General features: G+C 35.7%; 55 protein-coding genes (2 of these 55 cut by a window edge). 14 read left to right on the top strand and 41 right to left on the bottom strand.

The window, feature by feature from the left end; translation table 11 throughout:
- Window positions 1–1,201: the 3' portion of an AMP-binding protein gene (locus G6534_RS00570; protein WP_059074354.1), read on the top strand. The gene continues 257 nt to the left of window position 1, outside the view; only the last 1,201 of its 1,458 coding nucleotides appear in the window; its start codon lies off the left edge, out of view; the stop codon is at window positions 1,199–1,201.
- Window positions 1,202–1,631: 430 nt separating this feature from the next.
- Here the strand turns inward: G6534_RS00570 and G6534_RS00565 are convergent, their stop codons facing one another.
- On the bottom strand, window positions 1,632–2,978 hold the full coding sequence (locus tag G6534_RS00565; RefSeq protein WP_059074353.1) for a M20/M25/M40 family metallo-hydrolase: 1,347 nt from the start codon (window positions 2,976–2,978) through the stop codon (window positions 1,632–1,634).
- A 130-nt stretch (window positions 2,979–3,108) separates the two neighbouring features.
- On the opposite strand from G6534_RS00565, the gene G6534_RS00560 reads away from it, so the two are divergent.
- Together G6534_RS00560 and G6534_RS00555 are read left to right on the top strand one after the other, a co-directional pair.
- Entirely contained in the window at window positions 3,109–3,528 is a 420-nt protein-coding gene (locus tag G6534_RS00560) for a MarR family winged helix-turn-helix transcriptional regulator (protein ID WP_059074352.1), read from the top strand.
- Window positions 3,529–3,534: 6 nt separating this feature from the next.
- Entirely contained in the window at window positions 3,535–4,920 is a 1,386-nt protein-coding gene (locus tag G6534_RS00555) for a DHA2 family efflux MFS transporter permease subunit (RefSeq protein WP_059074351.1), read from the top strand.
- Here G6534_RS00555 and G6534_RS00550 read toward each other — a convergent pair.
- From G6534_RS00550 to G6534_RS00540, 3 genes are all read right to left on the bottom strand, one after another.
- Window positions 4,892–5,644 carry an alpha/beta fold hydrolase gene (locus tag G6534_RS00550; RefSeq protein WP_059074350.1) on the bottom strand — a complete coding sequence of 251 codons (753 nt, stop codon included), beginning with the start codon at window positions 5,642–5,644 and terminating at the stop codon, window positions 4,892–4,894. The genes G6534_RS00555 and G6534_RS00550 overlap by 29 nt on opposite strands.
- A 77-nt stretch (window positions 5,645–5,721) precedes the next feature.
- Complete coding sequence (locus G6534_RS00545) at window positions 5,722–5,997, bottom strand: hypothetical protein (protein ID WP_010021030.1); 276 nt, start codon at window positions 5,995–5,997, stop codon at window positions 5,722–5,724.
- A gap of 1,118 nt (window positions 5,998–7,115) precedes the next feature.
- The gene (locus G6534_RS00540; RefSeq protein WP_010021031.1) at window positions 7,116–7,397 is read right to left on the bottom strand and encodes a hypothetical protein; all 282 of its coding nucleotides are present in this window, start codon (window positions 7,395–7,397) and stop codon (window positions 7,116–7,118) included.
- A 95-nt stretch (window positions 7,398–7,492) separates the two neighbouring features.
- Between G6534_RS00540 and proB the strand changes: the two genes are divergently transcribed.
- From proB to G6534_RS00525, 3 genes are all read left to right on the top strand, one after another.
- Window positions 7,493–8,305, top strand: a complete 813-nt coding sequence (gene proB / locus G6534_RS00535) for a glutamate 5-kinase (RefSeq protein ID WP_182082987.1) — start codon at window positions 7,493–7,495, stop codon at window positions 8,303–8,305.
- A gap of 12 nt (window positions 8,306–8,317) precedes the next feature.
- Window positions 8,318–8,743 carry a MarR family winged helix-turn-helix transcriptional regulator gene (locus tag G6534_RS00530; protein ID WP_059074348.1) on the top strand — a complete coding sequence of 142 codons (426 nt, stop codon included), beginning with the start codon at window positions 8,318–8,320 and terminating at the stop codon, window positions 8,741–8,743.
- Between the two features lie 172 nt (window positions 8,744–8,915).
- Window positions 8,916–10,163 (top strand): glutamate-5-semialdehyde dehydrogenase, encoded by a 1,248-nt coding sequence (locus tag G6534_RS00525; RefSeq protein WP_059074347.1) that lies wholly within the window; start codon window positions 8,916–8,918, stop codon window positions 10,161–10,163.
- Between the two features lie 57 nt (window positions 10,164–10,220).
- Here the strand turns inward: G6534_RS00525 and G6534_RS00520 are convergent, their stop codons facing one another.
- The 3 genes from G6534_RS00520 to G6534_RS00510 all read right to left on the bottom strand — a co-directional run bounded on the left by G6534_RS00520 (window position 10,221) and on the right by G6534_RS00510 (window position 12,902).
- Window positions 10,221–11,372 (bottom strand): hypothetical protein, encoded by a 1,152-nt coding sequence (locus G6534_RS00520; protein WP_059074346.1) that lies wholly within the window; start codon window positions 11,370–11,372, stop codon window positions 10,221–10,223.
- A 91-nt stretch (window positions 11,373–11,463) separates the two neighbouring features.
- A complete protein-coding gene (locus tag G6534_RS00515) occupies window positions 11,464–11,790 on the bottom strand; it encodes a hypothetical protein (protein WP_152999978.1) in 327 nt (108 codons plus the stop codon).
- A gap of 167 nt (window positions 11,791–11,957) precedes the next feature.
- Entirely contained in the window at window positions 11,958–12,902 is a 945-nt protein-coding gene (locus G6534_RS00510) for a D-2-hydroxyacid dehydrogenase (RefSeq protein ID WP_059074344.1), read from the bottom strand.
- Between the two features lie 330 nt (window positions 12,903–13,232).
- Here G6534_RS00510 and G6534_RS00505 point away from each other — a divergent pair, with 330 nt between their 5' ends.
- Window positions 13,233–13,952 (top strand): MIP/aquaporin family protein, encoded by a 720-nt coding sequence (locus G6534_RS00505; protein WP_059074343.1) that lies wholly within the window; start codon window positions 13,233–13,235, stop codon window positions 13,950–13,952.
- A 51-nt stretch (window positions 13,953–14,003) separates the two neighbouring features.
- Here the strand turns inward: G6534_RS00505 and G6534_RS00500 are convergent, their stop codons facing one another.
- Both G6534_RS00500 and G6534_RS00495 read right to left on the bottom strand, forming a co-directional pair.
- Window positions 14,004–15,227, bottom strand: coding sequence for an ABC transporter permease (locus tag G6534_RS00500; RefSeq protein WP_059074342.1), 1,224 nt, complete (start codon window positions 15,225–15,227; stop codon window positions 14,004–14,006).
- On the bottom strand, window positions 15,220–16,116 hold the full coding sequence (locus G6534_RS00495; protein ID WP_059074341.1) for an ABC transporter ATP-binding protein: 897 nt from the start codon (window positions 16,114–16,116) through the stop codon (window positions 15,220–15,222). The genes G6534_RS00500 and G6534_RS00495 overlap by 8 nt, the downstream gene beginning before the upstream one ends.
- 121 nt (window positions 16,117–16,237) lie before the next feature.
- Here G6534_RS00495 and G6534_RS00490 point away from each other — a divergent pair, with 121 nt between their 5' ends.
- Window positions 16,238–17,149 (top strand): DMT family transporter, encoded by a 912-nt coding sequence (locus tag G6534_RS00490; protein WP_059074340.1) that lies wholly within the window; start codon window positions 16,238–16,240, stop codon window positions 17,147–17,149.
- A gap of 48 nt (window positions 17,150–17,197) precedes the next feature.
- On the opposite strand, the gene G6534_RS00485 is transcribed toward G6534_RS00490, so the two are convergent.
- The 24 genes from G6534_RS00485 to G6534_RS00370 all read right to left on the bottom strand — a co-directional run bounded on the left by G6534_RS00485 (window position 17,198) and on the right by G6534_RS00370 (window position 42,580).
- A complete protein-coding gene (locus G6534_RS00485) occupies window positions 17,198–18,550 on the bottom strand; it encodes an ABC transporter substrate-binding protein (protein ID WP_059074339.1) in 1,353 nt (450 codons plus the stop codon).
- A complete protein-coding gene (locus G6534_RS00480; RefSeq protein WP_182082986.1) occupies window positions 18,550–19,380 on the bottom strand; it encodes a carbohydrate ABC transporter permease in 831 nt (276 codons plus the stop codon). The genes G6534_RS00485 and G6534_RS00480 overlap by 1 nt, the downstream gene beginning before the upstream one ends.
- Window positions 19,380–20,321, bottom strand: a complete 942-nt coding sequence (locus G6534_RS00475; RefSeq protein ID WP_059074337.1) for a carbohydrate ABC transporter permease — start codon at window positions 20,319–20,321, stop codon at window positions 19,380–19,382. Before G6534_RS00475 ends, G6534_RS00480 begins: the two co-directional genes overlap by 1 nt.
- The gene (locus tag G6534_RS00470; protein WP_059074336.1) at window positions 20,314–21,399 is read right to left on the bottom strand and encodes an ABC transporter ATP-binding protein; all 1,086 of its coding nucleotides are present in this window, start codon (window positions 21,397–21,399) and stop codon (window positions 20,314–20,316) included. Before G6534_RS00470 ends, G6534_RS00475 begins: the two co-directional genes overlap by 8 nt.
- Window positions 21,400–21,516: 117 nt before the next feature.
- On the bottom strand, window positions 21,517–22,167 hold the full coding sequence (locus G6534_RS00465) for a carboxymuconolactone decarboxylase family protein (RefSeq protein ID WP_059074335.1): 651 nt from the start codon (window positions 22,165–22,167) through the stop codon (window positions 21,517–21,519).
- A gap of 72 nt (window positions 22,168–22,239) precedes the next feature.
- Window positions 22,240–22,650, bottom strand: coding sequence for a cupin domain-containing protein (locus G6534_RS00460; RefSeq protein WP_059074334.1), 411 nt, complete (start codon window positions 22,648–22,650; stop codon window positions 22,240–22,242).
- Between the two features lie 2 nt (window positions 22,651–22,652).
- Window positions 22,653–22,976, bottom strand: a complete 324-nt coding sequence (locus G6534_RS00455; RefSeq protein WP_059074333.1) for a carboxymuconolactone decarboxylase family protein — start codon at window positions 22,974–22,976, stop codon at window positions 22,653–22,655.
- Between the two features lie 470 nt (window positions 22,977–23,446).
- Window positions 23,447–23,893: a MerR family transcriptional regulator gene (locus tag G6534_RS00450; protein WP_059074332.1), complete on the bottom strand. Its 447-nt coding sequence runs from the start codon at window positions 23,891–23,893 to the stop codon at window positions 23,447–23,449.
- A gap of 45 nt (window positions 23,894–23,938) precedes the next feature.
- The gene (locus G6534_RS00445; RefSeq protein WP_059074331.1) at window positions 23,939–24,643 is read right to left on the bottom strand and encodes an SDR family oxidoreductase; all 705 of its coding nucleotides are present in this window, start codon (window positions 24,641–24,643) and stop codon (window positions 23,939–23,941) included.
- 14 nt (window positions 24,644–24,657) lie between these two features.
- Window positions 24,658–27,183, bottom strand: coding sequence for an ABC transporter permease (locus G6534_RS00440; RefSeq protein WP_182082985.1), 2,526 nt, complete (start codon window positions 27,181–27,183; stop codon window positions 24,658–24,660).
- Window positions 27,184–27,194: 11 nt separating this feature from the next.
- Window positions 27,195–27,896, bottom strand: a complete 702-nt coding sequence (locus G6534_RS00435; protein ID WP_182082984.1) for an ABC transporter ATP-binding protein — start codon at window positions 27,894–27,896, stop codon at window positions 27,195–27,197.
- Between the two features lie 126 nt (window positions 27,897–28,022).
- Window positions 28,023–29,960: a M13 family metallopeptidase gene (locus G6534_RS00430; protein WP_152999983.1), complete on the bottom strand. Its 1,938-nt coding sequence runs from the start codon at window positions 29,958–29,960 to the stop codon at window positions 28,023–28,025.
- A gap of 580 nt (window positions 29,961–30,540) precedes the next feature.
- On the bottom strand, window positions 30,541–31,005 hold the full coding sequence (locus G6534_RS00425; RefSeq protein ID WP_059074606.1) for a universal stress protein: 465 nt from the start codon (window positions 31,003–31,005) through the stop codon (window positions 30,541–30,543).
- A 15-nt stretch (window positions 31,006–31,020) separates the two neighbouring features.
- Complete coding sequence (locus G6534_RS00420) at window positions 31,021–32,241, bottom strand: carboxylate--amine ligase (protein WP_182083252.1); 1,221 nt, start codon at window positions 32,239–32,241, stop codon at window positions 31,021–31,023.
- Window positions 32,242–32,656: 415 nt separating this feature from the next.
- Window positions 32,657–33,790: a BspA family leucine-rich repeat surface protein gene (locus tag G6534_RS00415; RefSeq protein WP_182082983.1), complete on the bottom strand. Its 1,134-nt coding sequence runs from the start codon at window positions 33,788–33,790 to the stop codon at window positions 32,657–32,659.
- A 704-nt stretch (window positions 33,791–34,494) separates the two neighbouring features.
- Window positions 34,495–36,414, bottom strand: coding sequence for an asparagine synthase (glutamine-hydrolyzing) (gene asnB, locus G6534_RS00410; RefSeq protein WP_059074604.1), 1,920 nt, complete (start codon window positions 36,412–36,414; stop codon window positions 34,495–34,497).
- A gap of 14 nt (window positions 36,415–36,428) precedes the next feature.
- Entirely contained in the window at window positions 36,429–37,604 is a 1,176-nt protein-coding gene (locus G6534_RS00405; protein WP_059074603.1) for a metallophosphoesterase family protein, read from the bottom strand.
- A 110-nt stretch (window positions 37,605–37,714) separates the two neighbouring features.
- On the bottom strand, window positions 37,715–38,239 hold the full coding sequence (locus G6534_RS00400; RefSeq protein ID WP_182082982.1) for a GNAT family N-acetyltransferase: 525 nt from the start codon (window positions 38,237–38,239) through the stop codon (window positions 37,715–37,717).
- Window positions 38,240–38,299: 60 nt separating this feature from the next.
- The gene (locus G6534_RS00395) at window positions 38,300–38,977 is read right to left on the bottom strand and encodes a hypothetical protein (protein ID WP_059074601.1); all 678 of its coding nucleotides are present in this window, start codon (window positions 38,975–38,977) and stop codon (window positions 38,300–38,302) included.
- Window positions 38,974–39,789, bottom strand: a complete 816-nt coding sequence (locus G6534_RS00390; RefSeq protein WP_059074600.1) for an ATP-binding cassette domain-containing protein — start codon at window positions 39,787–39,789, stop codon at window positions 38,974–38,976. Before G6534_RS00390 ends, G6534_RS00395 begins: the two co-directional genes overlap by 4 nt.
- On the bottom strand, window positions 39,789–40,277 hold the full coding sequence (locus G6534_RS00385; RefSeq protein ID WP_059074599.1) for a hypothetical protein: 489 nt from the start codon (window positions 40,275–40,277) through the stop codon (window positions 39,789–39,791). Before G6534_RS00385 ends, G6534_RS00390 begins: the two co-directional genes overlap by 1 nt.
- Before the next feature lie 39 nt (window positions 40,278–40,316).
- Window positions 40,317–40,862, bottom strand: coding sequence for a DNA-3-methyladenine glycosylase I (locus G6534_RS00380; RefSeq protein ID WP_059074598.1), 546 nt, complete (start codon window positions 40,860–40,862; stop codon window positions 40,317–40,319).
- A 55-nt stretch (window positions 40,863–40,917) separates the two neighbouring features.
- On the bottom strand, window positions 40,918–41,388 hold the full coding sequence (locus tag G6534_RS00375) for a universal stress protein (RefSeq protein ID WP_059074597.1): 471 nt from the start codon (window positions 41,386–41,388) through the stop codon (window positions 40,918–40,920).
- A gap of 79 nt (window positions 41,389–41,467) precedes the next feature.
- Window positions 41,468–42,580, bottom strand: coding sequence for a glycerate kinase (locus G6534_RS00370; RefSeq protein WP_182082981.1), 1,113 nt, complete (start codon window positions 42,578–42,580; stop codon window positions 41,468–41,470).
- A gap of 63 nt (window positions 42,581–42,643) precedes the next feature.
- Here G6534_RS00370 and G6534_RS00365 point away from each other — a divergent pair, with 63 nt between their 5' ends.
- Window positions 42,644–43,447: a tyrosine-protein phosphatase gene (locus G6534_RS00365; protein ID WP_059074594.1), complete on the top strand. Its 804-nt coding sequence runs from the start codon at window positions 42,644–42,646 to the stop codon at window positions 43,445–43,447.
- 244 nt (window positions 43,448–43,691) lie between these two features.
- On the opposite strand, the gene G6534_RS00360 is transcribed toward G6534_RS00365, so the two are convergent.
- Genes G6534_RS00360 through G6534_RS00350 form a run of 3 tightly spaced genes read right to left on the bottom strand, consistent with a single transcriptional unit; the run spans window position 43,692 to window position 46,319 of the window.
- Window positions 43,692–44,447, bottom strand: coding sequence for an ABC transporter ATP-binding protein (locus G6534_RS00360; RefSeq protein WP_182082980.1), 756 nt, complete (start codon window positions 44,445–44,447; stop codon window positions 43,692–43,694).
- Window positions 44,395–45,342: an ABC transporter permease gene (locus tag G6534_RS00355; protein WP_059074593.1), complete on the bottom strand. Its 948-nt coding sequence runs from the start codon at window positions 45,340–45,342 to the stop codon at window positions 44,395–44,397. The genes G6534_RS00360 and G6534_RS00355 overlap by 53 nt, the downstream gene beginning before the upstream one ends.
- Before the next feature lie 11 nt (window positions 45,343–45,353).
- On the bottom strand, window positions 45,354–46,319 hold the full coding sequence (locus G6534_RS00350; protein ID WP_059074592.1) for an ABC transporter substrate-binding protein: 966 nt from the start codon (window positions 46,317–46,319) through the stop codon (window positions 45,354–45,356).
- Between the two features lie 712 nt (window positions 46,320–47,031).
- Here G6534_RS00350 and G6534_RS00345 point away from each other — a divergent pair.
- Together G6534_RS00345 and G6534_RS00340 are read left to right on the top strand one after the other, a co-directional pair.
- Window positions 47,032–48,237: an MFS transporter gene (locus G6534_RS00345; RefSeq protein ID WP_059074591.1), complete on the top strand. Its 1,206-nt coding sequence runs from the start codon at window positions 47,032–47,034 to the stop codon at window positions 48,235–48,237.
- A gap of 50 nt (window positions 48,238–48,287) precedes the next feature.
- Window positions 48,288–48,677: a winged helix-turn-helix transcriptional regulator gene (locus G6534_RS00340; protein WP_182082979.1), complete on the top strand. Its 390-nt coding sequence runs from the start codon at window positions 48,288–48,290 to the stop codon at window positions 48,675–48,677.
- 89 nt (window positions 48,678–48,766) lie between these two features.
- Here the strand turns inward: G6534_RS00340 and G6534_RS00335 are convergent, their stop codons facing one another.
- The 3 genes from G6534_RS00335 to G6534_RS00325 all read right to left on the bottom strand — a co-directional run bounded on the left by G6534_RS00335 (window position 48,767) and on the right by G6534_RS00325 (window position 53,043).
- Window positions 48,767–48,952 (bottom strand): hypothetical protein, encoded by a 186-nt coding sequence (locus G6534_RS00335; RefSeq protein WP_059074590.1) that lies wholly within the window; start codon window positions 48,950–48,952, stop codon window positions 48,767–48,769.
- 905 nt (window positions 48,953–49,857) lie between these two features.
- Window positions 49,858–52,212: a phosphoketolase family protein gene (locus tag G6534_RS00330; protein ID WP_059074589.1), complete on the bottom strand. Its 2,355-nt coding sequence runs from the start codon at window positions 52,210–52,212 to the stop codon at window positions 49,858–49,860.
- Between the two features lie 102 nt (window positions 52,213–52,314).
- Entirely contained in the window at window positions 52,315–53,043 is a 729-nt protein-coding gene (locus tag G6534_RS00325) for a GntR family transcriptional regulator (RefSeq protein WP_010021090.1), read from the bottom strand.
- A gap of 608 nt (window positions 53,044–53,651) precedes the next feature.
- On the opposite strand from G6534_RS00325, the gene G6534_RS00320 reads away from it, so the two are divergent.
- Entirely contained in the window at window positions 53,652–54,242 is a 591-nt protein-coding gene (locus G6534_RS00320) for an NADPH-dependent FMN reductase (RefSeq protein WP_182082978.1), read from the top strand.
- 51 nt (window positions 54,243–54,293) lie between these two features.
- Here G6534_RS00320 and G6534_RS00315 read toward each other — a convergent pair whose 3' ends face one another.
- Window positions 54,294–55,283 (bottom strand): choloylglycine hydrolase family protein, encoded by a 990-nt coding sequence (locus tag G6534_RS00315; protein ID WP_182082977.1) that lies wholly within the window; start codon window positions 55,281–55,283, stop codon window positions 54,294–54,296.
- A gap of 166 nt (window positions 55,284–55,449) precedes the next feature.
- On the opposite strand from G6534_RS00315, the gene G6534_RS00310 reads away from it, so the two are divergent.
- Window positions 55,450–56,388: a Dyp-type peroxidase gene (locus tag G6534_RS00310; RefSeq protein ID WP_059074585.1), complete on the top strand. Its 939-nt coding sequence runs from the start codon at window positions 55,450–55,452 to the stop codon at window positions 56,386–56,388.
- Window positions 56,389–56,457: 69 nt separating this feature from the next.
- Here the strand turns inward: G6534_RS00310 and G6534_RS00305 are convergent, their stop codons facing one another.
- A complete protein-coding gene (locus G6534_RS00305; RefSeq protein ID WP_059074584.1) occupies window positions 56,458–56,640 on the bottom strand; it encodes a hypothetical protein in 183 nt (60 codons plus the stop codon).
- Between the two features lie 398 nt (window positions 56,641–57,038).
- On the opposite strand from G6534_RS00305, the gene G6534_RS00300 reads away from it, so the two are divergent.
- Window positions 57,039–57,671, top strand: the 5' portion of a protein-coding gene (locus tag G6534_RS00300; RefSeq protein WP_059074583.1) for an SLC13 family permease. The gene runs 486 nt beyond the window's last position; only the first 633 of its 1,119 coding nucleotides appear in the window; the start codon lies at window positions 57,039–57,041; the stop codon falls past the right edge of the window.

Here is a 57,671-nt window from a genome sequence, read left to right as displayed (position 1 = left end):
AACTTTGCAATATCAAGTCGATGATTGCCAACCTAAAACTATCTTAATCAGTGATTCAGCACACACTGAAGAAATCGTAAAAGTCAATTGGGATAAGATTTTTATGTCAGAAGTTTTGAGTATGAATGGCAATTTGGATTATCAACCTGTTTCAGAATATCCCACTGAGGGAATTGCTTCAGTCTTCTATACGCCAAGTGCCGATAGAAATGACACTGGTGTGATGTTAACGTACGGTAATTATTTTTACTCCGCTATGGGAACTAGTTTGAATTTAGGCATCAGCAAACAGGATATCTGGGTCTTGTCATTGCCAATCTTCAATATTCCGGGATTTTCAATTATCATGCGATCGTTGATTTACGGCATTAGTGTTTATTTGATTGACGGTTTCGATATCGATTTGATCAATAAAATCTTAATCAATGAACGTGCTACGATTATTTCTCTAACACCACCATTATTGCGAGAACTACTCAATGGCTTACCTCGTGGCAAAAGATACAACGACCATTTTCGCTGCGTATTTTTAGGTACCGGTCTGATTGATAGTTGGACCGTCCTTCGCTGCAACATGTTGGATATTCCTGTCTTGCAAACATACGGTATGACAGAAACGACCGCTAATATTTCGGCTTTAAATTTCAATGATGCAAAAATAAAATCTGGCTCTTGCGGTCAGCCCTTCTTCACAACGCAAATTCGCATTACTAATATCAATCAAGATAATGTCGGTTGCATTGAAGTTAAATCTCCAACGGTAGCCTTAGGTTATTTGAATAAAAATGAATTGTTCCAATCTCGTTTTACCGAAGATGGCTTTTTCAAGACTGGTGATGTTGGATATTTAGATGACGACAACTTCTTATATCTCAAAGGACGTCAAGCTGATTTAATCTACATTGCGGATAAAATCGTCTATCCTGAGGAAGTGGAGAATGTCTTTCGCAGTGTTAATGGTATTAAGGATATTTGTGTCGTTGGTACCAAATCACGTGCTGGAAAAAATGTCCCCATCGCCTATTTAACTTTGCGTGACAATGCGTTTTTGACTAGTGCCAATCTTGCTGACTTTGGCAAACATAATCTGTTAAATTATCAAGTTCCAATGGAATATCGCCAAATTGACGAGTTTCCACGTTCTACAAATGGGAAAATACTTCGTAATCGGTTGGCTAATTTGGAGTATAAAGTTATATAGATTTTGATGTTACGCTGCCGTCGTCCGGTCGACCCTGAAAAACGCTGGAACGCTGCCGACGCAACTTGAAGCCAATTCCAAAATCGGGAATTGTCTCCAAGATTGGTCTTGTCCTAAGCGATAAATCGCTAAGGACAATTTGACGGCTGAGCATTTTTCAGGGCCTCTCTCCCGACTAGATAGTTATTTCTATCTTTATATAAATAACTTCAGAAAATTAATAGAAGATATTATTGGAATTGCAGTATATTGCTGCAAGTTTAGTAATATCTTCTTTTTTTGAATTGGTACAAAGAAATAGAGCTGTTATTCAAAAAGTATGTGTCCGATTCTACTTAAATAGAAATTGAAATCTAGTCGGTAGCAAAAATCCTGTGGCGGCTATGTTCCAGCCAGCCACAGGATTTTTGCGGACGACGGCATCCTTAACCTATCCCAATCCTAATAATTCATAGCTAATCTTAATCCCATCATAAAAGGCTTTTTCGGTTAAATTCTCATTGAAGTCATGATTGTGCTCATCATAATTAGCATATGGAATCGTAAAAACTGGGACGTGTAAATTGTCCTTCCAAACGTAATTAGGAACACCACCGGGCATTACTGGTTCGATGTAGGCCTTGCCGGTTGCTTTGACAATGGCTTGCTGAATCTTTTCGATTTCTGTTAAATCAGCTTCTGTATGTTCTGGTGGAATATTACCTAAATAATTGAGTTCTAAATCTCCCGCCCTGATTTCTTTAGCAAAAGCCTTTTCCAAATCCTGTTTAATGGCAGTAATCGATTGCTTTCCAACTAGTCGACAATCGACTTTTAAACTGGCTTGATGAGGGATGATAGTTTTCACGCCTTTTTCCATATAACCTGATTTGACACTGAAGAAATTAAATGTAGGTTCAAACATCAATTTTTCATAGTAGGTTTCTTTGTCAAAGTCCAGATGCTTAATTCCTGATTGCTGTAAAATTGATTCTTTGTCGTATGGCAATTGTTTAATCCAAACTTTTTCTTGTTCAGTTGGTTTTTCTACACCTTCATAAAAATGCGGTAATTTAACAGTACCCGTTTCAAAATCATAAATTTTATGCAAATATTTCAACAACTGCACGAAAGGATTATCCATGATATTGCCCAAATTTCCCGAGTGATTGTCGTGACTGCCGGTTGTCGTTGATAATTCAAAAGCGAACACACCACGATTGCCCAATCTCAATACATGAGTACCATCAGCATTGAACGCTCCGTCCATTACAAAGACTTGATCAACCTTTTGCAATTTAGTTGTAGCGATTTTCTTTACCGTCGGTTCAAGGTTGACACTGCCTTGTTCTTCCTCACCTTCAATAAATAACGTGACATTAAAAGGAAATTCGTGATGAATTTGTAAATAAGTATACATCCCTAAGATTTGGGCCAACAATTGTCCTTTATTGTCACCAACTCCTCGAGCATAAAAATGACCATTTCGTTTAGTTAGTTCAAACGGATCTGAGTCCCAATAAATCGTATCTCCTGGTGTCATGACATCATAGTGACCATAAAACAAGACATTCTTATTTTCTTTACCGGAAATATTAGCCAAAATTACTGGATTACCAGCCGTTGGAATGATTTCGACCTTTGCACCTAATAATTTTGTTAACAAATTACGCAAAAACTGAACTGTTTCGTCAATTCCTTCACCGGTAGCACTGATACTTTTCAAGGCAATCAACTTCTTCAATATCTCTTCAAAATCGTCCTTATGCTCAACAATAAATTTATCCCTTGCATCCATCGAATCACTCCTTTTTATAAATGTAATAATATGACAACAGATAAATATTGTTAAATCAAATTGCACATTTTTTGGAATTGCGCTAGCATATAATCGTTAGTCATCTAACGAATTATAGAAAGGAAAGCATATGTCAAAAAAATATACCAATATGTTGCTGAAGATTGCCACCAACCATATCACTAAGAATTTTGATAATTTTGCCAAAAACTACGATATGACTTGGATGCAAATGTCAGTTATTGATTATTTGAGTCGCAACAGTGAAAAAGAAATCTTTCAACGAGACATTGAGAATGAATTCTTTATCCAGCGTTCAACGACGACTGTCTTATTACAGCGGATGGAAAAAAAAGACTTGATCTATCGTCAGCCTTCTAAAAAAGATGCTCGGCAAAGATCAGTTTTCTTAACCGACAAAGCCCATGCGCTCGAAAAAGACATCAACAACTATATGGAAAAGCAACAAGAAACTCTTGAGGCAAATTTCTCTGCAGCAGAAATAAAGCAATTCGAAAAAATACTACACTATTATGCCTTGGAGGTTTAACTATTTATGAGAGAACAAAAAATACCCTTTAAAGTAATTTTGGCAGTCATTGCCACCGGTTTAATGTCATTTTGCGGAGTTATCGTAGAAACTTCGATGAATATCTCCTTTCCCACTTTGATGAAAGAATTCAACGTCACAACTTCAACTGTTCAATGGATGACGACTATTTATTTGTTAGTCGTTGCCATCATCGTTCCCCTGTCATCATTTTTGAAGAAAAATTTCAAAACTAAATCACTATTTCTATGTGCCAACTTATTATTTATTCTTGGTTTAGTAATAGATGCAATAGCACCAATATTCCCAATCCTTTTACTTGGACGTACAATTCAAGGCTTGGGTACAGGAATTGCTTTACCTTTAATGTTCAATATTATTTTGGAAAATGTTCCTACTTCTAAAATCGGTTTAATGATGGGAATTGGTACCTTGATTACTGCCGTAGCTCCAGCCGTTGGACCCACTTTTGGTGGTTTAGTAATCAGCGGTTTAGGTTGGCGTTATATTTTCGTAATTTTAGTACCTATTTTAATAATTTCCTTTTTCCTAGGTATCAAAAATATCGAACAAAAAAGTCAAATACAAAAAACTGCATTCGACTTACTAAGTTTGATTTATTTAATTTTTACTTTTGCTGGTTTGATTTACGGCTTTAGTAATATGAGTAATTTCAATCTTTTAATTGCTCTATCATTTATCATCGGGATTTTGGGATTGATCGGCTTCGTGACTCGTTCTAGAAAAATCGAGCATCCTTTGATCAATATTTCCATTTTGAAAAATCTCAAATTTTCCGGTCACGTTTTGAGTTTCTTCTTATTCCAAGTTTTGTCATTAGGTTTTGCTTTTATTTTGCCTAACTACATTCAATTGGTAAATAGTCAAAGTGCTACGATTGCCGGAATGGCCGTTCTACCTGCCGGAGTAGTCGGTGCTATCTTTGCCCCATTAGGCGGTAAGATTCTGGATAAGTTTGGAGCTCGTTTGCCAATTTTATTCGGTGTAACTTTTGCTGATATTTCACTATTAGTATTTACCCTTTTGAGTCGCAATTTAAGTACGACTGTAATTGTTTGGGTTTATATTCTTTACATGTGCGGTATGGGAATGTCTTCCGGGAATATCATGACTGACGGTTTAAACCTTCTCCCTGACAAAAATCAGGCTGATGGTAATGCTGTTTTCAATACCCTTCAACAATTTGCTGGAGCTACTGGTACTTCAATCGTTTCTGCCATTATCGCCCTAAGTCAAAGCAACCACTCTCTATCAACCAAAGTTTCCACTGCAATCGGAACACAACATGCGTTTATCATTTTACTAATCATTGGTTTAATCAACCTATTTATTTTGTATAAAGCTATTCCAAGTAATACTCAAAGAAATTAGCAATTTTATCCATTAAACGTGGTTCCACTAGATGACCCGCTTTGTAACCAGTAATAAAGGCTGTCTGTTGCCCATAACTTTCTGGATGAATTTTTTCAAAAAACTTTCGTGATTGTTGATAAGGAATTCTTTTATCATCTGTCCCATGCCAAAATAACAAAGGTCGATTATTGATTTTTTCCGGCTGAAGATTCAAATCATAGTATCTGATCCAACTCGTCAATAAATCAAAATCCTTTGGTACATAAATGTTTCTGGCTTTGGCATCCTCACGAACTAGTTTGGCATAAGCTGATAAATTCGGTGTTCCCATAATGATGGAAGCAGCACTAATTTCTGGGTGAGCTGTCATTAAAGCCCCAGTCGTCATACCACCCATTGAATATCCGCCAACGCCAATTTTTTGATCTTTGATCAATTTCTTATCGTTATAAAAATCACGAATCAATGAGAATTCTGCAATATTACCTTGAATACTGTTCCAAAAAGTCATTGAAGGAATTGAAGAAATATCCGTATGTCTTTGCCCATGATTAAGAGCATCAGGTAAGACCACACGGATATTTTTTTGTGCTAATTTACGAGCTTGAGTCAAAACTAATTCTTTACTAGAGCGCCATCCATGATAAAAAATAACTAATGGCAATGGCTTGTGAAGGTTTTCTTTTAGTTCGACTTCTAAAATAGGAACATCTTGTATTAAAAATTGATTTATTTTTACCACGCTATCACCTCGTTTATAATATTATCATCATGAATATAAAAAAAATGCAGGAATAAAATAAATTCCTACATTATATATTAGATATATGGTAAATTTCTATTTTTAATTTTAAATAATAATTCTTCAACGTCACGATTGTTGCGGTGACCTGTATTGATGTCATATTCGATTAACTCTCGGCGGAAGTTGATCAATTCGGTTTCCAAGTTATCGTTATATTCTAGCAACTTCAAATGCTTAAACACCAAATTGATTAGCGACCTCTCAGAGCCCAAATTGAAGGATCCAACTGATTCTTCAACGGAACGAATAAAGTTATCGCGTTCAACGTTGGAAACTTTGACTTGTTTCAATATGTTACCACCCTTCTATTGGAATATCTTAATATGCAATTGTTTTTTTTATTCTCATTCATCGTCATTCATTATGCACCCAGGCATAGACGATTTGTTTTCAACTTTATATAAAATACTTATAGCAATTTGAATTTTCTATATACCGTCAGTATTTTTTCTCTAATTGTTGATAATTAAATTATGACATGATGACTAAACAGTGTCACGCGATTTCACAAATGCAACAATATATTATATGGAAATGGACTATACTTTTAAAATATTGCTATTTTGTTCAAAATATTTTTTCTTAGATGTAGAAAAGTTTTTATATTCGACTTATAATTAAAATGGTTATATAGGCGAGATGTATTAACCTAACAATATTTTCATTGTTATCCTTTTTGAAAAGTAGTACTCCTTCTCAACTGCTTAGAAATCAGGGTTTGTGGTAGGCTCTGATTTAAAAAATTCTCGCAAAAGTAAAGGCTAGTGGTAGGCCTTTATTTTTTTTGCTGTGAGAAAAAAAGGGACAAAACAACTAAAGGGGGGTTAATTGTTTTGTCCATCTCTATCTATCCTACCAACGTTCATGATATATGCTTTTAGGAGTAATTTGTTTTCAAATACATTAAATTAAATTTACCGATTTTGGGTTAGCGTTTTCACATGTTTAAACATTATTGACGTATTGCTAAATATGCCGTCGTCCGCAAAAATTCTGTGGCTGGCTGGAACATAGCCGACACAGGATTTTTGCTCCCGACTAGAGTCCATCTCCTATTTAGATGAAATTAGACACATACTTTTTGAATAACAAACATATTTCTTCATATAAAAAAGAAGATATCACTAGAAATATAGCAATATACTGCAATTCTAATAATATCTTCTATTAATTTTCTGAAGTTATTTATATAAAGATAGAAATCACTATCTAGTCGGGAGCGAGGCTCTGAAAAATGCTCAGCCGCCAAATTGTCCTTAGCGATTTATCGCTTAGGACAAGACCAATCTTGGAAACAATCCCCGGTTTTGGGATTGGTTTCAAGTTGTGTCGGCAGCGTTCCAGCGTTTTTCAGGGCCGTACGGACGACGGAATCTTAACACCAATTAAAATATAAATTTCTCCATCTTTAATCCTTTTTGTTATATTCAGGATCGTCCAAATCTCTAGCAATATCAACGCCGTACAATTTATTAACTTCGGCATCTTTATCAGCTGGATGTACTACTACAATGGCAATAGCACCTTTGCTGCTGACGTAACCAACGAAGGTCGTTACTTCTTCTACATAATATGGCAAACCATCTGAATGGATGATATATTGGCCAGCAACGGGCATACTTTCTATGTAAACCTTGTTCATTCGAATATAATCGTCACCGTCATGAAGCATAATTAATATTTTGTACATGAATACACCCTTTTCTTATTCTCGCTCTTGTTCTATCTTAATAGTATTGGAAAATAATTATTTGGTCAAAATCTTTTTTTATGAGGGAATTATAAATGCAAAATAAGCGTCACATCATTGCTGATCGAATCGTCGTTAAAATTGGTACTAGTACTTTGATTCGTCAAAACAGCAAAATTAATTTAAAGGTCATTAAAGAATTAGCTCACGTTTTGAGTACTTTGAAAAAAGATGGCAAAGATGTCGTCTTAGTTTCTTCCGGTGCTATTGGCGTAGGAATGGGAGTTTTAGGTATCGACAAGCGTCCGATTAAAATTTCTAAACAACAAGCTGTGGCTGCTGTCGGTCAAGCCGAATTGATGCAAATTTACAACGAAGCTTTCCACGAATACGGTATGTCGGTAGCTCAAATGCTGATTACCCGTGATATCATCGACTATCCTGAAAGCCACACTAACGTGATGAACAGTTTCCAAGAATTATTGTCGATGGAAAATACTATCCCTATCGTCAACGAAAATGATACAGTAACAGTCTCAGAACTTGATCACCACACTAAATTTGGCGACAACGATCAACTTTCAGCTATTGTAGCTAACTTAGTTGATGCTGACTTGTTAATCATGCTATCCGATATCGATGGCTTTTACTCAGCTAATCCACTCAAAGTTCCTGATGCTAAACTAGTTTCTAGCATTCAAACAATCAGTCCAGCCATTATTGCTGCAGCCGGTGGTCACGGAACAAAATTTGGAACTGGTGGCATGACGACGAAACTCAAAGCTGCTGAACTAATTTTGAAACACAACCAAGAAATGGTCCTCACAAATGGTAAAGATCCTAATGTCATCTTTAATATCTTATCAGGTGATCCCGTTGGTACTTTGTTCTCAAAAGTTAGTGGCTAGAAGGAGAAATATATGGAAACAAACTTTCCGATTGAAAAAGCCATTATCAGCTTGATCAATTGCTACAAAAATTTAGTCACTAAAAACATGCGCCCACTCGGTCTCTATCCAGGGCAAGATTTGATTTTATTGGAATTATTAAAGGAAGACCGCATTGCCCAAAATCAATTAGTAGTCGCTCTTTGCGTGGATCATTCAACTATTGCTAAGTCCATTAGTCGAATGCTAAAAAGTGGCCTAGTTCGAACTGAAAAATCCACTAAGGATAAACGTATCACCCTAGTCAGTTTGACTCCTAAAGGAACAGCTCTAGCTAAACAAGTTGAAGAAATTTGGCAAAAGGCTGAACAAAATGCCACTGCTGATATGAGCGATGAAGAACAACGCTTGTTTATTGAAATGATTGATCACATCATTAAAAATATTAATCAGCAATAATTTATGTTGACAGCCACGTATTTTTGGAGTAGTTTTATTACTACGTTGACGGCAACATAATCAACAAATTAAATTAATACTTAGACGTAAATAGTGGATACAGCCGTCCACTATTTTTTTGTACAATGATATACTTAAAGGTAAATCAAAAAAGCGTTTTAGGAGTGATTTCATGACGAACCTTGAACAAATGGGTCAAAATGCTCAGAGTGCTGCTTTTGAATTAGGACAATTAGGTACTAAGAAAAAGAATACTGCCCTTTTGAATATGGCCAACGCTCTAGTAGTTAATACAGAAAAAATTATCGAAGCTAATAAAGAAGACGTTGAAAATGCCAAGAAAAATGGTATCAAAAAAGCCATGATTGACCGTCTTTTATTAACTCCTGATCGAATCAACGATATGTCTGACGGTTTACGCCAAGTAATGGACCTTGAAGATCCAATCGGCAAAATCGATCGTGGTTGGCAAACTGCAACTGGTTTGGACATTACTCAAGAACGAGTTCCCCTAGGTGTTATCGGGATGATCTATGAAGCTCGCCCTAACGTAACTGTCGATGCTGCCGGACTATGTTTTAAAGCCGGTAACGCAGTAATCTTACGTGGTGGTAAAGAAGCTATCAATTCTAATATCATCTTGTCAGAAGTTTTGCGCCAAGCCTTGAAGGATTCTGATATTAATCCTAATGCTGTGCAATTAATCGACGACGTTAGCCACGAAACTGCACAAAAGATGATGGAATTGACTGATTATATTGACGTTTTGATTCCCCGTGGCAGTGGCAAATTTATCAAAATGGTCGTCAACAAAGCCAAAGTTCCTATTATTGAAACTGGTGCCGGCAATTGCCACATTTATGTTGATAAAGATGCCGACTTGGAAAAAGCTCTCAAAATTATCATCAACGCCAAGGTTCAACGTCCTTCTGTCTGCAACGCAGCTGAAAAGGTTATTTTGCACAAAGACATCGCTAATGAATTCTTACCTGATCTTTATGATGCCTTACGTGCTAACAATGTTGAAGTCCGTGGTGACGTCTTATCTAAAGCCATCGTACCTGACATCATCCCTGCTACTGAAGAAGATTGGGGTACCGAATATGATGACTACATCATTGCTATCAAGGTAGTTGACTCAATTGACGATGCTATCAAGCATATCAATAAGTACAACACTAAACACAGTGAATCAATCATCACAGAAAACTACACTGCTAGTCGCAAGTTCATGAAACAAATCGATGCCGCAGTCGTTTATACTAACGCTTCAACAAGATTTACTGATGGCCAACAATTCGGTTTCGGAGCTGAAATTGGTATCAGTACTCAAAAACTTCACGCTAGAGGTCCTATGGGCGCTAACGAATTAACAACTACTAAATATTTGGTCCAAGGTGATGGACAAATTAGACATTAAACTCACAAAAAAATTGACCAATTATACTGCTATCCACAGTATAATTGGTCAATTTTTTTATTTTTGATATTGTGCGGCTATTACTTCAGTATTCTTTCTTGTTTCGTTCATCATTGTCATTTGATAAGCTTGCATTGAAGTTTGAACAGTATTCCAATAATTAATAGCATTTGTTTGATGATGAGTTTCTTCCGCAACTTTATCTAGCATCTCGCTATTTTTCTTTATCTCTGAAGTTACTTCATTTTTAGCATTCTTAATTTCTTGCGTAATCTCAGACGTAGCGTTTTTGATTGCATCACTCAAAGTATTTTTCATTTCGTCAATTTTTTCATTTTGACCTACATATCTCAAAGCTTTTTCCCAAGTTGGCACTCCATTTAGTAAAGCTTCGTAAATTTTGAGTAGTCGACGCATATCCTTTGTTTCCATTGGTGGAAAATATTGAATATTTTGTTGAACAATATCGCTATAATGGCTTAATTTATATTCAGTTTGATTTTTATCTAATCTAATTTGATCAGTGAACGATGAATAGATTGGTGTTAGACTTTCCTCATATTTGAATTTGCTTTTCAAGGTTTCATCACTACAGTCATTATCTTGACAATATTTTTTATCAGCATTCAAAATACGCTGTTTCTTTTGAACAATCAGATGATTTTTAAAACTAGCAACTGGTTGTGAAAACTTATATCCATGTTTGGCAAAAAAATGAAACAAAATACCTGCAACTAGCATAAAAACACCTAAACCTCTAAAGCGAGCAGTCATTAGCAAAACAATTCCAATTGCAATTACCCAATTAGAAAATTTTCTACGATAATAATCAATCGGCTTTGTTTGAGGAAGATCACCATTATGTTTTTCCCTATACGCTTCTTCATTTGGATGGCGAGCCAAAAAAGTAAAATCATCAAAACTATTATTTATTTCATCAATTTTTTGATTATATGATTTAGTGTACTCATCAACATCCTCACCAAACCATTTACTTAGCTGCTCTAGAGACAACTTAGCACCTATCAATAACTTGAGGTGTTCTGTCAAATCCTCTAGTGACATTTGATTCAATTTTTTAGCATTATCGATTGACCAGTCATATTTAAATGAATTCCATCTTTGATCTCCCTGCAAACTACTTGCTTCTTGCAAAGTCGACTGTGCATCTTCAAATGTACTAGCTCTATATTCAGTATTTTTTTCCATATTCTATCCCTCCAATAACTAAAGTCATTATAAAAAGGAGGGGTGTCATAATATGACACTAAAATAAAAAAGCTCATAAAAATATGAACTTTTAATTATTTTTTTTAGATAAAGTCATCGAATGCTTGATGAATTTATAAATATGTAAATCCTTGGCAATCAAAATCACATCGCCAACTATCACCGCCAAAACGATTACGGAAAACAACACAATCTGATTAAATGAAACAGCATCTAATTGAAATCCTTGAAATCTCAAGTCAGTCAAAATCGAATAAACGATATATCCGACTATCAAGAATTCCAAAATTTCAAATGGTCCCTGAAACTTAACACCAAAACGTTGATTGAGTTTTTTATCTAAAGTATTCAATTTTTCATCAGAAAAGAAAGATAATTCTATTATCGTGTTTCTCATGTTTAAAATTATTTCCAAAAGTAATAGTAAAAGCCAAAACAAGAAAACCAACATGAAGCCTATAAAATAGTCACTAGATAACATCATTTTTCCTTTCATATATCTAGTAACATTTTAATACATCCATCGAGTTTCTCAAACCACTTTTCTCGTGTAAACGAGTACAACTAATATCCAGTTGAATAGTTAACGACGTTTTCGACTACTTCACCGTTTTCAACATATGATTTCAAATTACGTTTAAAAATCTTGAAGGCACGCTCGCCATAGTGAATACTATCGCCAGCATCATGAGGTGTGATAATGACATTTTCCATATCCCAAAGTGGACTAGTGCTTGGAAGTGGTTCAGGTGTCGTAACATCAAGACCAGCTCCAGCAATTTCTCCATTTTTAAGGGCAGCAACTAAATCATCCATATTAGTAGTCTTACCACGACCAACATTGATGTAATAAGCTTTTTTGGACATAAGTTGGAAAATTTCTTGATTAAATAATCCCACAGTATCATCAGTTCCAGGCAATGCGTTAACTACGAAATGAACTTCATTGATACGCTTTTTCATATCTTCCATTGAAATCATCTCATCGATATTAGCAACTGGTTTGTCACTTCTTCTAACGCCAATTGTCTTCATTCCCAAAGCCTTAGCGTATTGAGCAACCATTTTACCAATGTGACCAACACCGACGATCATGACGGTCTTATTGTAAACTTCGTCATAGCCTTCTTCGTGTTTCCATTCTCTAGCATCTTGGCGTCGTGCAGTATAATTCATGCGACGAACGAACATCAACATGTAAGCCAAAGTTTGTTCAGCAATGTTGATGGCATTAGCACCAGAACCGTTAGTTAAAATAACACCCTTCTCATTCAATTCGCGCAAAGGTAAAGCGTCGACGCCAGCACGGACAACTTGAATCCAGTTCAAGGTATTGCTCTTTAAAACGGCGTCTTTCAAAGTATTGGACCAATCATAAAGCACTTCTACTCCATCAAGATCTTGGGCAGTGACTTTTTTAGGAGAAATAACTTTTAAGTCTACACCAGAAATTGATTGAATTTTTTCCGTTTGTTTCTTTGTTAAATTAACTAAACTGAGAACTTTCATATTCCTACCTCGCTTTTAGAATTATTTCTATTATAGAGCAAAAACTATTTGATTTTTCTGAAAATAGCCAAAAATATTCGGAATGTATGATACAATGTTAAACGTTGCTTACCATTTGATTTATTTTGAAGTTTATGTTAATAATTATTGCCCCTTGTTGTTGGAGCAATTTTTTTATGTGAAATTTGAACTTGATTCACTCATAAAAGACAAATTATTACGAATTTATATGATTTAACCCATTTTTGAGTGGATTTTAATATTCGTGTTTTACTAAATTTCAAAAATCTTGATAAGCCAAATCAATTAAATTTAGGGGTAGTATTAATTATGCATTATACGTTGTTAGTACGTTGTATCGCTGAATTTATCGGAACAGCTATCATGGTTGCCCTCGGTAATGGTTCAGTTGCCAACGTTGAATTAAAAGGAACGAAAGGATTCCACGGTGGGTGGATTTTGATTGGATTTGGTTATGGTATCGGTGTTATGGTACCAGCTATGATGTTCGGTCCCATCTCAGGTGGTCAAATCAATCCGGCCATGACTTTAGGCTTGGCTATCAATGGTCAATTCCCATGGGCAGAAGTTGGTCCTTACCTTATCGCTCAATTCTTAGGTGCAATCTTTGGTCAAATGTTGATCGTCGCAGCCTACAAACCTTACTATAACAAAACAGAAAACGTTGAAAGTATTCTTGGAACTTTCTCAACAATCGACGCTGAAAATAGTCGTTTGAACGGTTTTATCAACGAATTTATTGGAACATTCATTTTGGTCTTCGGTGCTGTGGCATTGACTTCAGACCATATTGATCCACGTGCCGACTTTATCGGTCTTGGATTCTTGGTTATGTGTTTGGTTGTTTCATTCGGTGGCCCAACAGGTCCTGCTTTGAATCCAGCTCGTGACTTAGGTCCTCGTATCTTGCATGCTCTATTACCTTTAAATCCTAAAGGTTCTTCTCAATGGAAGTACAGTTGGGTACCAGTTGTAGCTCCAATCCTTGGTGCTATCGTAGCGGTTAAAACTTACGCATTATTCTTTTAGATAATAAATAAAGGCAATCTACTATTTTAATTTAGTAGGTTGCCTTTTTGGTTATTTACTATAAGAAAGTCCACGGGTGAATCTCTTCCAGAAACTAGAATCATCAGTCTGTAGCATCAAGCCTTGATAAATTTTACCAATATACCAAGCTAACAAAATACAGCTTGCTACTAGAATTACTAGTGAAATGACGATTTCTATACCAGCGGCATCGTTGTTAATGATTCTTAGTGGCATGAAGTATGAAGAGAAAAATGGTATATAGGATAGGATTTTTACGACGATTGAATCGAGATTGTTTTGGAATGGGAAAGTTACGAAAAATGCTAATAAATTCAACATGATTACTGGTTGAGCAGCCTTAGCTGCATCTTCTACTTTGGCAACTAAAGCACCTGAGAAGGCCGCTAAAATTGTAAAGATAACCACTCCTAAGAGGAGATATACTAAGTTGATACTCAAGAGATTCTTCAAAACAGAAGTAATCAATGATTGATTTTGAGCGACGATATCTTTAGTCAAATCTGAATTTTGGGCAAAGATATAAGCGCCCCATCCTCCGAAAAGATAAATCAAAATTTGAAGCAGAATAACCAATAAAACACCGAAAACTTTACCTAAGAAATACTTCACAGCCGTCGTACTGGAGAAAATAATTTCCATAATCTTGGTACCTTTTTCAGAAGCAATTTCTTGGGCAGTGATACTCGTATAAGTATTCAAAATCATGTAAACCATGATGATCGTGATCCAAAATGAGATGGTTTTTGCTGTATTAGCTGTTCCTGTCTTCTTTTGGACAGTTTCTTTAAAACTCGGTTGTTGTGCTAAAGCCTTGATTTGTGCTGATGAAAGTTGGGCATTGGCCAAATTTAGTTGCTGTTGTGTTTTAGCTAAATAACTATTCACTTTAGTTTTCAAAGATGAACTCAATGAACTAGTTCCAACGTATTTGGCGCTGATTTTTTGATTATCAATGTCCAAAAGTAAATATCCAGCAAGACTATTATTATTCATTTTCTTTTTAGCAGTCTTGACATCGGTAACTTTTTTCATGACGTCATCTTTATTTTCTTTGATGAAGTTTTGACGAAGTTGCGGTTGATTGCTGATAACGGCAATTTCTGAACTCGTGCCACCACTTTGATAACCTAAGTATCCTGCCCCGATAGTAATGGCAAACATAATAAATGGTCCCAAAATCAAAGTCAAAAAGCTCCAAGACTTAACTTGTCTCCAAAAAGTTTCTAGGGTGACAATCCATAATTTATTCATCTTTGGCACCTGCTTTCAAACGGAATATTTCGTTCAAAGTTGGTGGTTGCTGATTGAATTCTTCGATATACTGACCGTGAGTTAACTCATCGAATATTTCCTTACCAGCTGTTTCATCATCTAATCTTAAAACGAAACGCTTTTCTTCCTGCGGTTCAACTTTGACAACGTGTGGCAATTGTTCGAGTTGTTCTTTAGTCCAATCGGTTGTGACAAAAATTCTCGTGCGACCGAATTCCTGACGAACTTGGCGAACGGTACCCTTCAAGACTACTTGACCATTTCGAAGCATTACTAAACTGTCACAAAGTTCCTCGACATTTTCCATATCGTGACTAGAGAAGATTATCGCCGCCCCTTGATCTTTGGCCTCAAAAATGGCCTTTTTCAAGAGGTCGGAGTTAACCGGATCAAGACCACTGAATGGCTCATCCAAAATAATCAACCTGGGATGATGAATCAAAGTGCAGATTAGCTGTACCTTTTGTTGATTACCTTTGGATAAATCTTTGATCTTATCTTTTTTAGTTCCCTTGACCGCAAACTTTTGTAACCAAACATCAATCTGTGGACGAATTTCTTTAGCTGTTTTCCCCTTTAAACGAGCCAAATAAACAATCTGTTGTTCAACAGTCAATTTGGGCATTAAACTACGTTCTTCGGGCAGATAACCAATTTGATTGAAAATATCTTCAGTAATTGGTTGATTATTCCAAGTGATAGTCCCCTGATAATGCAAAAAGTTCAAAATACTGTGAAAAGTTGTCGATTTACCGGCACCATTTTGTCCAATCAGGCCCAAAATATGACCATCATCAACATCAAACGAAACATCATCTAAAGCCTTTAAATCGCCAAAATTCTTGTGAATATCTGTAATTTTTAACATTCCAAATCCCCCTCTCTACTTTAATAACTAAAATTATACAGGAACTAATATTTTTTTACTGGACATATTGGATTAAATTTTTAATGTGTTAGCATGAGACCTATGCGAAAGGGGGATTATCATGACTGATAAGCAAAAAGGGTTCTTCTATGCGATTACCGGACCAGTTCTATGGGGATTTTCTGGCAGTATCGCACAATATTTATTCACTCAAGAAAACATCCCCACACAGTGGATTGTCGGTGTCCGCTTGCTCTTTGCCGGATTGATGTTAGTCATTTGGTGTTACTTCATCGACTCCAAAGAATTATTTGCCATTTTGAAAAAGCCACGCTATATTTTCCAATTACTAGCCTTTGGACTACTGGGAATGTTGCCAGCTCAGTATACTTATTTCATGGCTATTAAATATGGCAATGCGCCAACAGCTACGGTTTTACAATTTTTAGGGCCATTATTCATTATTATTTATATCTCACTGCGAAAGCTGCAAATGCCAAGAAGAATCGATTTGATTTCAATCGTCTTAGCACTTTTAGGAACATTCTTACTAGTAACACACGGACACATCAATCAACTGATGCTATCGCCAGCGGCGGTTCTGTGGGGTGTTGGGGCTGGTATCAGTCAAGCTTCTTACACTCTATTGCCACGTGAATTATTAAAACGTTTTGACGCACGAATCGTTACTGGTTGGTCAATGTTACTTGGTGGGATCGTCTTTGCACCATTTGCCGATTTAACTCACGTTCCAGAGTTGAATTGGACAGCTATTATTTGTATCATCTTTATTGTTACTGGTGGTACAATGTTTTCTTACTTGTTCTACTTACAAAGTCTCAATTACTTAACTCCAGCTACTACGGGCATGTTGAGTGCTTTTGAACCATTGACTGCAACGGTCTTAGCAGTAACTGTGTTGAATACGAAAGTTAGTTTTGCGGAATTAATGGGTGCACTGTTGATCCTAGGAATTACTTTCTTACAGGCATTGCCACCTAATTTGTTTAACCTACGTAGAAATTCTAAATAACACAAAGAAGCTTATCAGAGCGTAATCGTACTCCGATAAGCTTCTTTTTTATTTGTATCCGTTAGCTCGATTCAACTGTGTTAAATTATCGTTGATATTCTTATCAGCGGTATCTAAAGCTTTCTTGATGTCGCCACCATTGTAGACTGTTTCCATAGCTATTTCTTCGAGTTGACGTGTTAATTGCATTCCTTCCATCAAAATACCAGAGTTTGAATAATTAGCTTTGGCAGTAGCTAATTGTTGACCCGGTACTTTTGATTCAGGATTCTTAGCATAGAGATCTTTAAGAATAGATGTTTTTTGTGAATCTTTATTCAAAGCTAAATATCCAGTAGATTTTTGCCACTGTGCTTGAACTTCTGGTTTCAAAGTATATTTAATGAATTCAAAAGCTCCACGTTGAACATCTTTTGGCTTGTCATTAGAAATCCAAAGTGCTGCCCCACCGATAGCTACACCATTGGCTTTTTTGTTATCGGGATGTGGGAAGTATGTGATTCCTAATTCATTTTTGTTGTTCTTAGTTAATTGACCGATACTTGCAGATGATTGAATGAAGATTCCAACCTTGTCAGACAAGAAACCGGCAGTTTGATTAGCACCAGCACTAGCACCTGAACCATAGTCAATGAAATCGCCAGATTTGATATTTTCTCTGATCCATTCCAAGAATTCTACTGTGTCGGGATTATTGATAGAAACCTTAGTTGGATTACCAGTATGTCCATCATTATTGTTAGCTAATTGAGCATTGGCATTAGCTAGTGCTTGTTCCAAGAACCAACCGTAAACTTGAACGGTCATACCTTTAACCTTGTGATGAGACTTTTCATACAATTCTTTGGCAACTCTAGTGATGTCACTGTATGAAGGTGAGACTGGTGGTGGTGTGATATTGTACTTCTTCAATAAACTAGCATTGTAATACAAAACTGGTTGTGAAGTGTTAAATGGCATAGCTTGTTGCTTACCTTTATTGGCATAAAAGGCACGAGCTACTGAAGAAATCTTGCTTACATCATAATTATCTTCATCAATAAAATTTTGTACTGGTGTTGTATAACCACTGTGAAGCATTTGAGCAGTTGAAATATCAAAAGCTTGGAAAACTGCTGGTGAAGTGCTTGTATTGTGTGTTTGTAAAATCTTTTGGATAGCTTCATCGTAAGTACCTTGATACTTAGGAATAACCTTGTACTTTGTTTGTGACTTGTTAAACCCATCGACCACTTTTTCCAAGGCGTCTTCTGAAGGTCCACCCATTTCATGCCAAAAAACAATTGGAATTCGATCATGATTATCGGCTGATTTAACAGAAAGGCTGTGTCCAAAAATTGCGACTAACAAGATTCCTAAGACAGCAATCAATGGCATAACTAATTTCTTATATTTAGACATTATTTAACTGCCCCCTCATTCATCCCTGATTTGAAGTAATGTTGACCAATAAACAAGACGATGATAGTTGGAATAACAATAATCGCTGCACTGGCTTGAATCATACCCCAATCGTTGAAAGTCTCTTCAGATTGTAATTGTTTCAAACCGTTTTGAATCATTCGAGAATTGTTACTGAATGTTGTCAACATTGGCCAGAGATATTGATTCCATGAACCTAAGAAACTGTATGCTCCTAAAGTTATCATGCTGATCTTGTTGTAAGGCAAAACAATGTTCCAGTAAAATTGGAAATGATTCAAACCTTCAATATCAGAAGCTTCCTTCAATTCAAGCGGTGTTTGCATGAATGATTGACGAAGCATGAAAGTCCCAAAAGCGGAAGTTAAGAATGGCACGATCAAAACTGCGTAATTATCTAACAAGCCCATTTGCTTAACCGTTGCAAAGTTAGGAATGATTTCAGCTTCAAATGGTAACATCATCGTAATTAGGAACAATGTAAAGATGGTCTTACGATATTTGAATTTCAAAAAGACAAATGCATAGGCACTCATAGAACAAAAAATTAATTGTGCAATCATTGTAATCGTTGAAATCACTAACGTATTCAATAAGTAACGTAAGATTGGTGTCTTAGTGAAAGCTGCTACATAATTATCAAACGAAATATTCGTACTGAAGAGGTTTCCTTTAGCAATATCCATTGTTGGTAAAAAGCTGGTCCAAATTCCAATAAAGAATGGAGCCAAAATTATTATTGCCAAAACAATCAGTAATAAATAATTAAAAAACTTTTTCAAAGCTGCTCTTTCATCAATTTGTGTCATTAGTAGTTCACCTTTTTCTCTAAGAATTTAAATTGCAATAAGGTGAAGAAAGCAATGATAATTGTTAGGATGATTGCTTCTGCACTAGATTTAGCATAATTTCCGCTATAAAAGGCGTCTTTGTAAATTCGATAAACTAACATATTAGTGGCATTAGTAGGACCACCTTTAGTGATTAAATCAATCAAACCAAAACTCTTGAATGCATCAATGATCGTAATTGTTGAAACAAAGAATAAGGTTGGTGAAATCATAGGAATAGTAATGTGGAAAAATTGATATCTGGAAGATGCTCCTTCAACATCAGCTGCTTCGTATAAAGTACTAGGAACTGATTCGATAGCTCCTAACAAGATTAGGAAAGTAAATCCTAAATGCATCCAAACTGTTGTGATGATAACCGCCCACATAGCATTAGTAGGACTAGTTAGCCAATTAACAACTGGCAAATTCAACCAATTACTCAATAAAGCAAAGAATCCAGTTGAAGGATTAAAAATGAATAACCAGAATATCGCAGCTACGGCTACGGAGACACCCATAGTTACTGAGTAAAGCGTTCTAAAAATACTGATACCGGGTAATTTTTGACTAGCCAAGTTAGCCAACAATAATCCTAAAGCTATCGTTAAAACCGTCACTGCTAACACATAGACGAAGGTGACCCACATACTAGAGATGAAATCTGGCGAGGTAATTAATTTAGCATAGTTTTGAAAACCAACGTAGACTGTTGTTTTACCTAAGGTATTAGTTAAAAACATACTGATATAGAGAGTTTTAAACATTGGATAGAAAACAAATAGTCCCAAAATCAAAATTGATGGACCTAAAAAGATTGAAGCAAAATATTTATCTTTAGCATTTAAACGAAAACCGTGACGTTGTTTTGCTTGAACATTTTTTTCTGGAACAACGTCAGTCGTGGAAGTCTTAAGCATTGACTACGGCCTCCATCTGCGTAATATTGACACCTTCATGATTAAATAACAATACTTTTTCTGTAGCTGAAACTAGAATCGTATCATAAGCCTTAAATTCAGCATCACTAGCAACAATCGCCGCAAGTTCAAGATCGTTATGTGCCATTTTTGCATAAACAATTTTTTCATCGCCTAGGAATTCAACACTCTTAACTGTTGCGTTAGCTGTTAGTTCATCGACTTTTTCAAGCATCAATTCATTTGGTCTAATTCCAACTTGGAATTCACTTTCAGGAACTTGTTGGTTGATAGACATTTCAAAATCATCGTTAACTTTGATAGTTTGATTATTGATTTTAACTGCTGGCAATAGATTGATTGGTGGTACTCCAAAGAAACTAGCCACGAATTCATTAGCTGGATGTTTGTAAATTTCAGTTGGTGTACCAATTTGTTGAACTTGTGAATCGTGCAATACCATGATGTGATCAGCCATTGTCATTGCTTCTACTTGATCATGAGTGACATAGATCAAAGTCAAACCAAGTTTTCTTTGAAGTGCATAAATTTCTTGGCGCATTTTAATTCTTAATTGAGCATCCAAGTTAGAAAGAGGTTCATCCATTAGACAGATTTTAGCATCACTAGCAACAGCACGAGCTAAAGCAACACGTTGTCTTTGACCACCTGATAATTCACGTGGCTTGCGGTCCTTCAATTCTTCCAGATTAACCATCTTTAAGGCTTCATTAACTCGTTCTTCAATTTCTGATTGAGAAGTATTTTTGCGAGCTTTTAGTCCAAAGGCCACGTTATCCCAAACACTTAAGAATGGGAAAAGTGCATAACTTTGGAAAACCATTGTTAAATTACGATCTTTGGGTGGTAAATCATTAACCAATTGACCGTCGATATGAATTTCTCCTTCGCTGATAGAAGTTAATCCTGCAATCATTCGCAATAAAGTACTTTTACCACAACCTGATGGACCAACGATTACGAAAAATTCCCCTGTTTGGATTTCAGCAGTTACGTCATTTAAAACTGTTTTATCCGAATCATAAGACTTAGAAACATTTGTCAAAATTGTCGACATCGATATTTCCCTCCACATATGTCATTGACTATAGTATGCAGTGGGGATGTATATATATAATCTATTTAATGTAAAAAAAGTGTAAAAAAATAGACTGCTTTCACAGTCTAATTTACATTATTCATTTGCTTGATGAATCTTTTGAACTGAATTAATTACTAATGGAAAACCGATATAAGGCAACAAAGTTAAAGCCGTCCAGATTAACTCTGATTCGGAATTACCGGCCTTCAAGCTACCTAAAGCATGCGCCTTAATTTGAAAATCGACATTCATCGTAATCAGAGCTGCCAGCAAATATCTTTCACGGTCTTTAACTGGTAAAGCACCTCTAGTGTAATAATCACCAAAGAAATTCTTAGTCAACCATTCTGGCAATAACTTTCCAGCATTAGCTGGTAAATCTGCCATTAAATCTTTAATTTCATTGCCATAAAGTGGTTTTTGAAATTCTAAACCGGCTTTATAAGTATCCTCTGGGATTGCAAAATGTTGTCCATCTTTTTTCGTAACAGTATTTAATATCCTCAATGCATTTTTAACTTTACTTGAACCAATAGCTGGACTTAATTGATAAACTACCTCACGAATTAAATCAACTGACACTGTGTTCAAAGCAATTGAAAAATGTTCTTTTAAATCAGCCTTATCTTGCAGAACAGTCAAAGCACTGATAATCGTCAATTCTTGTTCTGCCTTTGAAAGTGGATTTTCACTCGTTACCTCATCTTTGAATCTCTTCAGGATTGTTTTATAATCTTGATCCATTCAAATCACCCCTACTTCAATGATATTACATTTGTTCAGTAGGTTAAATGATAAAGTGATACCGATTTCATTTTATAATTTGTCATATTCTTCATCAGTAACTTTTTCAAGCCATTCTGAATTACCTTTAGTAATAGCAACATGACTGAACCAGCTGTCTTTAGTTGCTCCATGCCAGTGTTTAACACCTTCTTTAATGACTACAACGTCGCCTTGTTTCAATAATTGAGCATCTTTGCCCCATTCTTGATACCAGCCTTCGCCACCTGTAACCAATAGAATTTGGAAACCATTGTGGTGAATGTGCCAGTCATTACGACAACCTGGTTCAAAGGTAACATTACTGATTCCAAAATCAATGTTATCTTCTGGTTTTACTAAACTATCTAAATAACTTTGTCCGATAAAGTATTTAGCATAATCAACGTTCTTATCTCCGATGGGGAAAACTCCACCATTTTTTAATTCTTCATTTTTAGCCATAATTAATCTTCCTTCCAAATTTCTTTTGCACGATTGAAAGCACTCCAAGCCTTAGGCCAACCTGCATAGAATGATAGATGTGTGATTTCTGCAACGATTTCATCTTTAGTGATACCGTTCTTCTTACCAATCTTTAAATGGGCATCTAATTGTTCAATGTTACCTGCTGAAATGATGCTGGCAATAGTAATCATTGAACGATCATGAGCAGAAAGTTCGTTTTCTTTACTCCAAACTTCACCAAATAGTACATCATCATTTAAAGCCGCAAATTGAGGAGCAAATTCTCCCAAATTGTCACGACCAGCTGTTTGTCTTTTTGCCATTTTTATTCCTCCGTTTATTAAGTTGATAGTTATATTAAACAACTTAAAGTCAACTTTAAGTCAAGAGATAGATTTAAATTATTTTATCCCGACAAAACAAAAGAGGATATCACTAGAATCACAGCAATATACTGCAATTCTGATGACATCCTCTATTAATTTTTTAAAGCAATTTATTGGTTCTTATCATAGTTTAATTATATAAAAATGCAGAGAAGTTCCATTTTCAATGTATTAGTTGTATGTAAGTTTACTTTTTGAATTAAACAAAATAAATAATAGAACTAGGATCTAGTCTGGAACACAAGCCCTGTGATGGCTCAGCCGCCAAATTACTGTTAGTGCTTTAGCACTTACAGTAAGGCCTAGTTTTGAGATTTTGCGTCTTTGGGGCCATGCAAAAGCTCAAAATAGTGCCGGCAGCGTTCCAGCCAATCACAGGACTTGTGTGGAAGACGGCAGCTTAAAAGCTATCTATCCTCCAAGTACCCATGATTCAAATTCTTCAAATACTCGGAAAAACTTTCGCTATCTTCAATATGTCCACCTTGTTTGCCCTTGTACCAATCTAATTTATCATTCAAAATCGTCCAACCATCTTGAAGCTTTTGGTACTCAACTTCAAAATTACGACGAACTTCTTCCAATAATTCAATTCGTTGATTGATTGTCGAATCACCTTGAGCACGCAATTGAACATAACGCTTTAATTGATCAATCGACATCCCAGTACTTTTGAGATGCAATAAGAAATTGACCCAGTGAACATCTTGCTCGGTGTAGTAACGAATCCCACTTTCATTTCGATGTGGTCTAATCAATCCTTCTTTTTCGTAATAACGTAATGTGGGGCTATTCAAACCGACTATCTCAGAAAAATCACCGATACGGTATTTTTTATCAATTTTTACTGGCATTTTATCATCCTCCACTTAAAGTTGACTTTAAGCATAACACATTAACTACAAATCAACGCCACCGTCGACTTTGAGAACTTGACCAGTGATAAAATCATTTTCCATCAAATAAATATAAGCAGATGCTACTTCGTCGATTTTGGCAACTCTACCTAATGGGACATTTTCTGCCACATTGTCTTCTTGTTTGGCTAATTGTTTAGAATTCATATCACGCCATAAACCAGTTGGAGTCCAAGTTGGTGATACAGCATTGATACGATTGTTAGGTGCTAATTCGACTGCCACACCTTCTACCATCGTATTGATAGCCTGATTTCCAATGATAGCACCAGAAGCATCATAGGGATGACCACCTGAACCAGAAGTTAAAATAATCGAGCCATTCTTACGAAGATTTTTACTAGCAATCTGAACTAGTTGTAAGTTAGCAAAGAATTTATCTTCAATTGCTTTTCGAATTTCGTCCATTGAACTGTCCAAAAAGCCACCGCCCATAGCTCCACCTAGCATGGAAACTATATGGTCAAATGAACCGTACTTTTCAAAAAAACGAGTAAGTTGCTTAGGATCTTGTGCATCTAATGAACTACCTTGGATATCATCATCATATCTAACCTCATTAACTCGAGCTTGATCACGTCCAATAACATACACTTCAGCTTTTCTATGTTGAGCTTTGATGGCGACTTCTTTACCAAAACCAGAAGTACCACCGATAACTAAGACTTTATCATTTTCTAAACTCATTCTAATACCCTCAATCATTCATTAGATTTCAATGCACCAATCATATCGATGTGTTGTAATTTTTTGTGCGTTACTAGCATGACGATTGCTGTAAAGACAATCATCAATAGCGTTGCTACCAAATATCCAAACCAATTGATAGTCAATGGGAAGATAACTTGTTCTGTAGCTGCTTGATTCAAAATGTAAGCTGTCAATAAGTTACCAACGCCATAACCAACAATGATTCCGACAATAGTCAAAATAATATTTTCACGCACAATGTACATCGTCACTTCATTATTATAAAAGCCTAAGACCTTGATTGTCGATAATTCTCTGATTCTTTCGGAAACATTTATGTTAGTCAAATTATACAAAACAACAAATGAAAGAATTCCTGATAAGAGAACAAAAATCAAGATAATTGGTTTCAACGAAGACGACATCTTCGAGACAGTACTCAAAACATCATGTGTATAGCTTGTTCCCATAACTTCACCTGAATTTAACAATTTATTGGCTAAATTCTTACGCTGGCTCTTAGTCTGAGATTTCAAATGCAACAATAAAGTATTGTCAGACGCTTGTTTACCAAAAGTAGTTTGATACATTTTAGGACTGAGATAAATAAAATGTCCGATGAAGTTTTGCGTGATAGCTTTTACTTTAACTGTAACTTTTTTACCATTCGTTACATTAAGATGAATCGTATCACCTTTTTTAACATCCAATAACTGGGCCGTCTTCTTTGAAAGCACCACTTGATGTTTCTGCAAATTAGTCCCTAGATGAACGTACTTATCAAAGTCACTGATTGATTTAGGTGTATAAACGTTAACATCATTGACTTGTTGATTGTTAGCTTTTAATTTAGCCGTCGTCGAGTTAATAACGGTACTACTTACATACTGATCATTTTGATTCAAAATTTTTCTTACTTTGCTTAAATTACTATTACTATTTAATTTCACAACTGCCTGATAATCAAATATTTCTGAATACTGGCGGTTACCACTGGCTGAAATAGAATTCTGAATCCCAAATCCAGTCAAAATCAACGCCGTTCCACCAGCAATTCCGATAATCGTCATAAACATTCTCGACTTGAATCTAAATAAATTACGATAACTGACTTTACTATTAAAGCTCAAATGATTCCAAAGTGGTTTAATTCTCTCCAACAAAATTTTCTTAGCTGACTTAGGACTCTTGGGACGCATCAAAGCCGCAGGTCCTGCAACGAGTTCCTTTTTAATAACAATGATTGCGGCACCTAAAGTAGCCAATAATGAGAAGATTGTTGCAATTAAAATGACCCACCACTGCAAATCAACTACCCAATCTAAGGCAATGTATTGCTTATATAAGGCTAAGACGATTCGTGGCAACGTCTCATTACCAATGATTGATCCCAAAATAGCACCAATTAGACCAGCCGAAATTGCATAGTAATAATAATTACGTGAAATTTCCCATTTAGTGTAACCAAGTGCTTTGAAAGTACCAATTTCACTACGAGCCTCTTCGACCATTCTTGTAATCGTGGTGAAAGTTATTAGCGCTGCTATTAAGAAGAAGAATACAGGAAAGACATTAGCAATGGCAGCGATTCGATCAGAGCTTTCTCCATAGGCAGAAAATCCGGATAAATCTTCACGTGTTTGCCAAGTATAAGACGTCTTAGATTGTTTCAAAATCTTGATTTTTGCAGAATTTAATTTAGCTAATTGTTCACTGTAAGTTTGAGGATCAGCGACCTTTAAGGGTTCTATTTGTTGCTTTTGACTATTGATTTGCTTCAAATAATCACTCGCAACTTCATTTGTTCTTTGACTAGCACGACCACTGAATTCGTGTTTTAGTACTTTTAATTTTTTATTAACAGCTTTTTTATAGGATTTACTGAAAGTGTTTTTATCTTTCAATGAATTAAAATGCAAATTCAGCATTGTTCCAACGGCCATATTCAATTGATTCTTTGGTACGTAAGCGAACAACTGCACTTGTCCATCCGCAATATTTGTCGAACCACGTGATTGATTGTCAATGTATTGTGGTGAATCAGCGAAACCAACAATTTTGTAAGACCGTTTCTTTAAACCAGCGTCACTAGCAAATTTAAATTTTTGTCCTAATTTATAATCATATTTACTTTTAGCATTTTTATCCAAAACAATCTCATCGCTACTTCTAGGCAGACGACCACTTCGCATAATCAATTGGTTTTGTTTGACATTTTCATCATAACCGTACAAAGCTACAGCTACTTTGCTTTTTCCACCAATGACATATTTAAATTTGGTTGCTTCAACTTGAGCACCGGGAACTTTTTTTGCCAAATCAACATCTGTCTGATTAAAACCAGTAGTCGATAAAACTTGGATATCCGAAAGATTCTTATCCGCAACCGTCTTATTCAAAGAATCATTCAAGCTAGGACCTGCGGCTTTAACACCGACAAAAATCAAAACTCCTAGCATAATAATCAAAATGATGGCGATAAAACGTCCCTTTGAATGTTTAATGTCTTGAATCATATTTTTAGACAATGGTTTCATTTAATCATCACCTACCATTCGATGTCTTTGACAGGCATAGGATTAGAGTTATCTTCAATCGATTGAATTTTGGCATCGTGAATTCGAATGACCCGATCAGCCATCTTGGCCAAAGCTGAATTGTGTGTGATGACGATGACAGTTTTATTATCCAAATAACTAGCATTTTGTAACAAAGTTAAAACTTGTTTACCAGTTTGATAATCTAGAGCTCCAGTTGGTTCGTCACAGAGCAACAGTTTAGGATTTTTAGCCAAGGCTCTAGCAATAGCCACACGTTGCTGCTCTCCACCAGATAATTGTGAAGGAAAATTATCAATTCTATCTCCCAAGCCAACTGCTTTTAAAGTATCTGTGGCATCCAAAGCATCTTTAACGATTGCTGAAGCTAGTTCTACATTCTCTTTAGTAGTTAAATTAGGTATTAAATTATAAAATTGAAAAATAAATCCAACATCATTACGACGATAAGTTGTTAACTCTCGTTCAGAGAATTGGGCAATATCTGTCCCATCAATGATTACTTGTCCTTCACTCGGCGTATCCATACCACCTAAAATATTTAAAACCGTTGATTTACCAGCACCACTGGGTCCCAGAATAACTGTCAGTTTTCCTTGTTCAACATCAAAGGAGAGCTTATTATTTGCATAAATAGTCGTCTCTCCCATTTGATATTGCTTTGATTCGTTCCTGACTTCAATATATGCCATTATCCTCACCTTTCCTCGATAGTAATATTATAAAGGAAAACGAATACATCATTAAGGTAAAAACATACAAATTAATTCATAAAAAAAAGCAAACTTTCTTTTTAGAAGTTTGCTTTTAAATTATTTCTACCAAATATTTACACGTTTATCAGGATCTAACCACATACCATCTTGATCAGTTACATCAAAGGCATCGTAGAATTCATCCATATTTTGTGCCATTACGTTAGCACGAAGTGGTGCTGGTGAGTGAACGTCAATTGACAAGAACATTTCTGTTAATTGCTTAGTTGACTTGTTTCTCCAAACACGAGCCCAGTTGATGAAGAATTTCTTCACGTCAAAGTCACTTTCTTTTTTAGCAGCTTCAAGAGCACAACGAAGTCCTCCAACATCGGCTACATTTTCACTAACAACTAATGTTCCGTTAACTTTACTACCGGCGTAAGGAATGCCATCGAATTCTTCAATCATTTTCTTAGTTAATTCCTTGAACTTAGCATAATCAGCTTCAGTCCACCAGTTGTTCATATTACCGTATTCGTCGAATTGAGCCCCGTTGTTATCGAAAGCATGAGAAATTTCATGGGCGATAACGGCACCAATTCCACCGAAGTTTTCACTGCTTGTTTGGTCCAAACTGTAAAATGGTGCTTGTAAAATTGCAGCTGGGAAAGTAATGTCATTTCTCGATGGATCATAACAAGCATTAACCATATGTCCTGGCATCAACCATTTAGTACGGTCGACTGGCTTGTGATATTGATCTAAAGCATCTTGAGCAACGATTTTTCTGATTCGAGAAACGTTGTCATACAATGAATCATTTTCGTTGATTTCAAATTTACTGTAAAGATCATCAATCTTGTCAGGGAAACCAACTTTGATAACAATCTTATCCAATTTGACGATAGCTTTTTTCTTAGTATCTTCACTCAACCAAGTATTTTCTGAAAGTCGTTGTTCATAAATTGAAATCATTTTTTCAACCATGCTACGAACGTCTTCTTTGGCCTTTTCACCGAAGTATTTCTTACCGTAGTAAGTACCAACAACTTGAGAGAAAATACCTGCAGCAAAGTTATAAGCATACTTAGTTCTATTTTGAAGTTCTTTAGCACCACTCAAGGCTAAGTTATATTCACCGATTGTTTGACGGAATTCTTCATCAAGAATTGAAGCGTTCTTAGTTAAGAACTTAACCATCATCCAAGCTTTGATATTTTCAAAAGTACCGTCATTGACTAACTTGTTCAAATTGTCCAAATATCTTGGTTCTTCAATGATAACCTTCTTTGGTGTGTCATTGATTTGGTCAACTACTAAACTCTTCAAATCCAACTTGTCAGATTTCTTAACGAATTCATCGAAGTCCATTGGATTGTAAACTTTAGTATAGTCAGCCCATTCTTCAGAACTCTTTACGATTGGAACTAATGACTTATCAAAAGCCAATGCCTTTTCAACGATTTCTTTAGCATCCTCTAGCTTGTAGCCAATCATTGAAAGCAAGCGTCCAGCAACTTCACCATACTTAGCCAATAAAGCCTTTCCGGATTCATTACCTTCATCGTAATAAGTCTTGTCAGGCAAAATCAAACCGGCACCGGCAACATAAACAACGTTCTTAGAAGTATCTTTCATATCTGCTTCAACGCCGATATCGATTGGCAATGGAAAACCATCCTTAGAAAGTGAAGCAATATCTTTACTAATATCAGCCAAGCTCTCTAAATCATTGATTCGTTGCATATCCTTCAAAATTGGTTGTTGATGAAATTTACTCAAATGATCAACATTATTAGCCAAACGATACAATTTCACTGCTTGTAACATCAATTCATCAGGAATTTCATTTTCATTATTTGCAAATTCATGGAAGTCTTTCATTAATGACTTTTCAACACCCTCATCGAGGTCCATAAATCCACCTGTACGTGACTTATCGGCTGGAATCTTAGCATTTTCTTGCCAAGCACCATTGACAGCCAAGTACAAATTATCTTTATAATCGGCTGGTTTAGCATCAATCATATCCCCTGCGCCACCGATAACTTTACTCATTAACAATACAATTCACCGCCATTATTTTTGATTCTTTCTTAAATTAGATTAGCATAAGATTCCGTCCTCCATAGCAAAGAAAATTTGGCTGGAACGTAGTGGGCACGATTTTGAGCTTTTGCAAAATGCGCAAAATCTCAAAACTCGGCCTTATTCTAAGCAACAAGTTGCTAAGAATAATTTCACTACTGAGCCAATTTTCTTTGCTATTCCGGACTAGATAGAGATTCTATTTTTTTATTTCTTAATCATTTGAAATAAATAATAGAAGACGTTATTTAGTCGAGAGTGACAGCTTGTGGATGCTCAGTACTGAAATTTCACTTAGCGATTTATCGCTTAGTGATAGGTCAAGCTTTAAGACAGTTCCCGGTTCTGGAATTGGCTTAAAGTTGTGCCCAGTACGTTCCAGCGTCCACAAAGCCGAACGGACGACGGCAATTTACTACCAACCATCGCTTAGAAGGAATTTTTATTTTTAAGGACTACTATATCACTCTTTAGATTCTATTAAAAAAATTATGTTTATCCAAAAATAGTGGACTATCTGATTGATATGTCCACTATTTATTATTCATAATTATCTGATAACACTAACCGAGCATCTAGCGTTGCTGACAATTTTAGAAGCTTGAGAACCGATAGTATTACGACCACGATTCTTTTCTTCAACACCAACAATTACTAAATCTGGTTTAAAACTTGGAATTACTTCATCAACGATAGTAGTTGCAGGATTTCCTTCAGTTACCATCAAATGAATATCTTTAACTCCATATTCCTGAGCCTTTTTGCCATAGACGGCTAATAACTTTTTGATTTGTTCACGACGGTCTTTCAATACATCTGGATCGAGAGATTGGAAGATGTTTAGGTCGCCTGTTTCCAAGACTGATACGATACCTAATTCTGAACTGTGGTGTCTTGCCATAGTACATGCATAGTTAAAGGCATTCTTTGATGAAATAAAATCATCTGAATCCACGCAAATCATGATTCTGGAATAGTCTACTCTTTCAACTTTGTAATCTCTTAATTCATCCATCTATAATTCCTCCAGTTATTTAAAGTCTCGTCCTTTATTTTCTTGGAAGTACTTGTCGAATCTCTTTACATAGTTATGGAACATGTAAGTCAATAACAACCAACGTTTGAATGATTTATCTTTGTCATAGAAAACAGTTGTTCCGATGCGATCTTGCTTGATCAATTCATCAGCATACTTAGTAGCGTCGTTTTTAGCTGCGTACTTGTTGAAGACTTTAACTGGAACACCCAACCATAATTTGTGTTGAGCTTTATTTTTATTGGCATAAACTGTTGGTTCATTTTCCAAAGTTCCTTCAACATAATCTTCAACAACATACTTAGCCAAATTATAACCATTCAAAGTAACGAAGAAACTACTTCTGCCTTGACGCAAATTGATTTCAAAGAACTTGAAAGTCTTATCACGAGAATCATACTTCATATCGAAGTTAGCATAACCTGTGAATTCAATATCTTCAAGGAACTTTTGAACACGGTCATAAACATCTTGATTAAATTCGGGAATGATAGCCACATAGTTACCGATTGATTGTGGTGTAGGATCTTCCAAAATCGGATGTCCTAGACACATCATCTTCACATGGTGGTCTTGATCAACATAGGCATTTAAAACACGCATGTTGGAATCATCACCAGGAATAAAGTCCTGAAGGATCAAGTCAGATTTATAACCATTATCATAAATCTTACCTACGATACTCATATATTCATCTTGAGAGTGAATTGTGAAAGCCTTTTTACGACCTTCAAAATGAATATCTAACCATTCAACACTATTAGCTGGTTTCAAAGCCACTGGGAAATCAAAAGGAACATCTAGGTCCTTTTTGTTTTCGTACATATCTTTAGTGATGATTTTTGTGAGTGGATGTGGCAAACCATGCTCATCCGCAACATGATAAAAACTTTCTTTATTATTTAATGATTTCAATAAATCATAATCGACATATGGGCAAACAAAAGTCTTAGATAATTCTTCTTTATGCTTGCTAATAAGTTCCGCATAACCGTCCCCGCAACCAATCAAAATAACTGGTTCTTCATAGTTTTGGTACTCTTTAGCAATTTCACGCATTTTTTCAATAAAAACAGGGTCTTCAGAAAATCCTGGGTGAAGAGTTAAGCTTAAGATTTTTGTATATCTTGTAGGTGCCAATTGGATATCGGCATAGGCCTTAACAGTGCCCCCATATAGTTCATGGAAAGCACGAGCCATTCCGTAAACATTCATATCACTACCTAATAAGATAGGCGTGAATTTTTTTCCTGATTCAGTTTCGATAGGGATCAACCTCTTACTATATTAATTCTATTTTTAATTTTTCACACATTTCAAACAAAATTATACCATAATCAATTTATCACAACGAGACAAGCTTATACATTTAATTATTCAGGCTTATTCTTTTCTTAAATAATTGAGAACAAATAGCTTAACCACAGCCTTAAATTGATTTTGTGATGTTTCAAACTAATATCGATATTTGGCATAAAAATTTATTTTATAGTAACGTCATAACGCCAATATCAGCTTATTTTGTCTCCGTCATATATGCGTTATCTTAACATGATTTACAGAAAAATGGCACCTACTCAGAAAATAGTCTTGAACTATATCTAAACAAGTGCCATTCAATTTTAAATTATTATTGATTAACAACATCAACCTTTTCGGCATCAACAAACTCATTTTCATCAATTTGATAATACTTGTGATGATTCAAATAAGCAATATTTTGTGCTTTCCAAGTACTCAAAGCGCCCAAACCACGATTAGTCAACATATCCATACGACAGTCGACTAAATTGGTAACAATGACGTCTTTAGTTTTTAAAGTTGCATCAACTTTTTCACATTCAAAAACTTCTGTAGCTTTAATCCATTCGTGATCATCAGCTTGATAATATTTTTGACCATCGATTACCCAAAGTTTCTTACTCAACCACGTCTTGCCACCAATAAAATCTTTATTAGTCGTCAATTCTTCATTGTCATCAAAAATTTGAGCATATTTAAGATCTGGATAAACAGTTATTTCTTCGTTGAAATCTTCGACCATGCCTTGAGTCTGAACCTTAGTTTTTACTGGAGTGTAAGTAACGACATCTTTACTAGAAAGTTTATCCTTTAAGGCCATAACTTGTACCGTTTTTTTAGCAGTCTTGTATCCGGTCTTTTGTGGAACCGATAATTCGAAAGTACTGCCGACAAATTCTGGCTGGATATCAGTTGGAACTTCAACGACCAAATCACTACCAAGATTATTGTTGATTTTTACAGTCATCGGACCATGATACTTCTCATCCGGTTTAACAATCCATCTGCCTTTATCAGCTTTACTCAAAAGTTCACTGGAATTAATGCCATCAACGGTAGGTTTAGGATTATCTCTAGTTCCCGTCCCAATATCGATCCAAGTTTTTTCTGGCATTTTCAAATCTCGTGGCTGGTTGGGAACCACAAATTTATCACCGAACTTAATTGATTTTAATTCATCTGAAGATTTGAACATGTCCGTCATATCTTTGACATTAGTCGTATCGAAATTGGACAAATCTAATTCTTCCAAAGTCTCACAACCACTGAACATACCTTGCATATCAGTGACTTGACTAGTATCAAAGTTGGAAATATTTAATTCTTTCAAGTCACGACAGCCACTGAACATCTGGGACATATCTTTGACTTGTTTAGTTTTGAAACTGGATAAATCTAACTTCTTTAACGAATGGCAATTCAAAAACATTTGACTCATATTTTTAACTTGACTAGTATCCATATTTCCCCCTACTTTCTAATTTTGGAATCCCCTGAAACCACTTCCAAATTAAAATTAACGATTACACTATAACAAATTGTTAAAACTTTATATTATTTTTAGTAATATTTTTATTTTTTCTTAATATTGAATGAACGGTGATGGTGATAGTGGTTAACTGCCGTCGTCCGCAAAATCCCTGTGATTGGCTGGAACGCTGGCGACGCCACTTTGAACTACTGCATAAACCAAGTGCGCAGCATTTCAAAGCTGGGTCTTATTCTAAGCGATAAACCGCTAAGAATAATTTGCCGGCTGAGCCATCACAGGGCTTTTGCTACCGACTAGATTTCAATTTCTATTTGGATAGAATTAGACACATATTTCTAAATAACAGCCCTATTTCTCTACACAAAAAAGAAGATACTACTAAAACCACAGCAATATACTGCAATTCCAATAATATCTTCTATTAATTTTCTGAAGTTATTTATATAAAGATAGAAATCACTATCTAGTCGGGAGCGAGGTCCTGGAAAATGCTCAGCCATGAAATTCCACTTAGCGATTTATCGCTTAGTGGAAGGTCGAGCTTGAAGACTTTGCCCGAACTTGGTCTTAGCAAAGGCTCCAAGTCGTGCCCATGGCGTTCCAGCAATTTTCCAGGGCCGAACGGACGACGGCAGCTTAACACCAATATTAGTTAACACTATTCTCTATTAAGTCTAAGCGTTTTGTTCGACTTTTTCTCCAGGTACAACAACTTGTGGATCAACATCTGGCTTCTTACCATTGTCGATAAAGTAAACCTTGTACCAGATCAAGAATGTATAAATTGTCCAAACTTTACGACGATCATCGTTTTCACCACGATAACAACCATCAAGCATCTTCAAAATAGCATCTTGATCGAAGAATTCACCAGCAAAGTCAGCACTGAATAACTTACGGAAGTCTTCATAAACTTCCTTAGTCTTGATCCAGTCACGAATTGGAACTGGGAAGCCTAGTTTTTCACGCTTAGCCCATTCATCTGGTAAAGCACGTTCGGCAGCGACACGCAAAGCATACTTACTATCTTTACTGTTCAAAAGATACTTAGTAGGAATACCTGAAGCTACTTTAGCCATTTCCTTATCTAGGAATGGTACACGCAATTCCATTGAATTAGCCATACTCATACGGTCGGCTTTCAACAAGATATCGTTTGACATGAATTGGTGAAGATCGAGATATTGCATCTTCTTAACTTCATCATCATAGCCACTAACTTTGTTGTAGCTTCTCATAACGATGTCTTTAACAGAACGTGATTTTTCAAATTCTGGTTTAACTAAATCAGCAGCTTCTTTTTCAGTAAAGATTTTAGCTTGACCAATAAAGAACTCTTCAGCTTTGGCTGTTGATTCGTACAAGTGCAAACGTCCTGGGAAGTTTGGCATCTTCTTTAGTCCGTGGGCCAACTTGTATTTCACACCCTTAGGCAACTTCTTCAAGTCTTCAGCAACGACTCTGATGACCTTAGAATGTGAGTGGAATCCATAATTGGCATAGCCGGCAAACAATTCATCGGCACCTTCACCAGATAGAATTACCGTAACATCTCGACTAGCTAATTTAGTTAGGAAGTAAAGCGGTACACATGAAGGGTTGGCATCTGGTTCATCCATGTAGTATTGAATCAAAGGAATAGACTTGATAGCTTCTTCCTTAGTTACGATACCACGAGTATTTTCAAGGCCTAATTTATCAGCCAAGAGTTTAGCAGCACTACCTTCTTCATAAGTACTTGTATCAAAATCAATTGAATAAGTATGTTGTGGCTTCAAAATTGCAGTAACGTAACTTGAATCCACACCACTAGAAAGCAATGAACCAACCGGTACATCACTGATTGAGTGTTCTTCAACTGATTCGTGCATGGCTTTGTCAATTCTCTTAACTGTTTCTTCAAATGACAAATGATTTTCTTTAAATGCCATATCCCAGTACTTCTTGATACTCAATTTTCCATTCTTATAAGTAAAGTAGTGACCTTCAGGAATTCTGAAGACGTTCTTGAAGAATGTTTCATGCAAAGCTGAGTATTGGAAAGTTAAGTATGGTTTCAAAGCAGCTTTATTTAATTCTTTTTTAAAGTTAGGTTCTTTCAAGAAAGACTTGATTTCTGAACCAAAAATAAATGTACCTTCACGATTGTAATAATAAAGTGGTTTGATACCAAAGAAATCTCTAGCACCAGTAATATCACCAGTCTTCAAATCGTAAATAGCGAAAGCAAACATACCACGGATTCTCTTCAAAAGGCCCTCAATGCCCCATTCCTCAAAACCGTGTAGCAAAACTTCAGTATCAGTTTCAGTACTGAAAATATGTCCTGCCTTCTTTAAATCTTTTCTTACATCTTTATAGTTATAAATTTCACCATTAAAAATAATGGCTTTAGATCTATCTTCGTTATAGATAGGTTGCATACCACTGTTAATATCGATGATACTCAAACGTCGAAAACCAAATGCTGTATCACCTTCAACCAATTCACCCGAACTATTTGGACCACGATGCTTGATCGTTTCCATCATAGCTTCGATGACAGGCTTCTTGTCTGCAATATTCTTATCAACGAATCCGACAATTCCACACATAAAATAATTCTCCCTTATATTTCAAAGCTTACATACCTTGTTGCGGCTCCGTAACCAAAAATCTGTAAGCGTAGTTTGTTCGGGTCGATATTAATGAAATACCCTGATAATTCAGAGATTTCATTATATCGTCTATCCCATTTCTTGTTATAGTCAGTTGTTAGTCCGTGTTTCTTTCCCATAAGGGCCGAACAATTTAATATTATATGATTAATTTCAGAAACTTTGTAGTTTTTTTCATAGTGCATATGACCACAAATATATGTTGTTACCTTAGAAATCCCGGTAGCAGAGAAATCATAGCGAATATTTACTCCAAAATCTCCTGTTAATTCATTTTTTAATTGTCCAGTCTCTTTATTATTAAAAGCGACTAATAACTGTTGAACCAGGTCACCGTTAAAATTCAAAGCACTGCGTCCAGAAGGACTAACTATATTAGCATGTCCCATCACAACTACATGTTTATCGACAGTCTTCTGTAAAACGGTGGTCAAATCCTCTAATTGTTGCTCTCTGACCCCTCGAACCTTCTTAAAGTCATATTTCTTAGAACCATTACTAAGAATATAAGGAATATCACTGGTATCGATGAAGATGATTCGTACATCACCTTTATCGAACCAACCCACTCTAGAAACGGGATTCAAACGTAGAATCTCAGATTGTTCAAAATCGTACTTTGTTACTAGTGAATCATAATCATCTCGGTGAAATGATGCTGACTTGAAGAAACGATGTTCATCATATTTGTCATTTTCATCATGATTACCCTCAACGATAAAAAATGGTGGTTTACTGGCTTGATAATTTTCAACCGCAAATTTCAACAGTCCACGACTGATCTCAGGCTTGTCACTACCATCCATCAAGTCACCTAAATGGACGTTAAGATCTATTCCGACGTCATTGCTGACTTGATTTGCTTCAATTATATGCCTCATGCCATTGATTCCATAATAAGAAGCACTGACTACGGCCTTGGCATGAGTATCAGTTAGAACAGAAATTGTCACTGTATCATCGTTAATGTTTGGCAAGACATTATTCTTATAAACGCCCTCAATATAATCAACAACGAATGGTCTTGGTTTTAACCTTCTCAAAAAGTTCTCTGTTTGAGTTGAAATAAATTCTGAAGGTCTAGGTGAAAGCACCCTTCTAGCAACATTATTAAATTTCAATTTCACATTCTCCTAATATCCAATACCTTGGAAAAATATATTAAAAAAACCATCTTAACGATGGTTAATTATGGTTCAATTATATATCAAATATATGAAAAATAATCTTTCAACGCTTATTTCAAAAGAATTTGATATGCCAATCTGACACCTTTATCTTCATCCATCGTAATGGTACCTTTTTCTTCAAAACCGTTACTAGTGATAATGTGTTGCATTACTAAATTGTCGGGGTGAGTATCGATTCTGACATCACGATAGCCTAGGTAATAAGACATTGTCATTAATTGTTGAATCAAAGCTGCACTAAGATGCTCTCCTTGGTGGTCTGCTTCTATAGCAATACGGTGAATGATTGAATACGTCACATCAGAATCATCATCCCATGCTCCAGAATTCATATCTTGATAATTTTTATCGTAGCCTTGTTGTAAAGCTGCACTTCCTACAACACGACCATTTAACATTAGAACAAAACTGATACCTTCTTGAATGTCTTGTTCAAGGATTTCTTTATTTGGATAACCTTGTTGCCATTGATCAACGCCTCGGTCCTTTAAGGTCTTCTTAGCACTGTCAATAATATCAATGATTCTTGGTAAATCATCAAGCTTAGCTTGGCGCAAAAAAACGTTACTCATAAAAATCCTCCTTGTTCATCAGAGTATTAAAACAGAATTTACTATAACATTGCAATACTTTTATGCGTTTTTTCTGTTTTTTTTATAAACCAATCCACTTATAAAAAATAGAATTATTGCATACAATAACGTTTGCCCAACTATTGGCAAAATTTTCGTTATCGAAGAAGTATTTTGCAAGGTTATTATTATTTTTGATAAAGGAGGTAATAGCCACTCCACTGCAGTCAAAATACTAACGACACTGCCGGAAAATGCTAGATAAGTAAAAATCAACGCGCCAATCTGACCAACTGTGGAATGATTGTACCATTGAGTTTGAAACAAAGTAGCAATTCCACTGCCTAAAAATCCAACGCTGAAGAGACTTGAGATTCCAACAAAGTCTAAGAGAATATTACTATCTAAAATTAAACTAAAAATAAAAATCAAAACACTCGAAAACAAATTTGCTATGACTGCGACTAACAATTGACTCAACCAATCAGCAAAATGACTGTTGATCTTTTGCTTCAAGTATTTGTTCTGTTGACTGTCATTGTAGTAAAGATTCATGGTCGAAAAAAGTGACAAGAGAAACATTGCTATTAACAATAAACTAAATTTTTTCAAATTACCAATTTCTAACAAATGATCTGCCAACAATCCAAAGACAATGATTGAAAATAACATCGTTAAATATAAAAAGTTTTGAAAATACAACTGCAAATAACTTTTTAAAAGAATTCTTACCTTCAATTTCTCTTCATCCCTTCAAATTGATAATTTAATTGCAACATCTTATCTAAAATTGATTTCCGTAATTTTAATGGAACTTCTAATTCAATTTGATTATCTTGATTGGATACTAAAAAGTTTTCAACATCATGAGTAATCGCCTTTGAATTAGGATTGACCCGAAAAATCAACAAACTTAGTGCTGAATTTTCTCTGGAATTTTGAATTTTCAAATCACCATCTAATAAATAAAGTTGGTCAAAATTTGTGGCAATTTTTTTATCAAATCGGGTTGCTGACAAGATAATGCCAGAATTGTTATCCTTTAAATCAATTATCAAATCTAACATTTTTTGAATAGTTTTTTCACTTTGAAATGCGAAGGGTTCATCTAAAACTAAAACATTGGGGTGACCGGCCACAGATGCCAAAAAATCTACCTGTCTTTTTAATCCGAGTGATAATTGACTGACGGGCGTATCTAAATAAGGAGTCAGTCCCATGAAGGTGACCATACCTTGAAGTTGGTCCTTACGAACAGCCAAATTTTTAGACAAACGTCTCATATCTTCCAAATATTTGCCGGTACTTTGTTCAATTATCTGGGGATTTTCCTGAGGCAAATAGCCGATCCTAACACCTGGAGTATAGTCGATTGTTCCGCTATCAGGTGTTTTATTGTTCACGATTGCTTCTAAAAGTTGCGTTTTACCACTACCATTATCGCCGTTGATACCAATTACTTCATTTTGAGATAAAGAAAAAGCTACATGCTTAAATGCAAAGTAGCCCTCAATTTGCAATGACAAGTCATTGACTGATATTAATTTCATTATTGCCATTCCTCAATAGCGTGAGCTGCCAATCCGATTGATAGGATTGCATCTTTAGAAATAGAATTTCTTACATCGGCGACGATAGTATTGTCATAAACAGCACCAATAACAGTAAAAGAATAATTGACCAAGTTGATATCAGTCTTAACTTGATATTCTTTTTCTGCATATGGGTCTTCATGATTGTAAGTGAAATTGATGTCATGTCCTTCAAGTGAACCGTCAACATGGTTTACTTGTACACGATCGTGTAATTCACTTAACTTTTGATCAGGGTTTTGCAATGTTAAACGATGGTCAGATTCATTTTGATAGTAGTCATCTTCAGTCATATCGAAATATTCTTTGATAGGCTTTCTTAAGACTTCTAGTGAGTCCAAAATATTGTAAACTTTTTGAGCATCGAATTTTTCTGATTTGTCTTCAATTTTTTTTCTGTTTGTATAAAGCCAGTCGGCCAAAGTGCTAATAGTTTCAGAATTCATAAAAATTATCCTCCGTCTTCAATACCATTATACTAATTTTTACTTAAAATCACAGGAATCTAAGTGGTCATTGATAACCCCTACCGCTTGCAAAAAAGAATAAACAATCGTAGGCCCGACGAATCGAAAACCACGTTTCTTCAAATCTTTGCTAATTCTCTGTGACAAATCAGTCTGTGCTGGCATTTCATCCATATCACTATAATGATTAATTATCGGTTTATTATCAACAAAATTCCAGATATAATCCGAAAATTTTTCTCCATTTTGATGCATTTTTTCAATTATTTGAGCATTATTAATAGAAGAATCGACTTTAAGATGGTTACGAATAATCCCTTTATCTTGCAATAATTCTGATTTTTTAGCATCCGTATAATGAGCCACTTTATCGATATCAAAATCATCATAAGCTAGACGATACGTCGCTCTTCGTTTAATAATCGTTGCCCAAGACAATCCTGCTTGAGCACCTTCTAGTGTTAACATCTCAAAAAAGTAGGTTTCATTGTGATTTGGTTTGCCCCACTCCGTATCGTGATATTGTTGCATTTCTTCGGAACTATTGGCCCAGTTGCATCGCATATATTTTCTCCAGCAAAAAAGCCGGCAATTGGCCAGCTTAAATTTATAAATCTAATTAAATCTTATCGTTGTTAGTATCAGTTCTAACGATGATAACATCAGTTCTAGCATTTCTTGTAACATATTCAGAAACTGAACCAACTAGTAATCTAGTTACGGCATTCATACCGGTTGAACCAATCATAATCAAATCATTTTCGTATTCTTCTACGAATTCTTGAGAAATAACTGTCTTTGGTTCTCCGAAACGAACGTGAATAGCAATGTCATCTTCGTTGAAACCATTCTTAACAGCGCCATCTTTTAATTCATTAAGATATTTTTGGGCATCTTCGGATAGTTGGTAAATCACATCTCCGTTAAGCATTCCACCATGTAATCCGATGAATTGTTTGGTGTCCAGAACAGTTAGCACGTCTAGATGTCCACCATTCATTTGTGCAACTTTTACGGCTTTCTTAAAAGCCATTTCAGCTTCTTTTGATCCATCTACCGGAACCAAAATCTTCTTATAATCTTGTTCCATAATTCAATCCTCCAATGCACTTAATAGATTCCTTTGTTTTTAGATTAATGCATTCAATTATATTATTCAATAAATTGTGTCATTTTAATGCCAAAAGTGTTCTTGTTAATTGATTTGCGACTGATTCATAATTTTCAAAAATAGTAATTTCATCGTCATACTCAGTCATTTGTGTCGAAAAGATACCCGTAAACATCTGCTCGTAATTTTGAAAGTTATCAACAAAATTATTACACAAAACAAAAGTAGGAATTTTTTCATCTCCAGCCGTTCGACTTAAATGATATAAAATATCATCATTCATCGAATCACCTGATATTTTATCAGTAGCTGTAATTAAAATATCCGCTGTCCGAATGATAGAGTCCATTCCTGTAACTTTACTGACCCATTCAAACGATGAACGCAAAATACGTGCATTAATCATTGCAAACGCCCCTGCCAATGTCTTGATTGAATCAGAATGCGGCATCGGGTGTATATCTAAATTATACTTCTGATTCATCTTTTCGCTAATATAAACTAAATTATCTTCTAGAAATCCTTCTTGAGCTTCATTGAGATATTCAACTTTATCGCATAATTTATAAGAACTAGAGTAATTTAACAAAACAGTAATTTTAGTTCGATTACCCAGTAGTTCAAAGACATCCTCTAAATCAATTCTCTGAGCGCTTATCAGTGGATTTTCACCCTCCGGGACCAATTCCCCAGCTTCATCATAAATCTTGGCTCCTAAAGCCTGAAGAACTCCTAAGCCACCATCAGCCACGGCAGTCTTACCCAAACAGATCACGATATTTCTTAAACCGCTCGTAACAGCATCGACCACCAATTCACCCATACCATAACTTGTGGCATGGAACAACTGATCTCGGCTTTTATTTTTTGCTAAATCTACGCCCACGACTTGTTCAGAATCGATAATCGCGGTATCTTGACTATCAATGTTAGTAACTAAATAACGGCCAGTCTTTTCCTCCCAAAAGGCATCAAAAAGAGACAGTTTGACCCACTTGCCACCAATAGTATGTTTAACCAACGCTGGCATTCCATATTTACTGTCAGTTACTGGCATAGTCACGATTTCAGCACTTGGTAAAGCGCGAGAAATACCACTATAGATGGCTTGGCCAATTTTTTTGGAACTAATATTATTATTGTATTTTCCGGGCGCAATAATGAACTTCATTATGAGGATAACTCTTCCTTTTTGTTATAATAGTACGTAGAAAAATATTGAGAGGTAATTAAGATGGCTAACGATAATGAACGTGTTTTAAACCTTGAAAAAGGCGTTAATTTCCGTGAACTTGGCGGCTACAAAACTAGCGATGGCAAAACTGTTAAATATCACAAAGTATTAAGATCTGCTGGTTTGGCCGATTTGACTGATAATGATTTGAAATTTCTCAAGGATTACGGTCTAAAGATTGATGTCGACTTTCGTTCTAAACAAGAAGTTGATAAAAAGCCTGACAAACGTCCCGATGGCGTTCGTTACGTTTGGGCTCCCGTATTTAAAGAAGATGAAACAAAATCTTCTGAAGTCCAAAGTGAAGGTTACATCCCTGAAATTGACGGCGATCCAACTGATGGTTATGCCCATATGATTGCTGTTTACCGTGATATTATCACAGGAGATTCAGCAAAAGCAGCTTATCGTAAATTCTTTAACCAATTATTACTAAATACTGGCAAAGATGAATCATTGATCTTCCATTGCAGTGCTGGTAAAGATAGAACTGGTATGGGGGCTGTTTTCTTCTTGCAAGCTTTAGGAGTACCCTTTGAAACTATCAAGTCAGATTATTTATTGACTAACAAAGCCAACAAAGAATACGTTACAGATTTACTTTCCATGTTAAAGGAAAAAGGCTACACCGATCCTGATGTACTTAGTTCAGTTCACGACTTAATGACCGTTCATACTAATTACTTAGCCACAGCCATGAGAACTATCGACAAGGAATACGGTAACATAGATAAGTATATCAAAAACGAACTAGGGGTAACTGAGTCAGAAATCAATAGTTTGAAGAAGATTTATCTCGAATAAATTTATTCTTCCAATTTTTGAAACATTGGCATCATACTTTCTTCACATTTACTCGTTATGATGTATTTGTAAGTTAAAGGAAATCAAAAAGCTTTAACTTATCCCCCCTATAAATAATCTTCATATATAAATTAATGATTCTCACTAAAACATAACAGAGAAAATCCATCCTTCCCCCCTGATAAATGGATTAGAATCAAAAAGCTAGTTACTGATCTCTACTTCAGTAACTAGCTTTTTTTGTTTAGGCAAAGGCCTCTAACAGCTGCTCTTTATTTAGATTTTGCTTTTCAACACCTTTGACATCTAATTTAATCTGACCATCTTGAACCATAATTAAACGATTGCCGTATTTTAAAGCATCCGACATCTTATGTGTGATCATCATCGTGGTTAAGTGTTTTCTCTGCACCATTTCATCGGTGATCTTCATAACTTCTTGACTAGTCTTAGGATCAAGCGCAGCAGTGTGTTCATCTAACAATAATAATTTGGGCTGGCTTAAAGTTGCCATCAATAATGACAAGGCTTGTCTTTGACCACCAGAAAGGTATTTTACTTGAGTATTCAAGAAATTTTCCAAACCCATATTCAAAGTCTGCAAAAGTTCTTGATATTTTTTAACGTCGTCCTTTTTTTGGTACCAGTGTAAATTGACTGTATTTGTGTGACTTTGGGCCAAGACTAAATTTTGCAAAACGGTTAAATCTCCAGCAGTTCCCATTTTGGGATCTTGAAAGACACGCGACATCCAACGAGACCTATAGGCAACGGATTTTTTGGAAACATTGTGATTGGCCAAGTCAATTTCACCACTATCAGCTGACAAAGTTCCGGCAATCGTATTTAACAACGTTGATTTACCGGCTCCATTATTGCCAATCACGGCAATGAAGTCGCCCTCGTCTACTTGTAAATTAATATTTTTTAGTACGTGGCGCTCATTTTCAGTCCCGGGAAAGAAGACTTTTTGTAGGTGCTGCACTTGTAGTACTTTCATCGTCTTTGGCCTCCATTTGTTGTAAGTATTTTTTCAATTGACGTTTCGTTTGAATCTTATTTTGAATGATTGGTACACAGATGACGATAACCAAAATAATAGCTGACAAAATCTTCAAATCATCGGCTGGGAAACCTAAACTCATCGCTACCGTCAGTAATAAGCGATATACAATTGCCCCAACGACCATTGCTATCAATCTAGTTAAAATATTGTGACCTCGTAAAAAAATCTCTCCAACTAAGACTGAAGCTAAGCCGATAACAATCGTACCAATTCCCATCCCAATATCAGCGTAACCATTACTTTGAGCAATTAAGGCTCCTGATAAGGCAATCAAACCGTTAGAGATCATGTAGCCAAAAATAATCATTCCATCTGTATTTATCCCATTAGCACTCGACATTTCTTTGTTGTTACCAGTTGCCATCAACGACAAACCTAATCTAGTTTTGAACATCAAATATAATAAAACTACGACTAGACCAGTAACAATCAAACCTAAAACTATCGTTTGAATATCCAAATCCCAACTTGGTAAATATTCTGTCAAAACTTTCTCATTCAACAAAGGAACATTTGATTTTCCCATAATGTGCATGTTGATTGAATACAAACCTGTCATTGTCAAAATTCCTGCTAATAGTGAAGGAATATGTAACTTAGTATCTAATAGCCCTGTTATCAGTCCTGCCAAACAACCCGCTAAAAATCCTACTAACGATGCCGTGATAGCTGATTGACCTTTTAACATCAAACTGACCGCAACTGCAGCCCCAAAAGGAAAACTGCCTTCAGTCGTTAAATCAGGAATATCTAGAATTCTAAACGTAATGAAAACACCGATTGCTAAAGGTGCCCACAGTAATCCTTGTCCAAGACTTGAAATAATCATAAGTTTACCTCCTAAGGTTGTTTAATTTGATCAGGGTTTAAGCCAATTTCTTTAGCGTAAGTTTTGTTAACGTAAAGTCTCAAAGTATGTGAAGTTTCGACTGGCATATCTTGCGGCTTCTTTTTGTCGATCAAAATCTTGTAAGCCATTTTGGCTGTTTGTTTGCCAAGATCTTCGTAATTGATTCCATAAGTTGCTGTTCCACCATCTTCAGCCATTTCAATTGATCCTGTTACGACTGGAAGTTTTGCTTCACGAGCTTTTTTACCGATAGTTTTCATTGAACTAGCCATTAGATTATCAGTTGGTAAATAAATTCCGGAAACCTTGTCAGCCATTCCAGAAACGGCACTGGCAACATCGTTGGTACTAGTTACACTGACGATATTTAATTTCAAACTGTGATTCTTAGCGTATTTTTTAACCATCTTGACCTGAAGCACGGAATTTTCTTCTGATGAGTTGTACAAAACTCCGATTGGCTTATTATTCTTAGTCAAAGTCGTCAACAATTTCACTTGTTTATCAACTGGTCCAAGATCCTTAGTTCCTGTGACATTAGTATCAGGTTTCTTATCCGATTTAACCAATCCGGCACTTTGCAAATTAGTGACTGCTGTTACTACGATTGGTGTTGATTTAGTCTTCTTAGCCAATGCTTGAGCTGATGGTGTAGCGATTCCTAAAATCAAATCATTTTTCTTTTGTGTTAATTGTTGTGCCATCGAGTTCAAATTGGATTGATCTCCTTGAGCATTTTGATAGTTATAATTTACTTTAATTGATTTATCGTGTTTTTTAATTTCTTGATTAAGTTCTTGTTTGAAACCTTTTCTAGCAGCATCTAGTGAACCGTGCGGCACAATCTGCAAAATACCGACATTCAATTCCTTACTTGATGATGAATTATTTGAACATCCCACTAAAACTAAAGCCACCATGGCAATTGTTAATAAACTGATAATTGATTTTTTCATTATTTAATCCTCCCGAAGTATAAAAAAAACCAGCTAGATTCGGATTAGAATCTAACTGGTTTCAATACACGGGCCCGAAATATTTTCTCCAGATAGATTCAACCCTGTATCTATCTGGCTTCTTAAACATGCTTAAAAGCTTTAGCCATTCGATAGATACGAACACGTACGCGCCCGTATCCAACGAAAGGATACAAACGCTATCTAAAGAAAAAGCTAAAGGCAAATTGATTATTTAAATGTGAGTGTTGATTATTAGTTTTCATAATAAAATTCCTCTTTTCAATTTACAATGAATAGTAAAGCATTTAAAAATTAGAATGTCAATAAGTTTATTAAAATGTTTTAATCAGCATTCAATTGCCGTCGTCCGTTCGGCACTGGAAAACGCTGGAGAATGTCGACACAACTTGAAACCAATTCCAAAATCAGGAATTGTCTCCAAGTTTGGTCTTGTCCTAAGCGATAAATCGCTAAGGACAATTTGGCGGCTGAGCATTTTCCAGTACCTCGCTCCCGACTAGATAGTGATTTCTATCTTTATACAAACTACTTCAGAAATTAATAGAAGATATTATTGGAATCGCAAGCACTATTACTCCATTAGGTACTTTTTAGTACCTACAGCACTTTATAGTGCGTAATTGTTTATTTATCTCAACCCTCTATACTGTTACACATACTCAAATTTTAACTATAGGGGTCAGAAATTATGAACAAGAAAGTATCATCTACATGGATTCTTTTGTCACTAGCTATCAGTGCTTTTGCCATTGGATCAACAGAATTTATCAGTGTGGGAATCATGCCTTTACTTACGAAAACTTTTGGCATTTCTCTTGCACAAGGAGGTCTGACTGTTTCCATTTACGCTACAGGAATTATGTTCGGCGCTCCAATTTTAGCTTTACTAACTAATCGTTGGGATCGTAAGAAATTACTGATTGGTATCATGATTAGTTTTATCATTGGTAATACTTTGGCAGCAATCGCACCTAGTTTTGCCATTCTTTTGGTCGGACGTGTTATTGCTGCTTTGTCACATGGGATTTTTATGACGATTGCATCTTTGATTGCAGCCGACGTGGTAGCGCCGAATAAACGTGCTTCAGCGATTGCCGTTATGTTTACTGGATTAACAGTCGCTACTATTACCGGTGTTCCGATTGGGACATTTATTGGAAATACCCTCGGTTGGAGATTATCGTTTTTCTTCTTGGTAGCTTTGGGATTAGTTGGTTTAATCACCAATATTATCCTTGTGCCGAACGAATTACCATTGCCTAAACCTACTAGTGTCAAAGGTATTTGGAAAATTTTAAAGCAACCACAATTACTCTTGATTCTACTAATTACAGCTTTAGGTTATGGAGCAACTTTCCCAGTTTACACTTATCTCACAACCATTTTGAACAAAAATATGAACTGGTCACAAAATGCCATTGTCGTCATCTTGATTTTTTATGGAGTAGCTGTGGCGATTGGTAATACTTTAGGTGGTAAATGGGCCAACAAACGTCCTTTACCTGCCTTACTCAAAATGTTTGTCGGCTTAGGCGTTGCTTTAGTCGTAATGAGATTCTTTATTAATCTTCACTTCTTAGGACTTTTAGCAGTAATGTTGTTAGGACTATTTGCTTTCATGAATGTGCCTGGATTACAACTTTATATCGTCCAATTAGCTGAAAAATACACACCTAATGAGGTTCCTTTGGCTTCAGCCTTAAATATCTCAGCTTTTAACGTCGGAATTACCTTAGGCTCAACGATTGGTGGACAAGCTGTTGCCCACAGTCAATTAGTTAATACTCCTTGGTTAGGTGTGGCTATGCTTGTTGTCGATGTTTTATTGATTGGCATATTGATCAAGATGGAAAATAACGTCAAGGTTGAAGATTTAGACTTAGAAAATTGCTAAGAAACATTGACGGTGGTAAGATAACATTTACTTAACGGAGGATGTTTTTCATGAAACAAGCTGTTTACAATATTGGTGTTGAAAATACTATGAGAATTATCGGTGGCAAGTGGAAACCTATCATCCTCTGTCACTTAAAACATGGTAAAATGCGGACTGGTCAATTGCGCCGTGCCATTCCTAATATCACGCAAAAAATGTTGACGCAACAATTACGAGAACTCGAAGACGACGGCATCGTTGCTCGTAAAGTTTTCAGTCAAGTTCCACCTAAGGTTGAATATTCTTTAACGGACTATGGTCACTCACTCAACAAGATTCTAGAAGAACTTTGTGTTTGGGGTGAGGAGGATATTGACCGTCGTAAAGCTAATGGTGAAAACATCGTTCTTTTAAATCGCGAAGACGTTGAATATGACAAATTACCTTATGCAGACTAAGAAAGTCTGAACTTATTATGAGTTCAGGCTTTTTTTATACAAAAAAACAGACCTCAAATTGAGATCTGTGGCAATTTTTTATAGATTGATTAATCCATAAATTTGAATGTATGTGTTTTTGAAATTCTATCTTCTGAGTAGACAGCCAATGCAACTGCTGCTAGAGCAACTGCTGGAATGGTGTATCGACTTTGCAAAACGAATAGCATCATCAATAAGATTGCGACCACCGCCATTAGTGCTACTTTCATGAATTTTACGTTTCTTGTTGTCATAACATCCACCCCTTAGTGTCTTTTTCTTTTTTCCATAGATGACAATACCATGCTAAAAAAGGTTTTACAACCCTTTTACACCGGCGTTTAGGCGACTATTTACAACTGTCATTTCTTTTCTAATAAACCGAGAGATACTCTTAAAACAAATTAAAGATTTCCTACTACTGGCAGTATGCCTTTAAAAATCGTTCAAATTATTTTGAAATCTTTTCTTAGAATTCTTAAAACTAAACTTAGACAATTATTTTTAAACTTATTTATGCCACGAATGCTGATATGGCGGTCTTTGCGGACAGTTGTTTATTGATTGTGAACAGTATTATTTAATTCATATTTCTAATTTTTCTAATGTATTTTGACTAAGAATGCCGTCGTCCGCAAAAATCCTGTGGCTGGCTGGAACATAGCCGACGCGATTTTGAGCTTTTGCATAAACCAAGTGCGCAAAATCTCAAAACTCGGTCTTATTCTAAGCAACAAGTTGCTAAGAATAATTTGGCTATTGAGCCGCCACAGGATTTTCGCTCCCGACTATAGTCCATTTTCTATTTGAATAGAATTAGACACATACTTTTTGAATAACAGTTCTATTACTTTTCATCAATAAAAAAGAAGATATTACTAAGAACGCAGCAATGTACTGCAATTCTAATAATATCTTCTATTAATTTTCTGAAGTTACTTATATAAAGATAGAAATTACTATCTAGTCGGGAGCGAGGCTCTGAAAAACGCTCAGCCGCCAAATTGTCCTTAGCGATTTATCGCTTAGGACAAGACCAATCTTGGAAACAATCCCCGGTTTTGGGATTGGTTTCAAGTTGTGTCGACATTCTCCAGCGTTTTTCAGGGCCGAACGGACGACGGCATCTTAACACTCCACACTATAAGTAATTATCTATCTAAACATCCCAAGTCCAATCATTAACTTCTGGCAAATCATCACCATACTCACGAATGTACTTGTTGTGTTTATCAACCTTAGCTTCCATTTCGTCAGCAAAGTCACTAGCAGCGTCACCTTGAACAGCAACAGCAGCAACCTCTGCCAAGTGGAAACGATCCATTTGATTAACTACACGCATATCGAATGGAGTTGTAATATCACCATTTTCACGGTAGCCATGAACGTATAGATTGTGATTGTCACGGTCAAAGAAGATTTCCTTAATGATATCTTCAAAACCATGGAATGCGAACAATACTGGTTTATCAACAGTAAAGATTTCGTTGAATTGTTCATCAGTCAAGCCACGAGGATCAACCTTTGGTGATCTCAACTTCAACAAGTCAACAACGTTAACGAATCTAATCTTGAGTTCTGGTTTAGCCTTTCTCAAAATACTGATAGCAGCTAATGATTCAAGGTTTGGTTCAGTACCAGCAGCAGCGATAACGATATCTGGGTCGCCGTTGTCATTTGATGCCCAATCGATTACCTTAAGACCCTTATCAGCTAATTCTTGACCTTCTTCAATTGAATAGAATTGAAGTCTAGGTTGTTTTGAAGTTACCAATAAGTTGATTTTTTCTTGATCATCCAAAATCTTAGGCATAACAGCAAGCAATGAGTTTGTGTCAGCTGGGAAATATTCACGGATGTATTCAGGTTTCTTTTCAGCTAAGTGAGTAATGATACCTGGATCTTGGTGAGTATAACCGTTGTGATCTTGTTGGAAAGCAGTTGATGTAGCAATAACGTTAAGTGATGGATACTTATTTCTCCAACTCAATTCGTTAGCTTTTCTCAACCACTTGAAGTGTTGTGTCAACATTGAATCAACAACTCTCAAGAAAGCTTCGTAACTTGGGAAAATACTGTGACGTCCAGTCAAAGTATAACCTTCGTTAAATCCTTCAGCTTGGTGTTCTGAAAGTTGTGAATCGATGATACGACCAACTGGAGCTTCAAATTGATCATTTGGTTCTTTAACTGGTTCCATCCATTGACGAGGTGAAGCATCAAATGCGCCATAAAGACGGTTTGACATCGTTTCATCAGGTCCAAAGATTCTAAAGTTCTTTTCATTGTTCTTAATGACATCACCGAGGTATTTACCTAGCTCAATCATATCTTGAGCAATTTTAGTACCTGGTTTATCAAATTTCAAAGCGTAATTCTTATAATCTGGAAGTTTCAATGGCTTAGGATCAACCCCACCATTTACAATAGGATTCATAGCCATTCTTGCTTGTCCCTTAGGGATAATAGCAGCAATATCACTATCCAATTTACCATTTTCATCAAATAGTTCATCTGGTTTATAAGACTCTAGCCATTCAACTAATTTATCAGCGTGTTGCATATCATTTTGATCAACAGGAATTGGAATTTGGTGAGCTCTAAATGAGCCTTCAATTGGTTCACCATCCCAAGTCTTAGGACCAGTCCAGCCCTTAGGAGCACGGAAGATAATTACTGGCCACTTAGGCATTTTAGCTTCTGATGCTGGATGCTTTCTAGCTTCGGTTTGAATGGATTTGATTTTTTCAATAGCTTCATCCATAACTTTAGCCATTTCAGGATGCATCTTTTGAGGGTCTGTGCCTTCAACGAACATTGGATCCCAACCCATACCTTCAAAGTACTTAGTCAAATCTTCATCACTCTTACGTGACAAAATTGTAGGGTTAGAGATCTTAAAGCCGTTTAGATTTAAAATTGGTAAAACAGCACCGTCATTAACGGGATTAATGAAAGTATTTGAGAACCATGAAGCAGCCAAAGGACCAGTTTCAGATTCACCATCACCGATAACTACAGCAGCAATTTCGTCAGGGTTATCGAGAATAGCACCGACACCGTGTGATAGAGAATAACCTAATTCTCCACCTTCATGCATTGAACCTGGTGTTTCTGGAGCAGCATGAGAAGCCACACCACCAGGGAATGAAAATTGTTTAAAGAGTTTTTGCATACCCTTAGTATCTTGGGTAATTTCTGGATAGATTTCTGTATAACTACCATCAAGGTAAGAATTAGAAACCATTACTTGCCCACCATGACCGGGGCCTTCAATGTAGAACATCTTCAAACCATATTTGTTAATGACACGATTCAAATGAGCGTAAATAAAGTTTTGTCCAGCGATTGTTCCCCAGTGTCCGATTGGATGAACCTTGACATCACTAGCTTTTAATTCACGTCTTAATAATGGATTATCTTTTAAATATAATTGACCAACAGAAACGTAGTTTGCTGCTCGCCAGTATTTATCGATTAAATTTAAGTATTCTTTTGATGAGTAATCTGTCATTCCAGCACACACTCCTTATGTATTTACAATTGTAATGATAGCGAGAACTACAATAAAAGTCAACCATTTCGGAAATTGGTGCGTTCCAATATTTGTAAACTCTTACTTATTGGCTAAATCAACGAAAGAATCGTATTTGAAATATTTATAATGTAGTTTCATTGTTGAGAATTCAAAAGGAGTTCCATCGTCTAAGAAGAAGATTCCTTCCATCAAGCCAACGGGTTCATTATCAGCTAAATTCAACAACTCTTTACCCTCAGCATCTGAAGGTTCGGCCGAAATATTCAAATAAGTCTTGTTAACTTCTTTGCCTAATTCAGATTCTACATAATTAAAGATAGATTCAGAAGCAATTTGCTCTGACAATTCCGGTGCCAATTTGATAGGAATGTATCCCGTTTCAATCATGAATGGCACATCGTCCAATGAACGCAAACGCTTGAAGGCATATACGAATTCACTAGGTTTTAAAAACAAATTATCCTGTAGATCTTTATCCGGATGAACCACATCAAATTGCAATACTTTTACGCCCGGCTTTTGACCATTGGCATTGAAACTATCAGTGATACCTAGATTTTTACCACTATAGTTAAACGATGAACCTTGCTTCAGATACAAAGGATTAACAAAAGTCCCGGATCCACGTTTCTTAAAGATAATTCCTTGATCAGCCATCAATCCTAAAGCACGTTTGATTGAACTTCGACTAACTTTGTAACTTTCAGCTAAAGATCTTTCGTCAGGTAAACGCATATCTGAAAATTCGCCTGCATCAATTGCCTTTTTTAAAGATGTAATAATTTTTTGATAAACTAAATCAGCCATAACTTTTCCTCATTTCATAAATTGGGTCGCACCAATTATAAACATGGTGATTATTTTTCTTTCTAAGTATATCTTATAACGTATTGAACTTACATACCAAAAAAATATTGGTTCTTGATTTATTTGAGTCAGTTTAATTTGCCGTCTTCCGTTCTGCTTTGTGGATGCTGGAACGTACTGGGGCACAACTTGAAGCTAATTCCAGAACCGGGAATCATCTTCAAGATTGGCCTTTCACTAAGCAATAAATTGCTAAGTGAAATTTCAGTACTGAGCATCCACAAAGCTGCCACTCCCGACTAGATAGCATTCTTTATTTTTATATTCCAAGTAATTGGGAAACAGAAAATAAAACCACTATCCAGTCCGGAATAGCAAAGTAAATTGGCTCAAATGTGAAATTATTCTTAGCAATTTATTGCTTAGAATAAGGCCGAGCTTGAAGACTTTGCCCGGTTCTGGTCTTAGCAAAGGCTCCAAGTCGTGCCCACATTGTTCCAGCCAAATTTGCTTTGCTATGGAGGACGACAGTCTACTACTAACTTAAAGTAATCACTTGCATTATCATCATCTCAAGATATAACCTTTGTGTATGTGAGGTATATATTATGGGAATAAAAATTGGAATCATTTTAGGAACAACGCGCCACAATTCGCTTGGCGATAAGATTTTTAAATATTTACAAAATACAGTGCAGAGTAATGCTGATGTTGAATACAATTGGATAAAACTTAGTGACTACCCTTTGCCACTTTACGATCACGAAGAAACTCCTTTGGAAAATCACATTCATGATTTAAATAGTGTCGAAAACAGTTGGCTGGAACAATTGAGTCAACAAGATGGATATTTGATTTTGACACCGGAATACGACCGCGCCATTACTGGAGCTTTGAAAAATGCCTTCGATTTAGTGGGACCAGAAGTTAATCGCAAACCTGTTTTGACAATTGCTTATTCACACTTCAGCGACGGTGGTATCTTGGCCGCTCAGTCAATCGTGCCAATACTTCAAATGCTGAAAATGATTGTTTTGCCAACGCCAGTCTTATTGTGGAATGCTGATGACAATTTCACTGAAGATGGAACTTTATTAGACGTTAAAAACAGCGACCACTTTGCTAAACGATTGAATGAGGCTGTAAATGAAATTAATTTCTACACTTCAGTTTTGAAGAATAATCCTTTTACAGAATAAAAAAACATCTATAAACGCAATCCACAACGGATTTTGCTTATAGATGTTTTTTTAGTTCAATGCTTCAAATTCTTGATCAAGAGCTACTTCGAACTCTTTTGGTTCTTTTTGATTCTTAATCAAATCGTCAGTCATCTTAGTAGCATAAACTTTACGATTGCCATAAGGAACGAAATACATAATCTTATTAGTCAAATCCAAAACTGTTTGGTATTGAGTATAACTGGATTCACCATTGTTCTTGATGTTAACGCCACGAGGAATTGTTACACTATCAAGCATATGCAAAATCGTATTAACAGCTTGCTTATTATCTTTAGGTGTTTCAGAAGCATTGCGAATAAAAGCAGTTCTTACAAAACGGTCAACGGCAGTATAACCACCAGGTAGTCTGAAAGTACCATTTTGACCTAAAGGAATAACCTCTTCATCACCGAATTTTTTAGCACCAAAGTTAGTTGTTTGAGCGCCTAAATAATTAGCCAAATTAGTCTTGTGCCAATTGTAATCAGGAGTGTTAGTCATTACACCAACTTTATCCTCTTGAAGTACTAAACCGTTACCCTCTGGTTCAAGAATGTAAGTTGCGCCAGTTGCATCACTGAAAATGAAGTGCAATGGTTGATTTTGACCCATTACTCCGGCATTTGATTCAATCAAGTGAACTTGTTTGATATTTTCTTTCAAATCTTCGATTGATTTATTGTTACCTAAAGCCCAAAGGATAAATTCCTCAGCAACTAAATTAATTGCTCCGTCAGTTGGTTCTGTATCATATTTGGCAGCATTAGCAAAATACAATTCTGCAGCTGATAAACCGTATTCGTTAAAACCATCAGCTACCATGTAATTATTACCGTATTTAGCACCAGTTCCCATAATGGCGTAGTCGGTTGTATAAGTTTTCTTATCATAAGAAGAAATCCATTTATATTCTTGAGGTAAAAATGTTGGTCTGCCATTCAATTCAAAAGCAAAATCCATTGTTCTAGCTAAAAATTTTGAGCCATCTAAAGCCCCTAAGCTAAGACTTGTACACATATATCTGTACTTCCTTTCGGGAATTATCAAAATTCATTATTAAATTAATTATTCTCTTAATTAAAGACATTATCAAGAATTTTATTTTGCGGTTTTTAAATACAACTCTTTTAGCAAGGATATGATAAAGTATGTGTGTATAAACAAATATTCCGGAGGTAGGTTCATGACAGTCGATATTAAAAAAGCTCAAGATGTGTATAAAGATGCCGGTGAAAGTGTTATTTTTACAACCTTGATGCTTAATCACAAAGATTTGAAAGCCGAAAAGGATGCCATTGCAGAATTTTCTGATATGTCCAATTCAATTATTAATAGTATGAGAATTCGTGACCCAGAAGCTCAAGCTCACATTGCTTGGGGATTTGGATCAGATGCTTGGGACTATCTTTTCCCAAACGCTCCAAAGCCAAAAGAATTAGAGAATTTTAAAGAAATCAAAGGTCCTAAATACACTGCTGTTTCAACACCTGGTGATATTTTTATCCACGTTCGTTCTAAAAAAATGGCAGTTTGCTACGAATTAATGGATCAATTTATGGGTATTTTACGTCCTATCACTTCAGTAGAAGACGAAACTCATGGTTTTAGATACATCGAAGGCCGGGCAATTATCGGTTTTATTGATGGAACAGAAAACCCTGCTGGTGTTGAATCAATGGATTACACCTTAATCGATGATGATCCTGAATTTAACAACGGTTCATATGCTTTTGCCCAAAAATATATTCACAATATGGAAGCTTGGAAGAGTCTCAAAACTGAAGACCAAGAAAAAGCTATCGGACGTCACAAATTCTCTGATCGTGAATTAGCTGATGATGAAAAATTACCTAATGCTCATAATGTAGCTTCTAAGGATGAAGAAGGCGGAGTCGAACATAAAATTGTCAGAATGAATGTGCCTTTCTCTGATCCTGCCAAAGACATCACCGGAACTTATTTCATTGGTTATTCAAAAGACTTTGCGGTAACTAATCGGATGTTAACGAATATGTTTACTAAGAGTGATCGTTTGCTTGATTTCAGTACCCCAATCACTGGTAATTTATTCTTCATCCCTTCAAAGACAACTCTAGAAAAGATTGCTGACGGAGAATACTAATAAATAATTAGATAAAAAAATGGGAGAAGTTGGTCATATAGACTAACCTCTCCCATTTTTGCGGTTTTATTATTTGGTTTTAGAACTAAATCGCCATAAGTTCCTTACAAATAGTAATGCTAAAAAAAGCATCAATAATCCTGAAAAAGCTAAGGAAATTCTTCCAAAGAAGAATCCAGGATCAACGGTCATCTCAATCACACTAACGATCATTGAGACAAGGACCAAAAGAGATGTACGTTTCAAAATCATAGAAATCCCCCCTATTTGATAGGTCGATTATAACAATTTCCATTTTATTTGGCATTAATTATTTTGGAAAGATAACGAAAATTGCAGCAAAGAAAATTGCCACACCAATCGCCAAGGTAAGGTAATATACCGGTTCTTTTTTGCTTTGAAAGATATTGTCATTATGGCAATTCCAATGATAAACATTAAAATCGATAAAATTATTTGCATTTATTCCTCTCCCTCATATTAATATTTAATATAGTTAGGTTATAATACATAATGCTTTTTATATAAAAATATTTTCAAAAATCTAACAATCTGAAACTAATTTGGTATTTTTTATATAATTATCTTTTTTAACAGTACTTTTATCTTTATACTAGATAAGGTACTTCTTTTTTGTAGGGGAAACGTAAATGGCCGTATTAAAACGTGTATTTTCAGATAGAGTGTTGTGGATAGCCGGGGCAGCAGCTATTTTAACATCTATCTTCATCAGTCCACCACAAATGATGGACATCAATTGGAAGACACTTGCATCACTACTATCTATGATGATTATAATCCAAATCTATGATTATTTGGATTTTCTAAAATATTACGCGGCGTATATGACACACAAAGCCAAAACGACGCGACAGATGATATTTATGTTAGCTTCTCTAGCATTTTTCGGAGCTATGTTCTTAACAAACGATGTTACAATTTTAACTTTGGTTCCTTTATTTTACCAGTTATCTAAGCATATAAAAGTTAATCCAATTTTTCCAGTCATTATTATTGCGATGGCTGCCAATTTGGGAAGTATGTTTACACCATTTGGTAATACTCACAATTTATTCTTGTTGACACATTTTAATTTGGGTATCAAACAATTCTTTATTATGTCGGCTCCAATAACAATTATTACTTTTATAGCAATTTTTCTAACAACTCGTTTTTTTCCAAAAGATCCAATTGAGTTAACAGAATTGCCTGCTGTTGAATTAAACATTCCAAGTTTATCTTTAACAGTTGCAGTAACAATAGTAATATTTTTGGGAATCTTT

Source organism: Companilactobacillus pabuli, assembly GCF_014058425.1.
Taxonomy (GTDB): domain Bacteria; phylum Bacillota; class Bacilli; order Lactobacillales; family Lactobacillaceae; genus Companilactobacillus; species Companilactobacillus pabuli.
This window is presented reverse-complemented; position numbering and strand designations above follow the sequence as displayed.

Bases quoted from the DNA above. Each gene is read 5' to 3' on its own strand.
- G6534_RS00565 (WP_059074353.1), bottom strand. From the start codon at position 2,978: ATGGATGCAAGGGATAAATTTATTGTTGAGCATAAGGACGATTTTGAA.
- G6534_RS00560 (WP_059074352.1), top strand. From the start codon at position 3,109: ATGTCAAAAAAATATACCAATATGTTGCTGAAGATTGCCACCAACCAT.
- G6534_RS00555 (WP_059074351.1), top strand. From the start codon at position 3,535: ATGAGAGAACAAAAAATACCCTTTAAAGTAATTTTGGCAGTCATTGCC.
- G6534_RS00540 (WP_010021031.1), bottom strand. From the start codon at position 7,397: ATGTACAAAATATTAATTATGCTTCATGACGGTGACGATTATATTCGA.
- proB (WP_182082987.1), top strand. From the start codon at position 7,493: ATGCAAAATAAGCGTCACATCATTGCTGATCGAATCGTCGTTAAAATT.
- G6534_RS00530 (WP_059074348.1), top strand. From the start codon at position 8,318: ATGGAAACAAACTTTCCGATTGAAAAAGCCATTATCAGCTTGATCAAT.
- G6534_RS00525 (WP_059074347.1), top strand. From the start codon at position 8,916: ATGACGAACCTTGAACAAATGGGTCAAAATGCTCAGAGTGCTGCTTTT.
- G6534_RS00520 (WP_059074346.1), bottom strand. From the start codon at position 11,372: ATGGAAAAAAATACTGAATATAGAGCTAGTACATTTGAAGATGCACAG.
- G6534_RS00515 (WP_152999978.1), bottom strand. From the start codon at position 11,790: ATGAGAAACACGATAATAGAATTATCTTTCTTTTCTGATGAAAAATTG.
- G6534_RS00510 (WP_059074344.1), bottom strand. From the start codon at position 12,902: ATGAAAGTTCTCAGTTTAGTTAATTTAACAAAGAAACAAACGGAAAAA.
- G6534_RS00505 (WP_059074343.1), top strand. From the start codon at position 13,233: ATGCATTATACGTTGTTAGTACGTTGTATCGCTGAATTTATCGGAACA.
- G6534_RS00500 (WP_059074342.1), bottom strand. From the start codon at position 15,227: ATGAATAAATTATGGATTGTCACCCTAGAAACTTTTTGGAGACAAGTT.
- G6534_RS00495 (WP_059074341.1), bottom strand. From the start codon at position 16,116: ATGTTAAAAATTACAGATATTCACAAGAATTTTGGCGATTTAAAGGCT.
- G6534_RS00490 (WP_059074340.1), top strand. From the start codon at position 16,238: ATGACTGATAAGCAAAAAGGGTTCTTCTATGCGATTACCGGACCAGTT.
- G6534_RS00485 (WP_059074339.1), bottom strand. From the start codon at position 18,550: ATGTCTAAATATAAGAAATTAGTTATGCCATTGATTGCTGTCTTAGGA.
- G6534_RS00480 (WP_182082986.1), bottom strand. From the start codon at position 19,380: ATGACACAAATTGATGAAAGAGCAGCTTTGAAAAAGTTTTTTAATTAT.
- G6534_RS00475 (WP_059074337.1), bottom strand. From the start codon at position 20,321: ATGCTTAAGACTTCCACGACTGACGTTGTTCCAGAAAAAAATGTTCAA.
- G6534_RS00470 (WP_059074336.1), bottom strand. From the start codon at position 21,399: ATGTCGACAATTTTGACAAATGTTTCTAAGTCTTATGATTCGGATAAA.
- G6534_RS00465 (WP_059074335.1), bottom strand. From the start codon at position 22,167: ATGGATCAAGATTATAAAACAATCCTGAAGAGATTCAAAGATGAGGTA.
- G6534_RS00460 (WP_059074334.1), bottom strand. From the start codon at position 22,650: ATGGCTAAAAATGAAGAATTAAAAAATGGTGGAGTTTTCCCCATCGGA.
- G6534_RS00455 (WP_059074333.1), bottom strand. From the start codon at position 22,976: ATGGCAAAAAGACAAACAGCTGGTCGTGACAATTTGGGAGAATTTGCT.
- G6534_RS00450 (WP_059074332.1), bottom strand. From the start codon at position 23,893: ATGCCAGTAAAAATTGATAAAAAATACCGTATCGGTGATTTTTCTGAG.
- G6534_RS00445 (WP_059074331.1), bottom strand. From the start codon at position 24,643: ATGAGTTTAGAAAATGATAAAGTCTTAGTTATCGGTGGTACTTCTGGT.
- G6534_RS00440 (WP_182082985.1), bottom strand. From the start codon at position 27,183: ATGAAACCATTGTCTAAAAATATGATTCAAGACATTAAACATTCAAAG.
- G6534_RS00435 (WP_182082984.1), bottom strand. From the start codon at position 27,896: ATGGCATATATTGAAGTCAGGAACGAATCAAAGCAATATCAAATGGGA.
- G6534_RS00430 (WP_152999983.1), bottom strand. From the start codon at position 29,960: ATGAGTAAAGTTATCGGTGGCGCAGGGGATATGATTGATGCTAAACCA.
- G6534_RS00425 (WP_059074606.1), bottom strand. From the start codon at position 31,005: ATGGATGAATTAAGAGATTACAAAGTTGAAAGAGTAGACTATTCCAGA.
- G6534_RS00420 (WP_182083252.1), bottom strand. From the start codon at position 32,241: ATGAATGTTTACGGAATGGCTCGTGCTTTCCATGAACTATATGGGGGC.
- G6534_RS00415 (WP_182082983.1), bottom strand. From the start codon at position 33,790: ATGGATACTAGTCAAGTTAAAAATATGAGTCAAATGTTTTTGAATTGC.
- asnB (WP_059074604.1), bottom strand. From the start codon at position 36,414: ATGTGTGGAATTGTCGGATTCGTTGATAAGAATATTGCAGACAAGAAG.
- G6534_RS00400 (WP_182082982.1), bottom strand. From the start codon at position 38,239: ATGAGTAACGTTTTTTTGCGCCAAGCTAAGCTTGATGATTTACCAAGA.
- G6534_RS00390 (WP_059074600.1), bottom strand. From the start codon at position 39,789: ATGAAATTAATATCAGTCAATGACTTGTCATTGCAAATTGAGGGCTAC.
- G6534_RS00385 (WP_059074599.1), bottom strand. From the start codon at position 40,277: ATGAATTCTGAAACTATTAGCACTTTGGCCGACTGGCTTTATACAAAC.
- G6534_RS00380 (WP_059074598.1), bottom strand. From the start codon at position 40,862: ATGCGATGCAACTGGGCCAATAGTTCCGAAGAAATGCAACAATATCAC.
- G6534_RS00375 (WP_059074597.1), bottom strand. From the start codon at position 41,388: ATGGAACAAGATTATAAGAAGATTTTGGTTCCGGTAGATGGATCAAAA.
- G6534_RS00370 (WP_182082981.1), bottom strand. From the start codon at position 42,580: ATGAAGTTCATTATTGCGCCCGGAAAATACAATAATAATATTAGTTCC.
- G6534_RS00365 (WP_059074594.1), top strand. From the start codon at position 42,644: ATGGCTAACGATAATGAACGTGTTTTAAACCTTGAAAAAGGCGTTAAT.
- G6534_RS00360 (WP_182082980.1), bottom strand. From the start codon at position 44,447: ATGAAAGTACTACAAGTGCAGCACCTACAAAAAGTCTTCTTTCCCGGG.
- G6534_RS00355 (WP_059074593.1), bottom strand. From the start codon at position 45,342: ATGATTATTTCAAGTCTTGGACAAGGATTACTGTGGGCACCTTTAGCA.
- G6534_RS00350 (WP_059074592.1), bottom strand. From the start codon at position 46,319: ATGAAAAAATCAATTATCAGTTTATTAACAATTGCCATGGTGGCTTTA.
- G6534_RS00345 (WP_059074591.1), top strand. From the start codon at position 47,032: ATGAACAAGAAAGTATCATCTACATGGATTCTTTTGTCACTAGCTATC.
- G6534_RS00340 (WP_182082979.1), top strand. From the start codon at position 48,288: ATGAAACAAGCTGTTTACAATATTGGTGTTGAAAATACTATGAGAATT.
- G6534_RS00335 (WP_059074590.1), bottom strand. From the start codon at position 48,952: ATGACAACAAGAAACGTAAAATTCATGAAAGTAGCACTAATGGCGGTG.
- G6534_RS00330 (WP_059074589.1), bottom strand. From the start codon at position 52,212: ATGACAGATTACTCATCAAAAGAATACTTAAATTTAATCGATAAATAC.
- G6534_RS00325 (WP_010021090.1), bottom strand. From the start codon at position 53,043: ATGGCTGATTTAGTTTATCAAAAAATTATTACATCTTTAAAAAAGGCA.
- G6534_RS00320 (WP_182082978.1), top strand. From the start codon at position 53,652: ATGGGAATAAAAATTGGAATCATTTTAGGAACAACGCGCCACAATTCG.
- G6534_RS00315 (WP_182082977.1), bottom strand. From the start codon at position 55,283: ATGTGTACAAGTCTTAGCTTAGGGGCTTTAGATGGCTCAAAATTTTTA.
- G6534_RS00310 (WP_059074585.1), top strand. From the start codon at position 55,450: ATGACAGTCGATATTAAAAAAGCTCAAGATGTGTATAAAGATGCCGGT.
- G6534_RS00305 (WP_059074584.1), bottom strand. From the start codon at position 56,640: ATGATTTTGAAACGTACATCTCTTTTGGTCCTTGTCTCAATGATCGTT.